At 71.0% G+C, this 55,898-nt stretch carries 56 protein-coding genes (2 of these 56 running past the window's edge); 22 read left to right on the forward strand and 34 right to left on the reverse strand.

Translation table 11 applies throughout. The features are described 5' to 3' along the window. Positions 1–1,148 carry the 5' portion of a sensor histidine kinase gene (locus DP939_RS10220; protein ID WP_113980387.1) on the reverse strand. It extends 880 nt beyond the left edge of the window, so the window shows 1,148 of its 2,028 coding nt (coding positions 1–1,148); the start codon lies at positions 1,146–1,148; its stop codon lies off the left edge, out of view. Then, complete coding sequence (locus DP939_RS10225; RefSeq protein ID WP_225878146.1) at positions 1,145–2,548, reverse strand: BTAD domain-containing putative transcriptional regulator; 1,404 nt, start codon at positions 2,546–2,548, stop codon at positions 1,145–1,147. The genes DP939_RS10220 and DP939_RS10225 overlap by 4 nt, the downstream gene beginning before the upstream one ends. A 414-nt stretch (positions 2,549–2,962) precedes the next feature. Here DP939_RS10225 and glnA (DP939_RS10230) point away from each other — a divergent pair, with 414 nt between their 5' ends. After that, positions 2,963–4,324 (forward strand): type I glutamate--ammonia ligase, encoded by a 1,362-nt coding sequence (gene glnA, locus DP939_RS10230; RefSeq protein ID WP_113980389.1) that lies wholly within the window; start codon positions 2,963–2,965, stop codon positions 4,322–4,324. Here glnA (DP939_RS10230) and DP939_RS10235 read toward each other — a convergent pair. Then, positions 4,306–5,217: a class I SAM-dependent methyltransferase gene (locus tag DP939_RS10235; protein WP_113980390.1), complete on the reverse strand. Its 912-nt coding sequence runs from the start codon at positions 5,215–5,217 to the stop codon at positions 4,306–4,308. The genes glnA (DP939_RS10230) and DP939_RS10235 overlap by 19 nt on opposite strands. 48 nt (positions 5,218–5,265) lie before the next feature. Here DP939_RS10235 and DP939_RS10240 point away from each other — a divergent pair, with 48 nt between their 5' ends. From DP939_RS10240 to DP939_RS10260, 5 genes are all read left to right on the forward strand, one after another. Next, a complete protein-coding gene (locus DP939_RS10240; RefSeq protein ID WP_113980391.1) occupies positions 5,266–5,835 on the forward strand; it encodes a helix-turn-helix domain-containing protein in 570 nt (189 codons plus the stop codon). A gap of 111 nt (positions 5,836–5,946) precedes the next feature. Beyond that, positions 5,947–6,705, forward strand: a complete 759-nt coding sequence (locus DP939_RS10245; RefSeq protein WP_113980392.1) for a hypothetical protein — start codon at positions 5,947–5,949, stop codon at positions 6,703–6,705. Positions 6,706–6,732: 27 nt separating this feature from the next. Further along, positions 6,733–7,467: a type 1 glutamine amidotransferase gene (locus DP939_RS10250; RefSeq protein WP_113980393.1), complete on the forward strand. Its 735-nt coding sequence runs from the start codon at positions 6,733–6,735 to the stop codon at positions 7,465–7,467. A 138-nt stretch (positions 7,468–7,605) separates the two neighbouring features. Next, complete coding sequence (locus tag DP939_RS10255; protein WP_113980394.1) at positions 7,606–10,596, forward strand: bifunctional [glutamine synthetase] adenylyltransferase/[glutamine synthetase]-adenylyl-L-tyrosine phosphorylase; 2,991 nt, start codon at positions 7,606–7,608, stop codon at positions 10,594–10,596. A gap of 142 nt (positions 10,597–10,738) precedes the next feature. After that, entirely contained in the window at positions 10,739–11,740 is a 1,002-nt protein-coding gene (locus DP939_RS10260) for a hypothetical protein (RefSeq protein WP_225878147.1), read from the forward strand. Between the two features lie 4 nt (positions 11,741–11,744). On the opposite strand, the gene DP939_RS10265 is transcribed toward DP939_RS10260, so the two are convergent. From DP939_RS10265 to glnA (DP939_RS10275), 3 genes are all read right to left on the reverse strand, one after another. Then, positions 11,745–13,001, reverse strand: coding sequence for an FUSC family protein (locus DP939_RS10265; protein ID WP_158578533.1), 1,257 nt, complete (start codon positions 12,999–13,001; stop codon positions 11,745–11,747). A 126-nt stretch (positions 13,002–13,127) separates the two neighbouring features. After that, a complete protein-coding gene (locus tag DP939_RS10270) occupies positions 13,128–13,445 on the reverse strand; it encodes a DUF4326 domain-containing protein (RefSeq protein WP_113980397.1) in 318 nt (105 codons plus the stop codon). A gap of 110 nt (positions 13,446–13,555) precedes the next feature. After that, complete coding sequence (gene glnA / locus DP939_RS10275) at positions 13,556–14,980, reverse strand: type I glutamate--ammonia ligase (RefSeq protein ID WP_113980398.1); 1,425 nt, start codon at positions 14,978–14,980, stop codon at positions 13,556–13,558. 160 nt (positions 14,981–15,140) lie between these two features. Between glnA (DP939_RS10275) and DP939_RS10280 the strand changes: the two genes are divergently transcribed. After that, positions 15,141–15,599 (forward strand): RDD family protein, encoded by a 459-nt coding sequence (locus DP939_RS10280; RefSeq protein WP_113980399.1) that lies wholly within the window; start codon positions 15,141–15,143, stop codon positions 15,597–15,599. A gap of 13 nt (positions 15,600–15,612) precedes the next feature. Here the strand turns inward: DP939_RS10280 and DP939_RS10285 are convergent, their stop codons facing one another. The 12 genes from DP939_RS10285 to DP939_RS10340 form a co-directional block, all read right to left on the reverse strand. Then, the gene (locus DP939_RS10285) at positions 15,613–16,410 is read right to left on the reverse strand and encodes a class I SAM-dependent methyltransferase (protein WP_113980400.1); all 798 of its coding nucleotides are present in this window, start codon (positions 16,408–16,410) and stop codon (positions 15,613–15,615) included. Then, positions 16,410–17,117, reverse strand: coding sequence for a DUF4191 domain-containing protein (locus DP939_RS10290; protein ID WP_113980715.1), 708 nt, complete (start codon positions 17,115–17,117; stop codon positions 16,410–16,412). Before DP939_RS10290 ends, DP939_RS10285 begins: the two co-directional genes overlap by 1 nt. Positions 17,118–17,210: 93 nt before the next feature. Continuing rightward, positions 17,211–18,146, reverse strand: a complete 936-nt coding sequence (gene lipA / locus DP939_RS10295) for a lipoyl synthase (protein ID WP_113980401.1) — start codon at positions 18,144–18,146, stop codon at positions 17,211–17,213. Between the two features lie 73 nt (positions 18,147–18,219). Beyond that, positions 18,220–19,248, reverse strand: a complete 1,029-nt coding sequence (locus DP939_RS10300) for a M48 family metallopeptidase (RefSeq protein WP_113980402.1) — start codon at positions 19,246–19,248, stop codon at positions 18,220–18,222. Positions 19,249–19,292: 44 nt separating this feature from the next. Next, entirely contained in the window at positions 19,293–19,994 is a 702-nt protein-coding gene (gene lipB, locus DP939_RS10305) for a lipoyl(octanoyl) transferase LipB (protein WP_113980403.1), read from the reverse strand. A 101-nt stretch (positions 19,995–20,095) separates the two neighbouring features. Next, a complete protein-coding gene (locus tag DP939_RS10310; RefSeq protein ID WP_113980404.1) occupies positions 20,096–20,833 on the reverse strand; it encodes a Type 1 glutamine amidotransferase-like domain-containing protein in 738 nt (245 codons plus the stop codon). A 38-nt stretch (positions 20,834–20,871) separates the two neighbouring features. Continuing rightward, positions 20,872–21,768, reverse strand: coding sequence for a TIGR01777 family oxidoreductase (locus tag DP939_RS10315; RefSeq protein WP_113980405.1), 897 nt, complete (start codon positions 21,766–21,768; stop codon positions 20,872–20,874). Between the two features lie 192 nt (positions 21,769–21,960). After that, positions 21,961–23,439, reverse strand: a complete 1,479-nt coding sequence (gene sucB, locus DP939_RS10320; RefSeq protein WP_113980406.1) for a 2-oxoglutarate dehydrogenase, E2 component, dihydrolipoamide succinyltransferase — start codon at positions 23,437–23,439, stop codon at positions 21,961–21,963. 45 nt (positions 23,440–23,484) lie between these two features. Continuing rightward, entirely contained in the window at positions 23,485–24,867 is a 1,383-nt protein-coding gene (gene lpdA / locus DP939_RS10325; RefSeq protein WP_113980407.1) for a dihydrolipoyl dehydrogenase, read from the reverse strand. A gap of 119 nt (positions 24,868–24,986) precedes the next feature. Continuing rightward, positions 24,987–26,510: a leucyl aminopeptidase gene (locus DP939_RS10330; protein WP_113980408.1), complete on the reverse strand. Its 1,524-nt coding sequence runs from the start codon at positions 26,508–26,510 to the stop codon at positions 24,987–24,989. Positions 26,511–26,554: 44 nt separating this feature from the next. After that, complete coding sequence (locus DP939_RS10335; RefSeq protein WP_113980409.1) at positions 26,555–27,484, reverse strand: adenosylcobinamide-GDP ribazoletransferase; 930 nt, start codon at positions 27,482–27,484, stop codon at positions 26,555–26,557. 151 nt (positions 27,485–27,635) lie between these two features. Further along, positions 27,636–28,661 carry a bifunctional adenosylcobinamide kinase/adenosylcobinamide-phosphate guanylyltransferase gene (locus DP939_RS10340; RefSeq protein WP_113980410.1) on the reverse strand — a complete coding sequence of 342 codons (1,026 nt, stop codon included), beginning with the start codon at positions 28,659–28,661 and terminating at the stop codon, positions 27,636–27,638. Positions 28,662–28,871: 210 nt separating this feature from the next. Here DP939_RS10340 and DP939_RS10345 point away from each other — a divergent pair, with 210 nt between their 5' ends. Next, positions 28,872–29,078, forward strand: a complete 207-nt coding sequence (locus DP939_RS10345; protein ID WP_111165761.1) for a hypothetical protein — start codon at positions 28,872–28,874, stop codon at positions 29,076–29,078. Between the two features lie 51 nt (positions 29,079–29,129). On the opposite strand, the gene DP939_RS10350 is transcribed toward DP939_RS10345, so the two are convergent. After that, positions 29,130–30,134: an aldo/keto reductase family protein gene (locus DP939_RS10350; protein WP_113980411.1), complete on the reverse strand. Its 1,005-nt coding sequence runs from the start codon at positions 30,132–30,134 to the stop codon at positions 29,130–29,132. Between the two features lie 56 nt (positions 30,135–30,190). Between DP939_RS10350 and DP939_RS10355 the strand changes: the two genes are divergently transcribed. Further along, entirely contained in the window at positions 30,191–31,444 is a 1,254-nt protein-coding gene (locus DP939_RS10355) for an SMI1/KNR4 family protein (protein ID WP_147267947.1), read from the forward strand. A gap of 35 nt (positions 31,445–31,479) precedes the next feature. Here the strand turns inward: DP939_RS10355 and DP939_RS10360 are convergent, their stop codons facing one another. Next, positions 31,480–32,118, reverse strand: coding sequence for a DUF3043 domain-containing protein (locus DP939_RS10360; RefSeq protein ID WP_113980413.1), 639 nt, complete (start codon positions 32,116–32,118; stop codon positions 31,480–31,482). A 135-nt stretch (positions 32,119–32,253) separates the two neighbouring features. On the opposite strand from DP939_RS10360, the gene DP939_RS10365 reads away from it, so the two are divergent. The 5 genes from DP939_RS10365 (at position 32,254) to DP939_RS10385 (ending at position 35,791) form a co-directional block, all read left to right on the forward strand. Next, a complete protein-coding gene (locus tag DP939_RS10365) occupies positions 32,254–33,123 on the forward strand; it encodes a PspA/IM30 family protein (RefSeq protein ID WP_199565074.1) in 870 nt (289 codons plus the stop codon). Beyond that, positions 33,120–33,398 (forward strand): PspA-associated protein PspAA, encoded by a 279-nt coding sequence (gene pspAA, locus DP939_RS10370; RefSeq protein WP_113980414.1) that lies wholly within the window; start codon positions 33,120–33,122, stop codon positions 33,396–33,398. The genes DP939_RS10365 and pspAA overlap by 4 nt, the downstream gene beginning before the upstream one ends. Before the next feature lie 107 nt (positions 33,399–33,505). Then, on the forward strand, positions 33,506–34,408 hold the full coding sequence (htpX, locus tag DP939_RS10375) for a zinc metalloprotease HtpX (RefSeq protein ID WP_113980415.1): 903 nt from the start codon (positions 33,506–33,508) through the stop codon (positions 34,406–34,408). Then, on the forward strand, positions 34,408–34,962 hold the full coding sequence (gene pspAB / locus DP939_RS10380; RefSeq protein ID WP_113980416.1) for a PspA-associated protein PspAB: 555 nt from the start codon (positions 34,408–34,410) through the stop codon (positions 34,960–34,962). The genes htpX and pspAB overlap by 1 nt, the downstream gene beginning before the upstream one ends. Before the next feature lie 76 nt (positions 34,963–35,038). Next, positions 35,039–35,791: a maleylpyruvate isomerase family mycothiol-dependent enzyme gene (locus tag DP939_RS10385; RefSeq protein WP_113980417.1), complete on the forward strand. Its 753-nt coding sequence runs from the start codon at positions 35,039–35,041 to the stop codon at positions 35,789–35,791. Positions 35,792–35,867: 76 nt separating this feature from the next. Here the strand turns inward: DP939_RS10385 and nadA are convergent, their stop codons facing one another. The 6 genes from nadA to DP939_RS10405 form a co-directional block, all read right to left on the reverse strand. Continuing rightward, complete coding sequence (nadA, locus tag DP939_RS10390; RefSeq protein WP_113980418.1) at positions 35,868–37,028, reverse strand: quinolinate synthase NadA; 1,161 nt, start codon at positions 37,026–37,028, stop codon at positions 35,868–35,870. A gap of 325 nt (positions 37,029–37,353) precedes the next feature. Continuing rightward, positions 37,354–38,205, reverse strand: coding sequence for a GNAT family N-acetyltransferase (locus tag DP939_RS10395; protein ID WP_147267948.1), 852 nt, complete (start codon positions 38,203–38,205; stop codon positions 37,354–37,356). A gap of 87 nt (positions 38,206–38,292) precedes the next feature. Then, positions 38,293–38,451 (reverse strand): hypothetical protein, encoded by a 159-nt coding sequence (locus DP939_RS46105; RefSeq protein ID WP_158578534.1) that lies wholly within the window; start codon positions 38,449–38,451, stop codon positions 38,293–38,295. Beyond that, positions 38,448–39,563: a radical SAM protein gene (locus DP939_RS10400; RefSeq protein ID WP_113980420.1), complete on the reverse strand. Its 1,116-nt coding sequence runs from the start codon at positions 39,561–39,563 to the stop codon at positions 38,448–38,450. The genes DP939_RS46105 and DP939_RS10400 overlap by 4 nt, the downstream gene beginning before the upstream one ends. Before the next feature lie 77 nt (positions 39,564–39,640). After that, positions 39,641–39,952: a hypothetical protein gene (locus DP939_RS45390; protein WP_147267949.1), complete on the reverse strand. Its 312-nt coding sequence runs from the start codon at positions 39,950–39,952 to the stop codon at positions 39,641–39,643. A gap of 104 nt (positions 39,953–40,056) precedes the next feature. Continuing rightward, positions 40,057–40,635: a DUF6879 family protein gene (locus DP939_RS10405; protein WP_199565075.1), complete on the reverse strand. Its 579-nt coding sequence runs from the start codon at positions 40,633–40,635 to the stop codon at positions 40,057–40,059. A 766-nt stretch (positions 40,636–41,401) separates the two neighbouring features. On the opposite strand from DP939_RS10405, the gene erpA reads away from it, so the two are divergent. After that, the gene (gene erpA / locus DP939_RS10410; protein ID WP_113980421.1) at positions 41,402–41,755 is read left to right on the forward strand and encodes an iron-sulfur cluster insertion protein ErpA; all 354 of its coding nucleotides are present in this window, start codon (positions 41,402–41,404) and stop codon (positions 41,753–41,755) included. Between the two features lie 209 nt (positions 41,756–41,964). Continuing rightward, complete coding sequence (locus tag DP939_RS10415) at positions 41,965–42,951, forward strand: carbohydrate kinase family protein (protein ID WP_113980422.1); 987 nt, start codon at positions 41,965–41,967, stop codon at positions 42,949–42,951. A 55-nt stretch (positions 42,952–43,006) separates the two neighbouring features. Here DP939_RS10415 and DP939_RS10420 read toward each other — a convergent pair whose 3' ends face one another. From DP939_RS10420 to DP939_RS10425, 3 genes are all read right to left on the reverse strand, one after another. Then, on the reverse strand, positions 43,007–43,441 hold the full coding sequence (locus DP939_RS10420; RefSeq protein ID WP_225878149.1) for a CBS domain-containing protein: 435 nt from the start codon (positions 43,439–43,441) through the stop codon (positions 43,007–43,009). A gap of 106 nt (positions 43,442–43,547) precedes the next feature. Then, positions 43,548–43,820 (reverse strand): sulfurtransferase TusA family protein, encoded by a 273-nt coding sequence (locus tag DP939_RS46900; protein WP_199565076.1) that lies wholly within the window; start codon positions 43,818–43,820, stop codon positions 43,548–43,550. Further along, positions 43,821–44,954: a cysteine desulfurase family protein gene (locus tag DP939_RS10425; RefSeq protein ID WP_199565077.1), complete on the reverse strand. Its 1,134-nt coding sequence runs from the start codon at positions 44,952–44,954 to the stop codon at positions 43,821–43,823. Positions 44,955–45,146: 192 nt separating this feature from the next. On the opposite strand from DP939_RS10425, the gene ctaC reads away from it, so the two are divergent. The 4 genes from ctaC (at position 45,147) to DP939_RS10445 (ending at position 49,367) form a co-directional block, all read left to right on the forward strand. Further along, positions 45,147–45,917 (forward strand): aa3-type cytochrome oxidase subunit II, encoded by a 771-nt coding sequence (gene ctaC / locus DP939_RS10430; protein WP_450097538.1) that lies wholly within the window; start codon positions 45,147–45,149, stop codon positions 45,915–45,917. Beyond that, the gene (gene ctaD, locus DP939_RS10435) at positions 45,914–47,590 is read left to right on the forward strand and encodes an aa3-type cytochrome oxidase subunit I (RefSeq protein WP_113980424.1); all 1,677 of its coding nucleotides are present in this window, start codon (positions 45,914–45,916) and stop codon (positions 47,588–47,590) included. The genes ctaC and ctaD overlap by 4 nt, the downstream gene beginning before the upstream one ends. Next, entirely contained in the window at positions 47,587–47,982 is a 396-nt protein-coding gene (locus DP939_RS10440) for a cytochrome c oxidase subunit 4 (protein ID WP_113980425.1), read from the forward strand. The genes ctaD and DP939_RS10440 overlap by 4 nt, the downstream gene beginning before the upstream one ends. 176 nt (positions 47,983–48,158) lie before the next feature. Beyond that, positions 48,159–49,367 (forward strand): L,D-transpeptidase, encoded by a 1,209-nt coding sequence (locus tag DP939_RS10445; protein WP_225878151.1) that lies wholly within the window; start codon positions 48,159–48,161, stop codon positions 49,365–49,367. 126 nt (positions 49,368–49,493) lie between these two features. Here DP939_RS10445 and DP939_RS10450 read toward each other — a convergent pair whose 3' ends face one another. The 5 genes from DP939_RS10450 to ctaE all read right to left on the reverse strand — a co-directional run bounded on the left by DP939_RS10450 (position 49,494) and on the right by ctaE (position 54,516). Next, positions 49,494–50,087, reverse strand: coding sequence for a superoxide dismutase family protein (locus tag DP939_RS10450; protein ID WP_113980426.1), 594 nt, complete (start codon positions 50,085–50,087; stop codon positions 49,494–49,496). Between the two features lie 209 nt (positions 50,088–50,296). Further along, entirely contained in the window at positions 50,297–51,985 is a 1,689-nt protein-coding gene (qcrB, locus tag DP939_RS10455) for a cytochrome bc1 complex cytochrome b subunit (protein ID WP_113980427.1), read from the reverse strand. Next, entirely contained in the window at positions 51,982–53,079 is a 1,098-nt protein-coding gene (gene qcrA, locus DP939_RS10460; protein ID WP_113980428.1) for a cytochrome bc1 complex Rieske iron-sulfur subunit, read from the reverse strand. Before qcrA ends, qcrB begins: the two co-directional genes overlap by 4 nt. Continuing rightward, on the reverse strand, positions 53,072–53,884 hold the full coding sequence (gene qcrC / locus DP939_RS10465; RefSeq protein ID WP_113980429.1) for a cytochrome bc1 complex diheme cytochrome c subunit: 813 nt from the start codon (positions 53,882–53,884) through the stop codon (positions 53,072–53,074). Before qcrC ends, qcrA begins: the two co-directional genes overlap by 8 nt. Before the next feature lie 17 nt (positions 53,885–53,901). Beyond that, on the reverse strand, positions 53,902–54,516 hold the full coding sequence (ctaE, locus tag DP939_RS10470; RefSeq protein ID WP_111165740.1) for an aa3-type cytochrome oxidase subunit III: 615 nt from the start codon (positions 54,514–54,516) through the stop codon (positions 53,902–53,904). Positions 54,517–54,719: 203 nt separating this feature from the next. Here ctaE and DP939_RS10475 point away from each other — a divergent pair, with 203 nt between their 5' ends. Both DP939_RS10475 and trpD read left to right on the forward strand, forming a co-directional pair. Further along, a complete protein-coding gene (locus tag DP939_RS10475) occupies positions 54,720–55,205 on the forward strand; it encodes a hypothetical protein (RefSeq protein ID WP_113980430.1) in 486 nt (161 codons plus the stop codon). Positions 55,206–55,242: 37 nt separating this feature from the next. After that, positions 55,243–55,898: the 5' portion of an anthranilate phosphoribosyltransferase gene (trpD, locus tag DP939_RS10480; RefSeq protein ID WP_113980431.1), read on the forward strand. Its footprint extends 397 nt past the window's final position; the window shows 656 of its 1,053 coding nt (coding positions 1–656); its start codon is at positions 55,243–55,245; the stop codon falls past the right edge of the window.

Genomic DNA, 55,898 nt, shown 5'->3' on the forward strand with positions numbered 1-55,898 from the left:
AGGTCCACCGTCACCCCGGTCACGCCCAGCGCCTCGCGTACCGAGGTGGTCACCGCGGCCAGCGCGCCGCGCGGATCGCTCGCGCCGATCTCGCTCACCAGGCGTCTGGCCAGCTCGCGGGGGTCGCCGTGCCTGCCGTACAGCAGCAGGTCCATCAGCCGGCGCAGCCGGGTCAGCACCGGCCGGAACAGCGCGCCGGTGACCAGCGCGGCGACCGGCCCCGCCACCGCGTCATAGCCGGTGACGAACATCCCGGCCAGGGCCGCCACTCCGAAGTAGACCGCGCTCACGACCACCACCAGGCCGGTGGCCACCACCGCGCGGCTGACCACCGTCTCGATGCCGTACAGCCGGTAGCGCAGCACCGAGAACGCCATGGCCACCGGCACCAGGCCGGTCCACAGCGAACCGGCCAGCCAGAAGCCCTCACCGGCGATCAGGAACGCCACATAGCCCGCGAACGTCGCCAGCGGCCAGGCGATCTGCCGCCGGATCGTCGCGTCGCCGCGGGCGAAGCGCAGCCCGAGGGCGAGCAGCGCACAGACGACGGCGGCCGTCGTACCGGCCTTGGTGAAGGTCTGCACCGCGTGGTTGTAGGGGGCCAGGGCCTCCAGCGCGATCGGGTTCGGGATGATCCGCGGGAACGGGTAGCCCATGGCGGACGGCGTGGGCCGTACGGCGGCGCGGGCGGCCTCGATCAGCGTGACCGCCACGGTGAACACCAGTACCGGCCGCCAGCGGCGCGAGGGCAGCCGGCCGTCGGGGGAGTAGAGCGGCAGTAGCACGGCCAGCGTGGAGCCGCCGAGGGCCCACGCCATCGTCCCGATGATCCGGAACCAACCGGCGGTGTCCATGTCGCCCGCGGACGCATGCGCCGACACCTGCGCCGAGGAGAACACGTTCACCGCGCAGAGCAGTCCGCCGACCAGCATCAGCCAGCCGATCACCAGGCGCGGGCGGCGTGCCACCAGGTAGGCCCCCACCAGCGGGAACATCAGCCCGGCCGCGTGGTCGGGGACCAGCGGCGGGTCGAGCCGCCAGCCCGGCGGCAGCGGTGCGGCGACGATCAGCGCGGCGACGGTCAGGCCCACCCCACCGGCCGCCGCCGAGGCGACCAGGGCGCTTCCGCCCCGGCGGATCGCGCTCATGGCACACTGCCCGTGCGGCCGGCCAGCCCGGACTCGTACGCCAGGACCACGATCTGGGCCCGGTCGAACAGGCCGAGCCGGTCCAGCAGGCCGGCGACCGCGCCGCTCACCTCCGGCTCGGGCAGGCTCAGCGTCGCCGCGATCTGCCGGTCGGTCAGCCCGCGGGCGACCAGTTTGACCATGTCCAGGTGCCGGTCGGACAGCCCGGCCAGCTCCGGTGGCGCCTTGGGGTCGAAGCGGCCGGCGAAGGCCGCGATCAGCCGCGTGGTGACCGCGGGGTCGATCAGCGCGTCTCCGGCGGCGGCGGCGCGCAGGGCCGCGACGAGCTGTTCGGGCGGGGAGGTCTTCAGTACGAAGCCGCTGACCCCGGCGCGCAGCGCGGCGTACAGGTTCTCGTCGGTGCCGAAGGTGGTCATCATGACCACCTTCGGCGGGGCGGGCTCGGCCAGGATGCGCCTGGCGGCGGTCAGGCCGTCCAGGCGGGGCATCTGGATGTCCAGCAGCACCAGATCGGGACGGACCGCGCGGACCACGCCGATGGCCTGCTCGCCGTCCTCGGCCTCGCCCGCGAAGGCGAGCCCGGGTTCGTTCTCCAGGACCACGCGCAGCCCCGTACGCACCAGCGCCTGGTCGTCGGCGACCACGACCCGCAGCTCCTCGCCCTTGACGGCCGGCTCGTTGCCGGGCGCGGACGCCGGGTCGAGGTGGGGGGCCTGGGCGAGCATGTCGGATTCCAGGCGGCGCAGCGCGGCGGGCAGGTCCAGGCCCAGCTCCTCGCGCCACAGGCCGCGCGCCCGGCGTACGGCCGCCAGCGCGTCCCCCTGGCGGCCCGCCCGGTACAGGGCCAGGGCCAGCAGCCGCCACGCCTCCTCGCGCATCGGGTGGGCGGTGGCGTGCGCCTCAAGGTCGGCGACCAGCGGCGCGGAGCGGCCGAGTGCGACCCCGGCGGCGGCCCGCCGTTCGGCCGCGACCAGGCGCAGCTCCTCCAGCCTGGCCGCCTCCGCGGCGGCCCACGGCAGGTCGGCGAACTCGGCCAGCGCCGGGCCGCGCCACAGCCCGAGCGCCGTCTCCATCAGCTCCCACTCGGCCGCGGGGCTCGCCTGCGCCGGGGACTTCACCAGGGCCTCGAACCGCCACGAGTCCACCTGCCCCGGTTCGGCCCGCAGCGCGTACCCCGGCGGCGCGGACACCAGTACGCCCGCCTCCCCGCGCGGGGCGCGGCCCGGCTCCAGCGCGCGGCGCAGCCGCGACACGTACCCCTGGATCGTCGCGAGCGCCTGCGCCGGGGGCTCGCCCGGCCACAGCTCGCCGATCAGGGTGCCGACGGGTACGGCGCGGCCCCCGGCGACGACGAGCCGGGCGAGTACCGCCCGCTGACGCCTCCCGCCGAGGTCCAGCACCGAGTCACGATGGGATGCCCGAAAAGGACCGAGAACCTGAAAAATCAACATTTCAGCCGTAAGCGTAGGGCCGGTGTGCCGCCACCGATAGGGCGGCTTTCCACCGGCATCCGTCCTGCCCACCTGCCGGGACCTGTGGCGGGCGGGCATGTCACGGCACGCTAGGCGGGGCCGATCTCCAACGGATCAACGACCGGTTGCCACGGCCGGGGTTTCGGTCCGCCTATCCCGGGCGCTGCCGGGCACCCAGGTGGAAACGACGGATTCGGCTGGAGCGGCATCCTTGCCGCTAACCTGGTGCACATCGGGCGTCCGGCCGTACAAGCGCTGGTCGTAACGTGTGTGAAACACGAAGCGGGCAGACTGGAAAGCGACCGGAGCGGGTTTTCGGGCACCGCGGTGATAGGAGATGCCTTGGACCGCCAGCAGGAGTTCGTTCTTCGCACCCTGGAAGAGCGCGACATCCGGTTCATCCGGCTGTGGTTCAGCGACGTGCTGGGGTTCCTCAAGTCCGTGGCCATCGCCCCGGCCGAGCTGGAGGGCGCCTTCGCGGAGGGCATCGGCTTCGACGGCTCGGCCATCGAGGGCTTCGCCCGCGTGTACGAGTCCGACATGCTGGCCAAGCCCGATCCCTCGACCTTCCAGATACTGCCGTGGCGCAGCGAGAGCCCGGGTGCGGCCCGCATCTTCTGCGACATCCTGATGCCGGACGGCTCGCCTTCCCACGCCGACCCGCGCTGGGTGCTCAAGCGCGCCCTGGCCAAGGCGTCCGACATGGGCTTCAGCTTCTACACCCACCCCGAGGTGGAGTTCTTCCTGCTGCGCGGCAGGCCGGAGCCCGGCGTACGCCCCCAGCCGATGGACGACGGCGGCTACTTCGACCACACCCCGCACAGCTCCGGGCACGACTTCCGGCGCAACGCGATCATGATGCTGGAGTCGATGGGCATCTCCGTGGAGTTCAGTCACCACGAGGGCGGCCCCGGCCAGCAGGAGATCGACCTGCGCTACGCCGACGCGCTCACGACGGCCGACAACATCATGACGTTCCGGCTGGTCATGAAGGAGGTCGCCCTGGAGCAGGGGGTCTGGGCGAGCTTCATGCCCAAGCCGTTCACCGAGCACCCGGGCTCGGGCATGCACACCCACATGTCGCTCTTCGAAGGCGACCGCAACGCCTTCTACGAGCCCGGTGCCGAATACCAGCTCAGCAAGATCGGCCGCTCGTTCATCGGCGGCCTGCTCCGGCACGCCGCCGAGATCACCGCGGTCTGCAACCAGTGGGTCAACTCCTACAAGCGCCTGTGGGGCAGCTCCGAGGCCATCGCCGGCCAGGGCGGCGAGGCCCCCTCCTACATCAGCTGGGGCCACAACAACCGCTCCGCCCTCGTGCGCGTCCCGATGTACAAGCCGCACAAGAGCGGCTCCACCCGCATCGAGTTCCGCTCCCTGGACTCGGCCTGCAACCCCTACCTGGCGTTCGCCGTCATCCTGGCCGCCGGCCTGAAGGGCATCGAGGAGGGCTACGAGATGCCCCCGGGCGCCGAAGACGACGTCTGGGCCCTCACCACCGCCGAACGCCGCGCCCTCGGCATCGCCCCCCTGCCCCAGTCCCTCGACGAGGCCATCGTCGCCATGGAACGCAGCGAGTTGGTCGCCGAGACCCTGGGCGAGCACGTCTTCGACTACTTCCTGCGCAACAAGCGCACCGAGTGGCAGGAATACCGCCGCCAGGTCACCGAATACGAACTCGGCCGCTACCTGCCGGTGCTCTGATCCGCGGCCGGGGCGGACGCGGGTTTTCTGGCGAGCCAGACGTCTCGTTGTGAGCGCAGGGTGAGGTCGTGGCGGTGGAGGACGTTGTGGGGGCCGTCGCTGTCGATGAGCCGGTCCAGGACGGACAGGTCGTCGGGGTCGAGGGGGGCCTCAAGGGTGGTCAGGCCGTTTCGGAGGCGGCGCAGGGAGAGTTGGGCGTAGCGTCCGGCGGCCTCGGGGAGCGGGGGGCGTAGTTCGATCTCGAACTTGCGGTACGCCTCGACGGTGAAACCGGCGGCCGTGAGGTGCGGGGCCCAGTCGGCGCCGCGGTGGGGCATCGTCGCGGCGTGCCGGCGGTCGAGCTCGGCGCGGCAGCGGTTCTCCAGGCCGGGGCGGCCGATGCCGAGGTCGTCGGGGAGCAGGCGTGGGGGGCCGTCGCGTTCGACGGCGGCCAGGAGGCCGCCGGGGCGCAGGGCGGTGAACGCCTGGCGCAGCGCGTGGGCCGGGTCGGCCAGGTGGTGCAGGGACGCCGACGCCCAGACGAGGTCCACCTCGCCGACGGCGGGCCACGCCTTGTCCAGGTCGGCCGCGACCGTGCGCACCCGGTCCTCCCAGCCGAGGTCGCGGGCCTTGTCGCGCAGGTGGGTCAGCAGGTGGGGTTCCATGTCCAGGGCGATGATCTCGGCGTCCGCGAAGCGTCGCAGCAGGGCGAAGGAGCCGGTGCCGGTACCGCTGCCGACGTCGAGGATGCGGCGCACGCCGCCCGCGATCTCGGCGAGCCAGGCGGTCAGTTCGGTCAGGTGCTCATGGAAGACCTCCGCGTCGAGGTCGAGCAGCAGGGCCGTGTCGCCGTTCTCCGGGCCGAAGGAGGGAGGGGCGTGCCGGTTGTGGTGGTCATGGGAGTGGTCCGTCATGTTCGTGACCCTACGTCCGTCTTGCGCTAGTGGCATAGGCTCTTGCGTATGAGGCAAGAGGGCGAGGACCTGGACGGCCTGGTGCGCAAGCGGATCAGAGGGCTGCGGCTGGTGCTGGGCTGGTCACTGGACGACCTGGCGGCCCGCTGCTACCTGAGCCCGTCCACGCTGAGCCGGATCGAGACGGGCCACCGGCGGATCAGCCTGGACCAGCTCACCGTGATCGCCCGCGCCCTCGGCACCACGCTGGACCAGCTCGTGGAGTCCGCCTCCGACGACGACGTGGTGATCAGGCCGCGCCACGACGCCAAGCGCGGGGTCACCACCTGGAGCCTCAGCCGCGACCCGGCCATCACCGTGGCCAAAATGCGGGTCACCAAGCCCCCGCCGGCGAGCGTCGCGGAGCTGAAGGTCCATCCCGGCAAGGACTGGATCATCATCCTGTCCGGTGTCCTGGTTCTGATGCTCGGCGAGCGGCGGATCCTGGTCGAGGCGGGGCAGGCGGCGGAGTTCTCCACCATGATCCCGCACGGGTTCGGGGCGCACGACGGGCCGGTGGAGCTGATCGGCATCTTCGACCCGGAGGGGCGGCGCACCCACCTGCGGTCCGGCCGCTGAAGGCCGCCCGGAGGTCAGGGGGCGAGCCGCTTGGGCCCGCGCCACGGGCGTTCGGTAAGGTCAATGATTCATTACCTGAACAAGTATTCACCTTTACCTGGAGGGCAGCACATGACGGCTCCGGCCGAACTGCGGACGGTGGTCTCGGTACCGGCCCGTTACCGGGGGCCGGAGACGGCCGCGAACGGCGGTTGGATCGCCGCGGTGGTGGCGGAGGCGCTGGGCGAGGCGGCGAGGGAGGCCCCGGTCGAGGTGACCCTGCACGCGCCCACGCCGCTGGACACCGAGTTGAACCTGGTCCACCACGGCAACGCCGTCACCCTGTGCCGGGACGGCGCGGGCCTGGTGGAGGCCATCCCGGTCGCCGAACCGCTCGGCGAGCCGGGGTTCGTGCCGTTCAACGAGGCGGCCAGGGCCGAGGAGGGCTTCGCCGGGCTGGACGGGCACCCGTTCCCCGAGTGCTTCGTGTGCGGGATGCGCGAGCCGGGCGACGGCCTGCGGATCTTCCCCGGCCCGGTGCCCGGTACGGCGGGCCTGCACGCCGCGGGCTGGCGGGTGCCGATGAGCGTCACCGGCGAGGACGGCGTGGTGCCGGTGCCGGTGGTGTGGGCGGCGCTCGACTGCGTGAGCGGGTGGGCGAGCATGCGCGAGGGGGAGCGGCCGCTGCTCGGGCGGCTGACCGCGCAGGTGCACCGGCGGGTCTACCCGGGCGGCGCGTACTCGGTGGTCGGCGCCCCGCTGCCGGGCGCGGAGGGCAGGGACGGCCGCAAGCTCACCGCGAGCAGCGCGATCTACGAGGCCGACGGCACGCTGGTGGCGGTGGCCAAGGCGGTGTGGATCCTCCCCCGAACCGCCCAAGATCCCCAATAAGTCCCGATTTCCCTAATAATGGGAGATATGGCGATAACCATTGTCGAGCATCAGGCGGAGGCCCCCGCCGGGCCGCTGGCCGGCTGGCTGACCGAGGCGGGGGCGGACCACACGGTCGTCCAGCCCTACCTCGGCGAACCAGTGCCGGCGCGGGCTGATGGCGGCCTGATCGTCCTCGGCGGCTCCGCGTCCGCCTGGGAGGACGAGGTCTGCCCCTGGCTGCCCGCGACCCGCGGCCTGATCGCGCGCTGCGTCGCGGACGGCGTGCCCACGCTGGGCATCTGCCTGGGGGCCCAGCTCATGACCATCGCCTGCGGCGGGACCGTCGAGCGCGGCGCGGCCGGCCTGGAGGTCGGCCTCACCGCGCTCACCCCGCTGCCGCAGGCGGCCGGCGACCCGCTGTTCGGCGGGCTCGGACCGGCCGTCGCGGTGCAGTACCACCAGGACGCCACGACCGTACCGCCCCCCGGAGCCGTGCCGCTGCTGACCGGCGAGCGCTACCCGCACCAGGCGTACCGGCTGGGCGAGGCGGCGTGGGCCGCGCAGTTCCACCTTGAGGCCGACCACGAGATCTTCGCCCGCTGGACGAGCGCCACCGCGGGCGCCCTGACGGCCGCGGGCCACTCGCCCGGCGAACTCGACGCCGAGGTACGGCGGGAGCAGGACCGCCTGACCCGGACCTGGCGGCCGGTGGGCCACGCGTTCGCCGGACTGTGCCTGAGCCGGTCAGGTGTTCGGGAAGTGCAGGCGTCCCGCCGATGATGGCGTGATCGCGCACCGGAACCGCTGAGGACGCCGCGCGCCCCTAAGGTTTACGCTGTGCGACGACGCCCCGACGACGCCGCGCCCCCCGGCCCCGGAGACGGGCGGGCCGATCCGTGCGCTGACAGAGGGACGGTGATGACGGTGCCCCGCATCGAGACGACCGCGGGGAGGCTGGCGCGGCTGGGCTTCGCCGACGCGGCGCGGGCCGGGCGGCTGCTCGCCGAACTGGGGCCGCACGCCGCCGACGACGCCGGCCTGCTCGGCGACCTGGTCGCGGTGGCCGACCCCGACCTCGCGCTGACCTCGCTCACCCGGCTGGCCGAGCGCGACCCCGGCGTTCTCGCCGCGCTGCGGAACGACCCGGGGCTGCGCGGGCGGTTGCTCGGGGTGTTCGGCGTCAGCGCGGCCCTCGCGGAGCACGTGGTGCGCCATCCCGGCCACTGGAAGGCGCTCAGCGGCCCGTCCGCCGTACACCCGCAGGCCAAGGACGAGCCGCGTGATGACCTGCTGCGCGCGGTCGGCGCCGACCCCCGGGCCGCCGAGCCCCGCGCCGCGGCCGACGACACCGAGACGCTGTCCGCGCTGCGCGTCGCCTACCGGCGCAGGCTGCTCTGCCTGGCCGCCAGGGACATCACCGGCCTGGTTCCGCTGACCGAGGTCACCGCCGAGCTGTCCGACCTGGCAGGGGCCGCCCTGGAGGCGGCGCTCGCCATCGCCAGGGCCGGTGCGGGCGAGGCGGCCGATCAGGTACGGCTGGCCGTGATCGGCATGGGCAAGTGCGGCGCCCGCGAGCTCAACTACATCAGCGACGTGGACGTCGTCTTCGTCGCCGAGCCGCGCGACGGCGTGCCCGAGGACGAGGCGCTGCGCGTCGCCACCCGGCTCGCCCAGGGCACGATGCGCGCCTGCGGCGTGAGCACCCCCGAGGGCGCGCTGTGGGAGGTGGACGCCGGGCTGCGCCCCGAGGGCCGGGCCGGGCCGCTGGTCCGCACCCTGGCCAGCCACCTCGCCTACTACCGGCGCTGGGCCAAGACCTGGGAGTTCCAGGCCCTGCTCAAGGCGCGGGCCGTCGCCGGGGACCCCGCGCTGGGCGCCGAGTACACCGTCGCGGTCGGCGAGCTGGTCTGGCAGGCCGCCGCCAGGCCCGGCTTCGTCGAGGACGTACAGGCCATGCGCCGCAGGGTCGAGGCGCACATCCGGGCCGACGAGCAGGGCCGCCAGCTCAAGCTCGGCCCCGGCGGGCTGCGCGACATCGAGTTCGCGGTCCAGCTCCTCCAGCTCGTCCACGGGCGGCACGACCCGCTGCTGCGCCGCCGGGCCACCCTGACCGCGCTCACCGCCCTGTCCCGCGGCGGCTACGTCGGCAGGGACGACGCCAGGGCGCTCGCCGAGGCGTACGCGTTCCTGCGGCAGGTCGAGCACCTGCTCCAGCTCCACCGGCTGCGCCGCACCCACGTCGTGCCCGAAGACCCCGCCGCGCTGCGGCGGATCGGCCGGGCCCTGGGCATGACCACCGACCCGGTGGGGGAGTTCACCGCCCGCTGGAAGCGGCACGCCATGGAGGCCAGGCGGCTGCACGAGAAGCTGTTCTACCGGCCGCTGCTGCAGGCGGTGGCGCGACTGCCGGGCGAGGAGGCCCGGCTGTCCGCCGCGGCGGCCAAGGCCCGGCTGGAGGCGCTCGGGTACGCCGACCCGCAGGGCGCGCTGCGCCACATCGCCGCCCTCACCGACGGCGTGTCCCGGCGGGCGGCGATCCAGCGCACCCTGCTGCCGGTGATGCTCGGCTGGTTCGCCGACGCGCCCGACCCCGACGCCGGGCTGCTCGGCTTCCGCCAGGTCAGCGACAAGCTCGGCACCACCCCCTGGTACCTGCGGCTGCTGCGCGACGAGACCGCCGTGGCCGCGCGGATGGCCAGGCTGCTGGGCACCAGCCGCTACGTCACCGGCCTGCTGCTGCACGCCCCGGACGCGGTCGCCATGCTCGGCGCAGACGCCGAGCTGTCGCCGCGCCCGGCCGGGGCGCTGGCCGCCGAGGCCGCCGCGGCGGTGGCCCGGCACGACGACGCCGAGAGCGCCGTCATCGCGGCGCGCGCGCTGCGCCGCAAAGAACTGTTCCGCACGGCCGTGGCGGACCTCGTGGGGGTCCGGGACATCGAGCAGGTGGGCATGGCACTGTCCGAGCTGAACGACGTCACCATCGCGGCGGCCCTGTCCGCCGCCGTCGGCAAAGTGGCCGCCGACCTGGGCGGGGGGCTGCCCACCAGGTTCGCGGTGATCGCGATGGGCCGGCTCGGCGGGTTCGAGTCGTCCTACGCCAGCGACGCCGACGTCATGTTCGTCCACGAGCCGCTGCCCGGGGCGGCGGAGAAGGACGCGACCGACGCGGCCTTCGCGGTGGCGAACGAACTCCGGCGGCTGCTCGCCGCACCGGCCCCCGACCCGCCGCTGCACATCGACCCCGACCTGCGGCCGGAGGGCCGCCAGGGGCCGCTGGTGCGCAGCCTCGCCTCCTATGCGGCCTACTACGCGCGCTGGTCGGCCCCCTGGGAGGCGCAGGCGCTGCTGCGGGCCAGGTTCTCGGCGGGCGACGAGGGCCTGGGGGAGCGGTTCACCGCGCTGGTCGATCCGCTGCGCTACCCGCGCGGCGGCGTCCCGGCGGCGGCGCTGCGCGAGATCAGGCGCCTCAAGGCCCGCATGGAGGCCGAACGCCTGCCGCGCGGCGCCGACCCCGCCCTGCACACCAAGCTCGGCCCCGGCGGTCTCGCCGACGTGGAGTGGGTCGCCCAGCTCATCCAGCTCGGCCACGCCCACAAGGTGCCGGGCCTGCGCACCACCCGCACGCTCGACGCGCTGCGCGCCGCCGTGGACGCCGGGCTGCTCGCCCCGGGCGACGCCGAGACGCTGACCCACGCCTGGCGCTTCGCCTCCCGCGTCCGTGACGCGATCATGCTGGTCAAGGGCAGGGCGGCCGACTCGATCCCGGCCGGGCTGCGCGAACGCGTGCTGATCTCCCGCGCGCTCGGGTACCCGCCCGACGCCTCAGAGGACATGCTGGACGACTACCGCAGGGCCACCCGCCGCGCCCGCCGGGTCGTCGAACGCGTCTTCTACGGCGACGGCGCCTGACCTCACCTTGTCGCGGCGAATGTCGCCGAAGCCGTTGCGGGCGGTGGCGGCTGCGTGTATCAACGGGTCCGGGTGATCCACATTGATATCCATTTACCTGGACTTGGCGATCGGCTTGGCCGTCGCCTTCTTGTTACTCTCCTTGCTGGTCAGCGGACTCAACGAGGGCGTCGTCCGGCTGCTCTCGATCCGCAGCAAGTTCCTCTGGGCGTACCTGCGCGACACGATGGACGGGGCCCCCGGCGGCAAGTCCTGGATCCCCAAGCGGATCCGCGACGTGTTCTTCCGCCTGCCTTTCGCCGAGGACCCCCGTCCCCGGCACACGCCCGAACCCGCGCCCGCCGTGGTCAGCGCGGTGCCGCAGCCCGACGCGGCCGGGCGCGACGGGCCCGCCGACCTCACCGGCCACCTGTACGAGCGGCTGCGCGAGATCGACCATCCCAAGCGGGGGCGCACCAGCATCGCCACCATCCCGCCGCAGCGGTTCGCGCTGGCGATGATGGAACTGGTCTCGGCCGACCCCAAGGGCGTGCCCGGCCTGCTGGAACGCCTGAACGCGATGGGCAGCCCGCTGTACGGCCACCTGAGCGGCGTGTGGAAGAGCGCCGCCAACGACCTTGAGCACTTCCGCAAGGGCACCGAGGAGTGGTTCGACGGCGAGATGCAGCGGCTCACCATGCTCTACCGGCGCTACGTGCGCTGGGTGGTGGTGTCGCTGTCGCTGCTGGTGGTGCTGCTGTTCAGCGTGGACGGGCTGGAGTACGGCAAGGCGCTGCTGCGCGACCACGCGTTCCGCGCGGGCGTGGCCTCGATCGCGACCGGCGGCTCGGAGGGGCTGGCCGCGCTGAAACAGCGCTGCACCGCCACCGGCGAGTCGGCCGACCCGTACGTGTGCGTGACCGAGACCCTCAGCTCGCCCGCCATGGTGCAGGTCTTCGAGCACTCGCTGGTCAGCATGCGGATGCCGCCGGACGGCGGGAGCCCCACCGTGTCGTGGAACACCGAGGCGTGGGCGCGGCGGCTGATCACCCCCGGGCACTGGCCCGGGTTCCTGATCTCGCTGGTGGCGTTGCTGTTCGGCGCGCCGTTCTGGTGGGACGCGCTGCGCCGGCTGACCGGCTTTCGCGGCCGGTTCACCAAATAGCGCGCTAGCCCGGACGGGGGCGGCGGCGTACCGGGGTGCGCGGGCGGCGGTCCGGCCCGCCGGACCTCGCCGCCGCTCCGATCCGGTGCCGGATGCGCCGCCTGCGCCGGTTGCGCGACTGGGCGCGGTGCTCGGCGTCGAACAGGTCCAGCAGGCGGTCCAGGTGGACGAGTACTTCGGCGTGCAGCCGCCACTCCGCCGACCGCGCGGAGATCCACGGCGCGAGCGCGTCGGCGAACTCGTCGCGCATCTTCCTGCCCTCGGCGAGGTGACGGCGCAGCGCCTCGTCGTAGGCGCGTACGTCGCGGACCACCTCCGAGCGCACCAGCAGGCCGAAGGCCCGCATGCACTCGGAGATCTCGCGCAGCGCCGCGCTGAGCCGGTCCCTGGCCTCGATGGCGTAGATGCCGCTGTCCCCCAGATGCTGGCGGTCGGCCAGGGACCGGGCCAGCCCGCGCAGGTTGACCGCCGAGTACTCCAGCGTCTCCAGGCCGCTGCGCAGCGCCGTGCCCATCGGGTGCAGGCCGCCCGCCCGGGGATTGAGCCGCAGGCTGTCCTCGGCCTGGCTGAGCGCGCCGTCGGTGCGCTGGATGTCGCGGCCCACCTCCCGGGCGTCGCGCAGCAGCGCGGGGAAGTCGGGGCCCTCCCCGGCCTCTCCGCCCGTGCCGCGCTCGCCCGGCCACAGCCCGTCGGCCAGGCGGTCGGTCAGCTCGCCCAGCCGGCAGCCGAGGTCGCCGATGGCCTCCTGGGCGGTCTCCATGTGGACCGGGGAGGCGATCAGCCCGGCCAGCAGCCCCATGCCCGCCCCGACCAGGGTCTCGAACACCCGGTCGGCCGCGCCCGCCGTGGTGGCCGCGCCCAGCGCGAAGATCAGCATGGCGCTGATCGGCACCTCCAGTATGTGGTCGCCGAGCCGGGCGGTATAGCCGATGACCAGCGAGGTCGCGATGGCCAGCCCGAGGGTCCACCAGGTGAACCCCACGGTCGCGGCCAGTAGGACGGCGATGAGCACGCCGACCACCACGCTGGAGATCCGCTGGATGGCCGACCTGATCGTCTGGTACAGCGTGTACTGCACGACGAGCAGCGCGGTGAGCGGCGCGAGCAGCGGCTTCTCTGCCAGCGGGAGCGCCAGGGCGACCAGGTAGGCGGCCACCGCCGTGACCGTCAGGCGGATGATGAAGACGGCTGTGGGCTGCGCCCGCCGGGTGGCGAGCAGGACGGGTCTGACGCGTCTGGACGTCTGGGTGAATTGCGGCATCACCGGAAACAGGGGTAGCGGACAGGGCATTTCGGAGAAGCGACGCCTGCCCATCCGGCCGCCGGGTATGCCGTCGCGTCCGGGTATTTGGCGGCGCTTTACCCCGCCGCGGCCCGTTCCGGCAGGTCAGGTGTTGGCGTACTTGAGGATCACGTCGCCGTGGCAGGCGGCGTCCAGGTCGCAGGTGCACACCACGTCCAGGCCGCCCGCGCGGCGGCGCAGCTCCTCAATGGTGGTGGGCGGGCGCCCAGGGGCGCTCTCCACGCCTCCGGCGAGCAGGTCGCGCTCGTACAGCCCGGCCGCCTCCTCGGCGGTGTACGGGCCGTACGGCCGCACCTTGTACGGGTTGCCGAACCTCGACGGCCGGGTGATCACGATGGAGTCCGGCGGCTTGTGCCACCCCTTCAACTCGTGGCGCGACGGCTTCTGATGACGACGCGGCATCGTGTCCCCCTCCCCGGCGGCGCGACCCACGAGGCCACTACCCGTTTCGCCGCCCCGGCACGCCGGCGGCCCCCACGTCCGGCAGGACAGGGGGCCGTCGGCGGCGCCGGCTACACGTCGTAGTACAGCTCGAACTCGTGCGGGTGCGGGCGCAGGCGGATCGGGTCCACCTCGTTGGCCCGCTTGTAGTTGATCCACGTCTCGATCAGGTCGGGCGTGAACACGCCGCCCTCAAGCAGGAACTCGTGGTCGGCGGCGAGCGCGTCGAGGACCTCGGGCAGCGAGGCGGGCACCTGCGCGATGCCGCGGGCCTCCTCGGGCGGCAGCTCGTAGAGGTCCTTGTCCACCGGCTCCGGCGGCTCGATTTTGTTGCGGATGCCGTCGATGCCGGCCATCAGCATGGCCGCGAACGCGAAGTACGGGTTGCACGACGGGTCGGGCACGCGGAACTCGATGCGCTTGGCCTTCGGGTTGGAGCCCGTGATCGGGATGCGGACGCAGGCCGAGCGGTTGCGCTGGGAGTAGACCAGGTTGACCGGGGCCTCGTAGCCGGGGACCAGGCGGTGGTAGGAGTTGACCGTCGGGTTGGTGAAGGCCAGCAGCGCCGGGGCGTGCCGCAGCAGGCCGCCGATGTAGTAGCGGGCGGTGTCGGACAGGCCCGCGTAGCCCACCTCGTCGTAGAACAGCGGCTCGCCGTCCTTCCACAGCGACTGGTGGCAGTGCATGCCCGAGCCGTTGTCACCGTAGATCGGCTTGGGCATGAAGGTGACCGTGTGGCCGTGCTCCAGCGCCGTGCTCTTGATGACGTACTTGTACAGCATCATGTTGTCGGCCGTCTTGAGCAGCGGGCCGAACCTGAAGTCGATCTCCGCCTGACCCGCCGTGCCCACCTCGTGGTGCTGCATCTCGACGTCGATGCCGACCTCGATGAGCTTCCTGACCATCTCCGAGCGCAGGTCGGTGAAGTGGTCCATGGGCGGGACCGGGAAGTAGCCGCCCTTGTAGCGGGGCTTGTAGCCGAGGTTGCCGCCCTCGGACGCCTTGCCGGTGTTCCAGGCGCCCTCGATGGAGTCGATGTAGTAGAAGCCGGCGTTCGGGCTGGTCTCGAACCGGACGTCGTCGAAGATGTAGAACTCGGCCTCGGGGCCGAAGTAGGCGGTGTCGGCGATGCCGGTGCCCTTGAGGTACTCCTCCGCCTTGCGCGCGACGTTTCGCGGGTCCCGGCTGTAGGCCTCGCCGGTCAGCGGGTCGTGCACGAAGAAGTTGATGTTCAGCGTCTTGTGCGGGCGGAACGGGTCGATCACGGCCGTGGACGGGTCCGGCAGCAGCAGCATGTCCGACTCGTGGATGGCCTGGAAGCCGCGGATGGACGACCCGTCGAACATGAGGCCGTCGGTGAACACTCTGGCCCCGAAGTTCTCCACGGGGAAGGTGAAGTGGTGCGTCGTTCCCGGCAGGTCGGTGAACCTGACGTCGACGAACTGCACGCCTTCGTCCCGGATGAACTTCAGGACGTCGTCGGCGGAGCTAAACACTCGAGAACCTCCCAACGGCACAGGCTTGCATTCCCGAACGTATGGCTGCGCCGTTTCCACCCCATGTCTCGCTTGTTTCGCACGTGTTAAGCGGGCGGACATCGCACCAGGCCGCGGGCGAGATGCCGGACCGGCCCATCGGGCGGCTACCGTAACAGGTATGACCACCAGGCAGGGCCCCCGCTGGACGCAGTCGCTGCTGATCGGCATCCGGGGCGATGACTCCGAGGACCGGGGGAGCGGGCTCGGGCTGCCCGCGAAGGGCCCCGGCTCGGTCGCGAGCTGGCCGCGCCGGATCGGCGCGATCATGATCGACTGGATGATCTGCACCTGGGCCATCGCCCAGGGGCTGCTGCGGCTTCCGGCCATCGACTACCCGCTGGCCGGGCTCGGCGTCTTCGCCGTGACGTGCCTGCTGCTGATCGGCACCATGGGGATGACCTTCGGCATGCGCCTGACGGGCATCCGGGTGGCCGCGCTCGACGGCGGCAGGCCGGCGTTCGTGCCGGTCGTGGTGCGCACGCTGCTGCTCTGCCTGGCGGTGCCCGCGCTGGTGTGGGACCGCGACCGGCGCGGCCTGCACGACCGTGCGGCGGGCACCGTCGTAGTGCACCTCTGACCCGCGGGCGCGCTCACGCCTCGCAGGTGAAGATCGCGGTGCCCGGGATGAGGGCGCCGCGCAGCGGGCTCCAGCCGTTCCACGCGCGCCGGTGGCCCCTGGGCCACTCGGGCTCCAGCAGGCCCGTCAGGCGCAGGCCCGCGCCCGCGATCAGGCCGATCCAGTCGCCCATCGTGCGGTGGTGCTCGACGTAGGTCGGCGTGCCGTCCTCGTCCGTCTCGACGTACGGCCTGCGGTCGAAGTAGGAGCGGTCGGCGGTGAGCCCGCGCCTGCCCGGGTCGTCGGGGAAGGCCCAGCGCACCGGATGGGTGACCGAGAACACGAACCGCCCGCCCGGCCGCAGCACCCTGCGCACCTCGCCGAGCACCGCCCCGGCGTCGGCGACGAACGGCAGCGCCCCGTAGGCCGAGCACGCCAGGTCGAAACTGGCGTCCGCGAACGGGATGCGCCGCGCGTCGGCCTGCACGGCCGCCAGCCGTACGCCGCTGGCCTCGTCGATCCGTCGTGAATGCCGCAGCTGACGCGCCGACAGGTCGAACCCCGTGGCCCGCGCCCCCTGCGCGGTCAGCCACCGCCCGGCCTGCCCCGCGCCGCAGCCGACCTCCAGCACCCGCCGCCCGGCCACCTCGCCGAGCAGCCTCGCCGCGGCCTCGTCCACGCCCTCGGGACACCACACGAAGCCCACGTCACGCAGGAACTCGCCGTGTTCGTCCTGGTAGGAGTCGGCCGCCGAGTCCCACCAGCCGCGGTTGGCCCTCGCGGTGGTCTCGGCGCCGACCTCGTGGTATCCGGCCGCCGCGGCCTCGGTCATCAACGGCCCTTCGGCCGGGGGCCACCGCCGCCGCGCGGCATCCGCACGTTGCGCGGCATCGGTCCCTTGGGCACCGGGATGTTGGTCGGCAGCGCCCGCAGCCGGGACTTGACCTCCTCCACCGCGGGCTTGCGCAGGTTGCGCGGCAGCTTCATCAGGTGACGCTGCAGCTTGGGCAGGGGTATCTGGCCCTCGCCGTCGCCGCACTGGACGTCGTAGACGGGCACCTCCATGGCCACCCGCTGGACGCGCTTCTTCTCCGCCACCAGCATCCGCTGCACGCGCGAGCCCGGCCCCTCCGACACCAGCACGATGCCCGGGTAGCCGATGACGCGGTGGATCACGTCCTGGTCGCGGTTGACCGCGACGGCCGGGGAGACGTCCCACTTGCCGCGCATGCTCTGCAGGATCGCCGCCGCCGCGCCGACCTGGCCGTCCAGCAGCCGGTACTGCGCCCGCTGGGCGAGCTGGCCGAACACGACCAGGCCCACGATCAGCGCCAGCGGGATGCCGAGCACGAGCATGTACCAGAACCAGGAGGTCACCACGCCGATCACGACGCACAAGGCGAACGTGCCCAGCGCGGCCGCGAAGACGATGGGCATCCCCTTGGGGTTTGCCTGCTGGATGATCTGCGCGATCATCCGGAGCTGCTTGATCCGCCCCGGGCGGTCTGCGGTCGCGGGATCTGAGGGCTTCTTCGCCATGTTATGCAGCATACAAACGGGGGGCTGCCGAGATGAAAACGAGACCCCCGGCCCCCGCTCGCTGGCGGCGGGGGCCGGCGACAGGCGGGCCGATCAGCCCGCGGTGGACTGACGCGCCGCGATGGCCTGCTGGTAGAGCTTGCCCGCGCGGTAGGAGGAGCGCACCAGCGGCCCGGACAGCACGCCCGCGAACCCGATCCCCTCGGCCTCGCCGGACAGCTCCACGAACTCCTCCGGCTTGACCCAGCGGTCCACCGGGTGGTGGCGGGGGGTCGGCCGGAGGTACTGGGTGATGGTGAGCAGGTCGCACCCGGCCTCGTGCAGGTCGCGCATGGCCTCGACGATCTCGTCGCGGGTCTCGCCCATGCCCAGGATGAGGTTGGACTTGGTGACCAGACCGGCCTCGCGGGCCATCCTGATCACGTCCAGCGAGCGCTCGTAGCGGAACCCCGGGCGGATGCGCCGGAAGATCCGCGGCACGGTCTCGATGTTGTGCGCGAAGACCTCGGGACGGCTGCCGAACACCTCTTCCAACTGGCCGGCGTCGCCGTTGAAGTCGGGGACGAGGAGCTCGACGCCGCAGCCCGGCACGGCCTCGTGGATCTGCCTGGCGGTCTCGGCGTAGAGCCAGGAGGCGCCGTCGGGCAGGTCGTCGCGGGCCACGCCGGTCACGGTGGCGTAGCGCAGGCCCATCCGCTTGACCGAGTCGGCGACCCGGCGCGGCTCGTCCCGGTCGTAGCCGGTCGGTTTACCGGTGTCGATCAGGCAGAAGTCGCATCGGCGGGTGCACTGGTCGCCGCCGATCAGGAAGGTCGCCTCGCGGTCTTCCCAGCACTCGTAGATGTTGGGGCAGCCCGCCTCTTCACAGACCGTGTGCAGGCCCTCGCGCCGTACCAGCGACTTCAGCTCGCTGTATTCGGGGCCCGTCTTCAACCGGGTCTTGATCCAGGGGGGCTTGCGCTCGATCGGGGTCTGGCTGTTTCGCACCTCCAGGCGGAGGAGCTTACGGCCTTCAGGAGCAACGGTCACGCCATCCAGCTTAAGTCCCGGCCCGCCGCGCGCTCGACGGGGTGCCGTTCCGGTGCCCGGCGCCTGCCGGACCTCATGTGATCAGGGAGAAGCCGCGCAGCGCGCGTGTGTAGTGGGCGATCAGTTCCTCGTCGATGGCGGCCGATTCGCCGTCGCTCAGCAGGTCGCGCGCGGGCCCTCCGGGAGCGGCCCCGGTGGCGCGGGCCAGGACCGCCCGCCGGATGGCGGGGACCTTCTCGCCGCGCAGCGCGGCGGCCTGGAGCGGCGCGACGAGGCCGCCGGGGGCGGCCAGGGCGGCGTCCACCTCGGCGAGCGTGCCGGGCGAGGCGATCTCGGCGGCGCGCCGCGCGGCGCGTTCGGCCGCCCGTACGGTTTCGCGGCGCACCAGCCCTCGCAGAACGAGGTCCAGCAGCAGGACGGGGGCGCCGAGCACCCTGCCGATCATGCGCCCGAACGTCCCCGCGACCTCATAGGAGGTGTCCGGGGAGCCGTAGACGCCGAGGGTGAGCTGCATCTCCTCCTGGGCCCGCTGGCGGGCGCTGAGCGCGTCGCTGGCCAGCAGCGCGTGCCGCCACTGGCCGAGCGTGGCCAGCGCGCCGCCGACGATCAGGTCATCGGCGGTGTTGGCCCGGGCGCAGGCGCCGGCCAGCAGCCCGACGCGCTGGGCGGGGGAGGTGGCCAGCCACAGCGGCAGCCCGATGGTGAGCACGGGACGGCGGCGCAGCCCCATCCGCTCGTAGGAGGTGCGCGCGGCGAGGTCGCGCACCGCGATGAGGGCCGGGCGCGGCACTCCGGCCCGGTCGGCCACCCGGTCGGCCACCGCGTGGAGGGCGGGCGCGGCGTCCCGGGTGAGCGTCTCGGCGTCGGACGCGAGTTTCGGGGCCCGTGGGCGCAGTAGTACGCCGATGGCCACGAACAGGCCGCCGAACAGCCAGGAGACGGTGTACTGCGGGGCACGGGCGATCGTCTGGACGCCGAGCGCCAAGAAGGCCAGCGTGCTCAGATGGACGGCCAGCGAGATGGCGTAGGCCGCCCCGCGCCGGGCCCACGTGCCCGCCCGTGCGGCGAACGAGCCCTCGGCTAACGAACCGGTGATCGACATGGCGGCAATGGTGGCATCCGCCACCGACGACCGCCACCGGATCGTCAGGGACGGAACACGTCTTCCTCGGGAAGGTCGTAGGGCTCCATGCCGAGCGCTTCGGCCAGCCGCTTCTCGGCGTACGGCACGACCTCGTCCACCACGATCCTGCGCCCGGTCTCGGCCGACAGCGAGGACACCTGGGCCCCGGCGACGCCGCACGGGACGATCCGGTCGAACCAGCTCGGGTCGGTCGCGCAGTTGAGCGCGAACCCGTGCATGGTGACACCGCCGGTCACCCGGATGCCGATCGCGCCCAGCCCCCTGGGCGCACCCCCGTCGCCCGGCCCGCCCGTCCAGATGCCGCTGCGTCCCGCGACGCGCCCGGCGCTCACCCCGAAGTCGGCACAGACCTGGATCAGCACGTCTTCGAGCAGCCGGATGTAGCCCTCCACACCGAGCGGCGGGGACAGCGCGATGATCGGGTAGCCGACCAGCTGGCCTGGCCCGTGCCAGGTCATCCGGCCGCCCCGGTCGACGTCGATGACGGGCGTACCGTCGGCGGGCCGCTCGTGCGGGGCGGTGCGGCGACCGGCCGTGTAGACCGGCGCGTGCTCCAGCATCAGGCAGGTGTCCGGGGCCGCGCCGCCCACCCGGCCGGCGTGGATCCGCCGCTGCAGCTCCCATGCCTGCTCGTAGGGAACATCGACCCCCAGCCGTACGATCGCCACCGCCGGTCCGCCGCCACTGTGCGCCGTGGGGCGCATGTGCCGATTGTGTCGTTCCCTCACGCCACCAGCGTATCCACTGCGACGCTGCGCGTCGCGGCTCGGGCGCTGATAACCGGTGCGTCTTCGTGGTAGGGGGGTCAGGGCTTGAGGAGGCGGGGTTCGATGCGCAGCTCCTTGACTCCGCCTGTGCCGTCGGGCTGGACGTGGTAGGCGTATCCGGCCGGGTCGACGGTCACCGCCTGGACGAACTCGGTGCCCACGTAGTGCAGCGCGACCCCCTCGTCGGCCGCGTAGCCCTCGGGCAGCGCGCCGCTGGCGATCGACTCGTGCAGCACCGGACGCCGCTGCGGCTCGGAGTTGTAGTGGACGCCGCAGGAGTAGGGGAGCAGAGCGAGCCCTTCGGCCCACGGGCGAAGCTCCGGGCCGAAGGAGTCGGTGTTGCCGCCGACATGCCAGCACAGCGCGCCCGCGCTCTGGCCGGACAGCACGATGCCCGCCCGCCACGCCTCGGCGAACGCCTCGTCCAGCCCGTGCGTGCGCCACAGGGCCGCGAGGTTGGCGACGCTGCCGCCGGTGACGTAGATGACGTCCTGTTCGAGGATCCAGGCGCGCGGGTCTTCGACGTTGGGCATCGGGAACACGGTGAGATGACTGACCTCGGCGTCGAATCGCTGGAACGCGCCGTACATCTTGGCCAGGATGTCGGTGTCGTCGCCGACCGCGGTGGCCACCAGGCCGAGCTTGGGCCGGTCCTGCCCCGTGAGGTCGAGGGCGTATCTCATCAGGGGGCTCGGCTCCCAGAACGCGTAGCACCGCACCTGCCGGAACGATCCACCACCGATGGCGAGGATATGGGACTGACCGGCCCTGCTCATACGGCTCTCCAGAATAGGGGGACAAATGAATGGATATCTTAAAATATGGCGGAAAACGCTTGGTCGAGACTCTTGTGGCGGAATATATATCCGCTTTCGGTCAGCTTTCCGGGGAGCGCCCTGGGGCCGGTAAGGATCCCCTCATCGGCGAAGCCCCCCAGTGCCAGGCGAAGCGCGAACGGCGGAGGGCCGAGCGGCATCACCGGTCGGCGCAGCGCCTTGGCCAAGGTTCGAGTGAAATCTACATTGTTAACCGGGGCAGGGGAAGTCACATTGACCGGCCCAGTTATTTCGGGTTTGTGTAGGATGTATCGGACGGCGTCCACCCAGTCTTCCCTGGTTACCCAGGACCAGAACTGCCTGCCCGAGCCCATCGGGGCGCCCAGGCCCAGCCGGAAGATCGGCAACATCCTGGCCAGCGCGCCGCCCTCGGCGCTGAGCGCCATCGAGGTGCGCAGCGTCACCACCCGGATGCCCGCCTCCTCTCGCGCCCGCAGCGCCTCGGCCTCCCAGCGGGCCACCAGGGTCGGCAGGAACCCCTCCCCGGCGGGGCCCGACTCGTCCACGGCGCGGTCGCCGGTGTCGCCGTAGTAATGGATGCCCGAGCCCGACAGCAGCGCCTCCGGCTTGCGGGTGAGCCCGGTGAGCGCGGTGACCAGTGTCCGGGTGCCGTCGATCCGGCTGCGGACGATCTCCCGCCGGTAGGCGGGCGTCCAGCGCCGGTCACCGATCCCCGCCCCGGCCAGATGGACCACCGCCTGCGCGCCCTCCAGCGCGCCGGGGTCGATCAGGCCCTCCCGGGGGTTCCAGAACGACTCGTCAGGGCCTTGCGCGGTCCGGCGTACCAGACATACCACCCGGTGCCCGTCCTGGCGCAGCGCCGCCCTCAGGGCGCTGCCGAGCAGTCCTGACGCGCCCGTCAAGATGATCGTCACAGTGCCAACCTACGCCCCTGTCACCGGCCGGGCGAGGACATCGGGCACCGATGGGCCCCCTACGAATCCGCCCCCTGCCCGTCGCGGCCGGTCACGAGGTCCCCTAACGCACACGAAAAAGGCCGGGCCCGCCCGCCGGAGCGGACGGACCCGGCCACAGGCCCGCGACCCTGCCCCCCGAAGGGGGAAGGATCAGGAGGGAAGGCCGAGCTGGTTTTCGAAACGGCCCTCTTCCAGGCGGCGCTTGATCGTGGTGAGGAAGCGCGCGGCGTCGGCGCCGTCGATCAGCCGGTGGTCGTAGGTGAGGGCCAGGTAGACCATCGAACGGACCGCGATGACCTCGCCGAGGTCAGGGTCGTCCACCACGACGGCCCGCTTGACCACCGCGCCGGTGCCCAGCATGCCCACCTGCGGCTGGAACAGGATCGGCGTGTCGAACAGCGCGCCCCTGCTGCCGGTGTTGGTGAGCGTGAAGGTCGCGCCGGCCAGCTCGTCCGGGCTGACCTTGTTGGCGCGGAACCGGTCGGCCAGGTCGGCGATCTTACGCGCCAGGCCCGGCATGTTGAGGTCGCCCGCGTTGCGCACGGTCACCGCGGCGAGCCCCTTCTCGGCGTCCACCGCGATGCCGAGGTGCTCGACGTCGTGGTAGGTGACCTCGTTGGTCTCGCTGTTGATCACCGCGTTCAGCTTCGGGTGCTGCTTCAGCGCCTCGACCGTGGCCAGCGCGAAGAACGGCAGGAACGACAGCTTGACGCCCTCGCGCCGCAGGAACTCCTCCTTCGCCCGCTCCCGCAGCCGGGCGATCCTCGTCACGTCGACCTCGACGACCGTCGTGAGCTGCGCGGAGGTCTGCAGCGACTCCACCGTGCGCTTGGCGATGGTCTGCCGCAGCCGGGACATCTTCTCGGTACGGCCGCGCAGCGCGGTGTCGACCTGCACCGGCTCGGGGGCCGCGGCGGGAGCGGCGGCCGGAGCCTGCGCCGCCGGGGCGGCGGGCGCGGCCGGAGCCGCGGGCTGCGCCGGGGCCTGCTGGGCGGCGGCCTGCTCGCGCTGGGCGCGGGCGGCCTCAAGGACGTCCTGCTTGCGGATGCGCCCGCCGACGCCCGTGCCGTTCAGGGAGTCGAGGTCGACCCCGTGCTCGCTGGCGAGCTTGCGCACCAGCGGCGTGACGTACGGGGCCTCGCCGGTGGAGGGCAGCGGGGTGGGCGGCGGCGGAGCCTGCTCGGTCGGAGCGGGCGCCTGCGGCTGCGGCGCGGGAGGCGCCTGCTGGGCGGCCGGGGCCGGCTGCGGGATCGAGGACGGCGGCGCGGCCTGCGGCTCCGGCGCGGGAGGCGCGGGCTGTGCCTGAGGCTGGGCCTGGGCCTGCGGCTCCGGCTCCGGCGCGGCCTGCGGCGCGGGCTCCTCGGCGGGGGCGGCAGCCCCGGCGCCGGAACCCGACTCGTCGATCACCGCCAGTTCGGCGCCGACCTCGACCGTCTCGTCCTCTGCGACGACGATCCTGGTCAGCACGCCGCCTGAGGGCGAGGGGATCTCGGTGTCCACCTTGTCGGTGGACACCTCAAGGAGCGGCTCGTCGGCCTCGACGCGCTCGCCTTCCTTCTTCAGCCAACGGGTGACAGTGCCTTCGGTGACGCTCTCGCCGAGCTGGGGCATCGTTACGGAGACCGGCATGTGTGATTCTTCTCTCGCGTTTCCTGGGTTTCGCGGGCTTTGTGGTTAGTTGTGCACGTGGAGCGGCTTGCCGGCCAGCGCCAGCATCGCCTCGCCCACGGCCTCTGACTGCGTGGGGTGGGCGTGGATGAGCTGCGCCACTTCGGCGGGCAGGGCCTCCCAGTTGTAGATGAGCTGCCCCTCGGTCACCAGCTCGCCGACGCGGCGGCCGACCATGTGCACTCCGAGCACCGGGCCGTCCTGCTGCGCGATGATCTTGACCGAGCCCTGCGTCTGCAGGATCTGGCTCTTGGGGTTGCCCGCGAGGTCGTAGGTCATCTCGACCACCTGCAGGCCCCGCTCGCGCGCCTTGGCCGTGGTGATGCCGACCGAGGCGACCTCGGGATCGGAGTAGGTGATCCTGGGCACGCCGTCGTAGTCGATCGGGATCGGGCCGAGCCCTGCGATGTGCTCGGCCACCAGGATGCCCTCGGCGAACCCCGCGTGCGCGAGCTGCGGCGTGGGGATCAGGTCGCCGACGGCGTAGACGCCGGGGACACCGGTCTGGCAGTACTCGTCCACCACGACCGTGCCGCGCTCCAGGCGCACCCCGGCCTCCTCGTAGCCGAGCCCCGCCGTGACCGGGCCGCGGCCGACCGCGACCAGCAGCAGCTCCGCGTCGAGGGTCTTGCCGCCTTCGAGGGTGACCACCACCCCGGTCTCGGTGACCTTGACACTGTCGAACCGGCTGCCCAGCTCATAGCGGATGCCCCGGCGGCGGAACGCGCGCTCCAGGGCCTTGGAGCTGGACTCCTCCTCTAGCGGCAGCAGGTGCGGCAGCGCCTCGACGACGGTGACCTCGGCCCCGAACGAGCGCCACAGGCTGGCGAACTCGACGCCGATCACGCCGCCGCCCAGCACGATCACCGAGGCGGGCACCCGGCCCAGCGTGAGCGCGTGGTCGCTGGTGATGATCCGCTCACCGTCGATCTTCAGGCCGGGCAGCGACCGCGGCTCGGAGCCGGTGGCCAGCACCACGTTGGCGGCCCGGTAGATCTGCCCGCCGACGCTCACCTGACCGGCCCCGGCGAGGCGGCCCTCGCCCTCGACGATGGTGACCCCCTTGCTCTTCAGGAGCCCCTGTACGCCCTTCCACGCCCTGGTGACGATCTTGTCACGAAATCCGTGGACGCCCTCGATGTCGATGCCCTCGAACCGGGCCTTGACGCCGAACGTCGCGGCCTCGCGGGTCTCGTCGGCCACCTCGGCCGCGTGCAAGAACGTCTTGGTGGGGATGCACCCCCGGTGCAGGCAGGTGCCGCCGATCTTGTCCTTCTCGATCAGCGCGACCTTACTGCCCAGCTCGGCCGCCCGCAGGGCGCAGGCGTAGCCTCCGCTGCCGCCGCCCAGGACGACGATGTCGAAGTCGTTGGGGCTGCCTTCAGCCACGGGATAGCTCCTTGTCGGATTGGTCTTTCGCCGAGGCCAGGCGGGTGACCCGCCCTCGGCAATGGCATCTTTTCATTTGTGCGCGCCGTCCGTGACCAGGATCGGGGTGGGCCCGGGGGTCAGCGCGAGTACCGCTCCGCGATGCCGACGAGGGTCCGGGTGATGGCCCCCGTACCGCCCTTCGGCGTGTACCCGTGCGGCTCGCCCTTGTTGAAGGCCGGGCCGGCGATGTCCAGATGTGCCCAGCGAACCCCCTCCGGAACGAACTCGCGCAGGAAGATCCCCGCGGCGAGCATCGCGCCCCACCGCTCGGGCTGCAGGTTGGCGATGTCGGCCACCGCCGAGTCGAGCCCCTTGCGCAGTTCGGCGGGCAGCGGCATGCCCCACGCGCCCTCGCCCTGCGCCGCGGCGATGTCCACGACCTCCTGGCGCAGCTCGTCGTCGTTGGACATGACCCCGGCGGTGCGCCAGCCGAGCGCGACGATCTGCGCGCCGGTCAGCGTGGCGACGTCCACGATCAGGTCGGGGTCGTCCTGGGCCGCGCGGGCGATGCCGTCGATCAGCACCAGGCGGCCCTCGGCGTCGGTGTCGAGCACTTCGACGGTCTTGCCGCTGTAGCTGGTGAACACGTCGGAAGGACGCTGCGCGGTGCCGCTCGGCATGTTCTCCGCCAGGCACAGGTAGCCGACGACGTTGACCGGCAGGCCCAGCCTGGCCACGCCGACGATCGCGCCGAACACGGCGCCCGCGCCGCCCATATCGGACTTCATCCAGTCCATCGAGGCGGACGGCTTGAGCGACAGGCCGCCGGAGTCGAAGGTGATGCCCTTGCCGACGAACGCGATGGTCTTGGCGGCCTCGGGGTGGCTGTAGGCCAGGCGTACCAGGCGGGGCGGCCGGGCCGAGCCCTGGCCGACGGCGACGATGCCGCCGTACCCGCCCTCGCGCAGCGCCGTCTCGTCCAGGACCTCGACCGACAGGCCGTGCTCGGCGGCGGCCTGCTCGGCCAGCTCGGCGAACCGCGCCGGCCACAGGTCGGAGGGCGGGGTGTTGACCAGATCGCGGACCAGGCTCACCGACTCGGCCACGACCGCGGCCCGCTCGACCGCGGCGGCGGCGCCCTCGGCCGCGCTCAGCACGGTCACCTCGGCGACCGGCTCGGGCACGTCGCCGGTGGTGCGGTACTTCGTGAACGCGTAGGCGCCCAGCAGGCCGCCGGTGGCGACCGCCTCGGCCTGCCCCGCCGTGGCGGCGGGCAGCGCGAGCGCGACCCGGGACGTGCCGGACAGCGCGCGTACGGCTGCGCCCGCCGCGCGCCGCAGGACCTCGGGGTCGTGGCCGTCCTCGCCGGGCTCCTCACCCAGACCGGCCACCACCAGGACCGGCGCGGGCAGCGCGCCCAGGGTCGGGACCTTGGTGATCTCGCCCGCCTTTCCCTTGGCGCCCAGTGCGGTCAGCGTGGCGGCGAACGTGCCGCCCAGGGCCGCGTCGAGCCCTTCGGCTCCGGGCGCGGGGCGGGGCCCGTCCGCTCCGGAATGGATTCCGACGACCAGCGCGTCGGTGTCGAGCGAGACGGAATCAGATGTGTTCAGCCGCACAGTGGTCACGTGAGCCGATGCTATCTGTGCGGACAGCTTAGGCATAAACGAGGGTTCGTCCTACCAATTCGTGTCCTCACCGTACGTGGTCAGACCACTGCGAACACCAGCAGCACGGCGGTCGCCGCGACCTCGCACAGGCCGCCCAGCACGTCACCGGTCACGCCCCCGAACCGGTCCGTGGCACGCCGCCTGACCGGCCAGGCGGCGAGCAGCCCGGCGAGCGCGGCGGCGGGCAGGGTGAGCGAGAGCGGGGCGGTCAGGTGGATGGGCAGCGGAAATGAGAAGACCCCGACGGAGTATTCCAGCCCGGGTTCGAGGAACGCGGCTCCCTCGCCCGAGGCCGAGAAGTCGGGGAAGCTGCGGTCGAATGACCCGTTCATCACGTACGTCCAGCCGTCCGTCTCGGCGAGCAGGCCCAAGGCGGCCAGCGCGAGCAGGGACAGGGTGGTGACGCCGAGAGCCGCCCAGCGCCCCACCGTGCCCGCGACCATCGCGCCGAGGCCGTCCGGGCGTGCGGCGGGCACATCGGCCCGGCAGCCCCACATGATCGCCAGCCGCCCGGTGACGCACGCGGTGACCAGGGCGAGCGCGCCCATCTCGCTCGCCGACAGCGCGACCACCTGTACCAGCAGTACCAGGCACAGCGTCACCACGCCGAACGGGCCGATGTCCGAGCGGCGCATGATCTCCAGCGCGGCGGCGGCCGGTTTGCCGCTGCCCAGGCCGTCGGCCATGTCGGCCAGGCCGTCCAGGTGCAGCGCGCGGGTGAGCAGCGCGAGCGCGGCCACGGCGAGTACGGCGGCGAGCAGTGTCTGGCCGGTGAGCAGCCCCGCCACCGTGAAGACCACCGCCGCCGCGACGCCGAGCAGCGCCCCGGCCAGCGGCGCGGCGAGGATCCCGTTACGGGCCACGGCCCGGTCCACCTCGACATGGCCGACGCGCACGATCGTGAACGTGCCGAGGGCGAACTGGAGCCCCGTCAGTAATCCGGAGGTCGATCCCTTGTCGTCCGACATGACGGCCGATGCTATCCGCGCGCCACCCCAACCGCGTCAAACCGGCAGTGGCACCGGCCGCCGGGCGATGACCAGGAAGGACCCCTTCGAGGTCCGGAGGTGTCCGGTGCGGCGGTTGATCGCGGCCACCCGTGTGCCGCCCTCTGCCGCGCTAGACCGGCAGTGGCACCGGCCGTCCGGCGATGACCAGGAAGGACGCCTCCGACTCGTGTGCAAGTGCCTGGTTGAGGCGGCCCAGCGCGTCGCGGAAGACCCGCCCGCTGCGGGTCGCGGGCACCACGCCCAGGCCCGCCTCGTCGGAGACCGCGACCAGCCGGGCCGCAGTGTGCCGCCAGGCCGTCACCAGTTCGGCGCAGCGCTCCGCCACGGCGGCCTCCGCCTCCGGGGCGTCGTCCCAGGCGCCGCACTCGCCGAGCACGGCGGCCAGCCAGGTGCCGATGCCGTCGATGAGCAGCGGGGCGTCCGGCGCGGCCGTGCGCAGTACCCCGGCCAGGTCGGTGGACTCGACGGTCTCCCAGTGCGCCGGACGGCGGCGGCGGTGCGCCTCGACCCTGGCCCGCCACTCGGCGTCGCCGCCCGGTTCGCCGGTCGCCACGTAGGTGACCGCGGGCTCGGCGGCCAGCCTCAGCTCCGCCTCGGCGGACTTCCCCGACCGCGACCCGCCGAGCAGCAGCGTCCGCCGCGCGGGCCGGGGGAGGGCGGCGGGTACGTCTCCGGCCGCCACGACCGTCCCGTCCGGTACGGCCCGCGCCCCCCACAGTGCCAGCCGGCGGTGCAGTTCCGCCTCCGAGGCGACCCGGTGGTCGATGCCCACCGCGATCACCTGCGTTCGGGCGTCCACCGCGCCCGCGCGGCGCAGGACCCCCAGCCGGGACGGCTCGCCGAGCAGGTCGATCGCCACGACGTCGAACGGGGACGCGGACGGCCCCGGCCGTCCGGTGTGGTGCAGCAGGCGCGCGCCGCCGGGTGCGCTGATCTCGACGCCCAGCGCGGATTCCCGCACGTCGTACCCGGGGGGCGGGGGAGCGGGCGAGCCGACGTGCAGTACGCCGTCCACGACGATCTCCAGCGGACACCGCGGCGCGCCCTCCGCCACGGCCCGGCCGCACGACGCGCACGGGCATCCGCCGATGGGATGGCCGAGCGCGCCCGCCGTACCCCTGAACTCCACCTTCACCCGGTCAGACTACGCATCTGATCTCGTGGGGTAGAGGATGGGACAAGGTGTCCGCCGGGCGGGATGATGTCGTCCGTACCGCCGGGACTACTGGAATGACCGAGGTGAGTGCGAGCGATGGGACGGGGATGGCTCGGTACAGGGTTCGCCGAGCGATTCAGGGCGCACCCGCCGAACCCGCGTAAAGGCCCGCGAAAAGGAGCGTATGGCATGGTGTGGCGCTGGCGTTACGAGAACGCGTCCGGTGGCGAGGTGACCGAGCGGATTCTGCCCCGCGAGCTGTTCCAGAGCCAGGCGGACGCGGAGTCATGGCTCGGCGAGAACTGGGGCGAGCTGCTGGAGCTGGGCGTGGAGCGGGTGACGCTGCTGGAGGAGGACCGCGTCGAGTACGCGGGGATGTCACTGCGGCCGGAGTGAACGCGAAGGCCCCTCGGCGGCGCGCCGCCGAGGGGCCTGGCAGTGCGCACGTCAGTCCCGGGTCTTGGGGCTCATCCGCTCCACCAGGGAGCCGTCGCGCTGGACGTGCTCGCCGAGCACCTGGTCGATCCGCTCAAGCACGTCCGCGCCCAGCTTCACGCCGCTGGCCTTGACGTTCTCCCGTACCTGCTCGGGGCGGCTGGCGCCGATGATGGCCGAGGAGACGTTCGGGTTCTGCAGCACCCACGCGATGGCGAGCTGGGCCATGCTCAGCCCGAGGTCGGCGGCGATCGGCCGCAGCTCCTGCACGCGGGTGAGCAGGTCGTCGTTCATGAACCGGCCGATCGGTCCGGCGCTCACCGGGTCGGCCGCCCGCGAACCGCTCGGCGGGGCCTGGCCAGGCAGGTACTTGCCGGTCAGCACCCCCTGCGCGATCGGCGACCAGACGACCTGCCCGACGCCCTCCCGGTCGCAGAGCGGCACGACGTCGGCCTCGATGATGCGCCACAACATGGAGTACTGCGGCTGGTTGGACACCAGCCGGTCGAAGCCCATCCGGTCGGCGATCTCCAGCGCCCGCTGGATCTGCGGGGCCGTCCACTCGCTGACGCCGACATAGAGGATCTTGCCCCGGCGCACGAGGTCGTCGAAGGTCTTTAGGGTCTCCTCCAGCGGGGTCTCATAGTCGAACCGGTGCGCCTGGTAGAGGTCGACGTAGTCGGTTCCCAAGCGGCGCAGCGAGCCGTCGATCGCCTCGGTGAGGTGCTTGCGGGACAGGCCGCGGTCGTTGCGGCCCTCGCCGGTCGGCCAGTAGACCTTGGTGAAGATCTCCAACGACTCCCGGCGCACGCCCTTCAGGGCCCGGCCGAGCACCTCCTCCGCCTTGGTGCCGGCGTAGACATCGGCGGTGTCAAAGGTCGTGATGCCCTCGTCGAGCGCGGCCCGCACGCACGCGTGCGCGGCCTCCTCCTCCACCTGGGACCCATGGGTGAGCCAGTTGCCATAGCTGATCTCGCTGACCATCAGGCCGCTACGGCCGAGATGCCGGAATTCCATGCTTCTGACCCTAAACCGCGGTCCGGGAAAGATCCGCTTGGGCTAATGTGCCCGTGATGTCGACGAGCTCATTGCCCCCCAAGGGCGCGGCGGGGCCACGCCTCCTGGCCGCGGGGCTGCTGGTGGCGGGCGTGGTACTGGTGGCGGCCGGGGTGCGGGCGCTGCGGACGTCCGCCGTACGGCAGGCCGCCCCGGGCCGCGAGCCGGACGAGGCCGCCGCCGCGCCGTGGCCGCCCGGCCCGATTCTCGGCAGGCCGTCGGAGGACGACCTCAGGCGGTATCGGCGGCCCGCCCGCATCCCGAAGTTCATCACCGCGCTGGAGCGGGCCGCCGGCGAGCGGCGTGCCGAGCCCGCCCCCCAGCCGGGGCCCGAGCGGCGGCTGCTGATGCGCTGGGGCGTCGCCGCCATCGCCGCCGGGCTCGTCGTCTTCCTGGCGATGGCCTTCGAGCAGTCGGTCTTCCGCAAGGACTCCGTGACTCTGGAAGTAAGGAGCCCTGGCAGCGGAGAGCCGCTGCCCGGGTGGGACCCCGCCTGCCCGATCCCGGAGAACGAGAGCGAGGGGGAGTGGGGCAGTACGGCCTACGTCTGCTCCGGGCAGGAGGATTTCGTGGCCGGCGTCGTCACCTCGCCCGAGCGGATCGAAGAGCCCGCTCCCGTGCCGGCCGATCCGATGACCACCGACGCCGCCCGCGCGGCCGGGTGCGTCCCGCCGGACACCGCGCCCGTCGTACGGCCGGTCAAGCCCAACGTGACCCGCGCCGTCACCCGTCAGTGGCGGCGGATCGAGACCTGGCTGCGGGCCAACGCCCCGGACACCTACCGGACGCTGAAGCGCCCCGCCAAGGCCCGCACCATCGCCATCGCCGAGGCCCAGATGGGCGTGCGCATCCCCGATGACCTGCGGGCCTCACTGCTGCGGCACAACGGCGCGGCCGGCCGCGCGGGAGCCTTCGGCTACCTTGGGGCCACGGCGATGGGCGTGCGGGAGATACGCGACAACTGGCGGGTCAAGTGCGGCGTGGCGGTCTCCACGGGCGCGGCGACGGGCCCGCGCGCGGGCTGGTGGCACGGCAGGCTGGTGCCGTTCGGCGACCACGGCAACGGCGGCCTGCTGGTCACCGACTCCAAGGGCGGGGCGGTCGGCGAGGCGAACCACGAGACGGGCCTGCGCTTCGGCCAGGGCGCCTTTCCCAGCTATCACGCCTTGCTCAAGCGCACCGCGGACGCCCTGCGCAGCGGCAGGCCCGTCAACGGGATGTACCCGGTCGTGGCGGACGGCCGCCTGGAATGGGACACCCGGCGCGGCTGAACCCGGTGCCGTTCGCCTCTGGGACTACTCGGGGACTACTTGTCCTTGGGCTGCTTGGGCGGCACCGGCCTGCCGCCGGGCAGGAACAGCGGCGGCGGGAAGCGCAGCTTGCGGATCTGCAGCGCGCGCATCGCCGCGTAGAAGCCGACGCCCCGCACGCTCTCGTCGGGGAACTTCTCCGCCGCGACCTTCTTGACCTTCCACGACACCCAGATGGAGGTGAACAGCACGCCGACCATCATGACCGGCCAGCCCACCGTGATGACCGCCGTATAGACGTAGCCCTGGACGGGCGGCGGGAACGGGATCATCGTGGCGAGCAGGATCACCAGTGAGAAGGGCAGGAAGTACTGGCTCACGATGCGCCGCGAGTCGACCCAGTCACGGGCGAACTTGCGCACCGGGCCACGGTCGCGCGCCGGGAGGTACTTCTCCTCGCCGCGCATCATGCCCTCGCGGGCGCGCGTGCGCTCGACCGCCTGACGCTCGCGCATCTGGCGGTAGGCCTCCTTGCGGTTGGCAGGCGCGGTGACCGGCCTGCGCCGCTCCTTTTCCGCGTCACTGCGCTTACGCGTCGGGCGGCCCTTGCCCTGGGGCTTAGGATCGGTTATGGAGTTATCGTTGGCGGGGACGGGGGACTCGTCCACGTCCTGCTGGGTACGGCGTCGGAACACGGTGTCAGCCTACCGGGAGTGCAACTTAATGACGCCCCCGCGCGTTATGCGTAGGGTAATCCCAAGGCGGCTCCATTGGGGGCGTACGAGCGGGGAGACCCGAGGCGGAAGTGAAGAAGGGGACGGCCAACGCGCATGAGCGTGATGAAGAGACTTTCCATGATCTTCAAGTCCAAGGCCAACAAGGCCCTGGACAAGATGGAAGATCCGCGCGAGACCCTTGACTACTCCTACCAGCGGCAGCTTGAGCTGCTGCAGAAGGTGCGCAGAGGAGTCGCCGACGTGGCCACCTCGCGCAAGCGGGTCGAGTTGCAGATCAACCAGCTCGAACAGCAGGGCACCCGCCTTGAGGACCAGGGGCGCAAGGCGCTGGCGGCCGGCCGCGAAGACCTCGCCCGCGAGGCGCTGACCCGCCGCAACGGCCTGCAGACCCAGGTCGCCGACCTGCGGCTGCAGCACAACAACCTGCAGGCCGAAGAGGAGAAGCTGACCACGGCCTCCCACCGGCTGCAGGCCAAGGTCGACGCCTTCCGCACCAAGAAGGAGACCATCAAGGCCACCTACACCGCGGCCGAGGCACAGACCCGGATCAACGAGGCGTTCTCCGGCATCTCCGAGGAGATGGGCGACGTCGGCCTGGCGATCCAGCGCGCCGAGGACAAGACGGCGCAGATGCAGGCGCGGGCCGGGGCCATCGACGAGCTGCTGGCCAGCGGCGCGCTCGAAGACTTCACCGGGCAGCGCGACGACATCCAGGCCGAGCTGGACCGCATGGGCGCGGGCAGCGACATTGAGCTGGAGCTGCAGCGGATGAAGGCGGAGCTGGGCCAGGGGCCCGCGCCGCGCGACGCGATCGGACCGGGCCAGCCCGGCCAGGCTCAGCAGTACCAGCAGCAGCCCCAGTACCAGCAGCCGCCGCAGCAGCAGGACTACCAGCAGCACCAGGACCGCCCCCCGACGCAGCCGTACCAGGCGCAACCGCATCGGCCGGGGGAGGGCGCATGATCGTCCGCATCATGGGAGAGGGCCAGATCGAGGTGGCCGCCGCCGACATCGGCGTCCTCAACGATCTGGACGGCGAGCTGGAGGCCGCGATCCAGACGGGCGACGAGTCCGTCTTCAGGGTCCGCCTGCACGCTCTGCTGGACAAGGTGCGCGAGGTCGGCAAGTCGTTGCCGGACAACAGCCTTGAGCCCTCCGAGCTGATCCTGCCGCCGTCCGACGCCTCCATGGAGGAGGTCCGGGAGATGCTGGGCGACGAGGGGCTCATCCCCGGCTGACCTGGTCGCCGCCCGGCCGGATGACACCCGCCCTTCCGGTGATCGAGCACGTCCCGGCGGGGCGCGCCCATGGATCGGTCACCGGGACGGGCGGATAGCGTGGTGTCATGACACGTACCCGGTTCGCCGCTGACCGGGGCCTGACCGGCCGCATGGTCCTCACCCTGTTCCTGATCGGCCTGCTCTACGTCGCCTTCGTGGCGGTCCTCATCGCCTTGGGAGCGCGGGCCCTGACGGTGCTGGCGCTGGCCCTGGTGCTGCTGGTCGTCCAGTACTTCCTGTCCGACAAGATCGCCCTGTACGCGATGAACGGGCGGGAGGTCACCCCGCAGCAGGCACCCGAGCTGCACGGGGCGATCGATCGCCTGTGCGCCATGGCCGACATGCCGAAGCCCAAGGTGGCGATCGCCGACTCGGACGTCCCCAACGCGTTCGCCACCGGGCACAGCCAGAAGAAGTCCGTGGTCTGCGTGACCACGGGCCTGCTCCGCCGCCTCGAACCCGACGAGCTGGAAGGCGTGCTCGCGCACGAGATGTCCCACGTCGCGCACCGCGACGTGGTGGTGATGACGATCGCCTCCTTCCTCGGCATCGTGGCGGGGCTGATGACCCGCTTCGCCCTCTACAGTGGCCTGGCCCGCGGCCGGGACAGCCGCGGCGGCCCTCCGATCGGGCTGATCATCATGCTCGTGTCCGGCCTGGTCTACGCGCTGAGCTTCGTGCTCACCCGCGCCCTGTCCCGCTACCGCGAACTGGCCGCCGACCGCGCCGCCGCGCTGCTCACCCAGCGGCCCTCGGCCCTGGCCGGCGCGCTGACCAAGGTGAGCGGCGAGATGGGCCGCATCCCGACCCGCGACCTGCGCAGGGCCGAGCCGTTCAACGCCTTCTTCTTCGCGCCCGCGCTGTCGTCCGGCGCGAGCCTGGCGGCGCTGCTGTCCACCCATCCGCCGCTGGAGCGTCGCCTCCGGCAGCTCGCCGAGATCTCCGCCCAGCTCGGCCGGGGCGCCTGATGGGCTGGCTGGACGCGCTGCTCGGCCGCAGCAAGCCCGCCGAACCCGATCTGTCCGCGCTGTTCGCGCTGCCGTCCGCCGCGGTCACGCTGGAGGCGGCCACCGGCCTGACCCCCTCGGGCACCGGGTCCGTGGCCTTCCGCGCGGCCGAGGGCGGCGCGTTCGCCGCGCTCGCGCGCGATGCCAAGGCGCTGCTCGGCGACGGCGTGGAGGAGTCCATCGACCCCTACGGCTACACCTGGTTGCTGCTGCGCCGCCCTGCAACCGACCTCGGTTCCCTGGTCACCGAGCTGCACGCGGTCAACTCCACCCTGGAGAGCGCCGGGTTCGGGCCGTCGCTGCTGTGCTCGCTGGTGAACTTCACCGGCGAGAAGCGCCGGCTGGCCATCGTCTACCTCTACAAGCGCGGCACGTTCTACCCCTTCGCCCCGCTCACCGGCGAGCACCGTGACAACGCGCTGGAGCTCCAGGTGCGGGCCGCCATCTCGGGAGAGCTGAAGATCGAGCCCGACCTCGGCAGATGGTTCCCCGTGTGGGGCGCTCCCGGCCTGTGACCGATTTCGGGTCGTGACGCCGGGCGCGTCGCCTGCCAGGCTGATAGCCGGTACGGCCGAGCCTAGGGGGACGCGCATGAGAACGTGGACGCACGCCGACCACACGCGGGCGGTGGGCGATGAGATCAACCGGATGGCGAAGACCGTCACCGGTCATGACATGTCGGCACCCACGCCGACCTGTCCAGGATGGGACCTGGGCGCGCTGATCGCGCACACGGGCGTCATCCACCGCTGGGCCGCCGCGATGGTCCGCGACCTGAGCCCGGAGCGGTACCACCGCGGCGAGATGGACTTCGGCGAGCCGGAACGCCGTACGGACTACCCCGCCTGGCTCGCCCAGGGCGCCGAGATCCTCCAGCAGGCCCTGTCCGGCCAGGAGCCGGACGCCCCGATGTGGGCCTGGGGCGGCGACCGGCACGTCCGGTTCTGGTCGCGCCGCCAGTTGCACGAGACCGTCGTCCACCACGCCGACGCCCAGATCGCCATCGGCATCGCCCCGGCGATCGACGAGGACATCGCGGCCGACGGGGTCGAGGAACTGTTCGACCTGCTCCCGTACGCCCGCGGCGGGGCCCCCGCCCGCGAGCTGACCGGCGAAGGCGAGACGCTTTCCTGGCAGGCCGACAGCGGCGCGGGGTGGGTGGTGACCCTTGAGCCCGGCGGGTTCTCCTACCGGCGCTCACCGGAGCCGGGCGACGTCACCGTACGCGCCGCCACCTCCTCCGACCTGCAACTCCTCGTGTGGGGCAGGCGCAGGGCCGACGACTACTCGATCGACGGTGACAGCGCGCTGCTGGCCTGGTGGCTGTCCCACTCGGCCGTCTGAACGTCACCGCGCGGCCCGGCCTGTCCGGCCGGGCCGTCCGGGCGGCGGCAGGGGCGGCGCCAGGGTCAGGGCAGGGTCAGGGCAGGGCCAGCATCCGGTCCAGGGCGACCTTCGCCCAGTGGGCGGTGTCGGCGTCCACCGTGATCTGGTTGACCACCTGACCGGCGGCCAGCGACTCCAGCGCCCACACCAGGTGCGGCAGGTCGATGCGGTTCATCGTGGAGCAGTAGCAGACGGTCCGGTCCAGGAACGTGATCTGCTTGTCGGGGAACTCCTGGGCCAGCCGCTTGACCAGGTTCAGCTCGGTACCGATCGCCCAGGCGCTGCCCGCGGGCGCCTCGCGCAGCTTGCGGATGATGTACTCCGTGGAGCCGACGTGGTCGGCCTTGGTGACCACTTCGTGCCGGCACTCGGGGTGGACGAGCACGTTGACGCCGGGGATGCGCTGCCGCACGTCGTCCACGCACTCGGGCGTGAAGCGCCCGTGCACCGAGCAGTGACCCCGCCACAGGATCATCTTGGCGTCCGCGAGTTGCTGCGCGGTCAGGCCGCCGTTGGGCCGGTGCGGGTTGTAGACGACGCAGTCGTCGAGCCCCATGTCCATCTCCAGCACGGCGGTGTTGCGGCCGAGGTGCTGGTCGGGCAGGAAGAGCACCTTGCGCCCCCGCTGGAACGCCCACTCCAGGGCCTTGCGGGCGTTGGAGGAGGTGCACACCGCGCCGCCGTTGCGCCCGCAGAACGCCTTGATGTCGGCGCTGGAGTTCATGTACGTGATCGGCACCACATCGTCGGCGATCCCCGCGTCCTCCAGCGCCTCCCAGCACTCCTCCACCTGGTCGAACGTGGCCATGTCGGCCATCGAACACCCGGCGGCCAGGTCGGGCAGCACGACCCGCTGGTCATCACTGGTCAGGATGTCGGCCGACTCGGCCATGAAGTGGACGCCGCAGAAGACGATGTACTCGGCATGCGGCCGCGCGGCGGCCTCACGGGCCAGCTTGAACGAGTCCCCGGTCACATCGGCGAACTGAATGACCTCGTCGCGCTGGTAGTGGTGGCCGAGTACGAACAGCCGATCGCCCAACGCCGCCTTGGCCGCCCGCGCCCGCGCCACCAACCCTGGATCCGACGCCGCCGGCAACTCTCCCGGGCACTCCACACCCCGCTCACTGTGCGGATCACGGCCCTGGCCGAGGACGAAGAGCGGAAGTCCGGTCTGGGTGGTCGTCACGACCATCCCCCCTTATCGTCGAACTGACGACTAATGATTACACACCATCTGTCGGTTTCCGCCCGGGGGTACCCCCTCCGGCACCTGGGGCCCAGCCCCGGCACGCCCCCGCCCAAAGGCCCTCGCTTCACCCGGACGATCACCCTCACGCCGGGCTTCACCCGACGTACGGCCGCCCCGCTCAGATGGGCCGAGGCCACTGCCGTTTACCGCCCTCAGAGTGAGACGGCCCCCTTTGGTACCAGCGCGCCGTCGGCCGGCAGGCCACCGTTACCTCTGGAGCGTGAGACGAAAGATCGCTGGACGGCCGGGCGGCGCGGCTCTTCGAGCGCTACGTATGGCAGACATATCCGTGCGTCTCCAGCCCTTCGGAGACGTACAGCCCTTCGGCCGCGCTGCCGCGCAACGCCTGGAGAACCTTGACCTTGGCGTCACGCGCACGCCCCCAGGCCATCGAAGCCCGCCAGAGACTCCGGCCGTGGCCGAGCTCCCGGTAGGCGGGGTGGACGGCGAAGTACGCGGGCTGCTGGATCGCGCGGCCGTCCGGTCCCGCGACGGTCGAGAGCGGGCCGACCGCTCCGACGACCCGGTCATCAGCGACCGTGACAAGAGTCGGGCCATCCTGGTGCCCGGTCTTCATCCGCTGGTAGAGGAACTGAAAGCCTTCCGGCCCGATCTCATCGGCGAACGCGCCGAAGGTGCCGGCGGCCGGGCACTCCGTGAGGGGCTGAACGCTGTGCACCGGTCGCTCGTCGGCGCAGGAGAAGCGCTTGACCATCACCCTCCCACGCGCCCCGTCCGGGCGGTCGGAGAACCAGACCACCCTGTTCCCGGCCCTGGCATTGTGGGACCTCGCCAACCGCTGGCCCAGGCGCGCCAGCGCGGGGAGGTCCGGCGCCGAGGCGCTGTAGTAGTAGACCTTCACCAGGCCGCCGCCGCGTGTACTCATCGCGGGGACGATCGTCTCTGCGGCCGTGTGCACCACGTCGCCGACGAGGACCCGTTCGTCCTTCGTGGCCGTCCAGCGTCGGTCCTTGTCGAACGGCAGGAAGCCGCCGGTGAGCGCGACGCCCAGCACCGCGTCGAACAGGGCGGCACCGACCGTCTCAGGCGGCATCGGGCCGAGCGTCGGAACGAACGGGGCGTGCATCACGGGCTGAAGCCAGTCCCAGCGGAATCGCATGTCCCGCAGGTTACCGAGCCCTAACGCAGCGGACCTCGGATCGTCGAAGGCGGTCCGAGGTCCTATTCGCGGAGAAAGGCGCGGCGGCTAGAAGGGGTTGTCGTCCCCGGCCGCGCAGGAGCAGAGGTTGCCCTCCGACAGGTCGTCGATGTTGGCGATCAGGGTGATGCCAGGCGGCTCGATCGCGACCGGCACGGTCGCGGCCGCCTCCGGCCGTGCCGGAAGGGCGAGGGGCGCAGTGGTCATGCCGACTCCTTCTCTCGGTGCTGGCAGTACGTGACCAAGGGGGCCTTGGCCTTGCGGTAGAGCTGCACGAGCGGCATGCAGGTACCGCAGGTTCCCTGGAGCTGGCAGCCGGTGCAGCCGGCCTGCCGCAGCAGCAGGGAGTCAGCGATCGTGCCAAGGCCGCGCAGCCCCTCGACGCCTTCGGCGATCAGGTCGATGTTCGGGTCGCGCCCCACCTTGCAGATGGATGCCTTGCCGAACGGGTTGACGTGGAAGAACGTGTGCCCGGCGTTGCAGCCTGTGAAGGGCTTCCGTTTCCGCAAGTGGGCGGCGGACTGGGTGGGGAGCGTTTCGTCTCCGCCGTAGATCGTGGGCACCATGTTGGTGTACTCGTCCATCGGCGCTCCGATCCGCTCGGCGAGCTCGCGCATCAGGCTCACTTCGCCGGCGTTGTCCTCGGTCACGATCATCGACAGGGAGAGGGGCATCCCGGCCTCGTGCGCGGCGGCCAGGGCCTTCGTGAAAAGCCGGAAGGCTCCCTTGCGGCCGGTCGTCCTGTCGTAGCTCTCCTCGGTCGCGCCGTAGACGCTGACGGTGATCCGGTCTGGTCGGCGGTTCGCCAGCAGGTCGAGAATCCCAGGCAGGAACAGCCGTGAGCCATTGGTGAGGAGGGTGATCATCATGCCAAGGTCGTACGCGGCGGTGTAGGTTTCGATGAACAGCCGGTCCACCATGGGCTCGCCGCCTGTTAGCTGGAGCCAGAGCACCCCGGCGTCTCGCAAGGTGAGGAGGAGCTTGATGCGGTCCTCCATCTCCAGCCCCTCGAACTTCTTGACGCCCAGGTAGCAGTGGGGGCAGTCGTAGTTGCAACCCAGATTCAGCTCCCAGGACGCCCTCCCGTAACCCAGGCCGGGGTCATCGCGCACCAGGACGTGAGGCGAGAGCGGCTTGCCCGCCAGCTCGACCCCCCACGCCTGTCGCGCGGCGACGGCCAGCCAGTCCGGGGCCTGTGCGTCGGAGGCGGCCTCGGCGAGTTCCCGGTATCGGTAAGCGGGCATGGTCCCGCCCGCCTTGCTGCCCGGCTTCACCATGACGTAGCGCCCCATGTAGGGGCTGACGATGAACTCATGCATGTGGGTCCTTCACTTATAGCCCTAGGTAGGGGAGCGGCCTGCCGCCGAGCGAGGCCCGCTGTGCTGCGCTTGCCGATTCACAGGTAGGAGAAGGGCGCAGCGGGGAAGTCGAGGTCGTAGCCGTCGTGGCGCAGCTCGCGTGCGGGCCTGTCGAGCGCTTCGCGCTGTGCCGGCGGGCCGGTCTTGCCGTTCATTACACGCGCGTTCGACGCGACCGCGAGATGATGATGGTGCTGTTGATCAGCCACTTGCCGGGCCCGAGCCGCCTGAGGATGCGGGGGCCGCCGAGAATACGTATAGGCCCAGAGCTGGTCGAGTACCTGGACTGCGTCGGCCTCATGCGCCGGTTCCATTACCGAGTCGCTTCGCCGGGGGATGTCGAGTGCCATGCGGGCGGGCCTCCGGATCGGGCGTCGAGAAGGAGCGGTGCCACCTGACTCGACTTTGACGTCCGGTCCGCCCTGGAGGCCAGGGAGTTAGCAGTTTTTAGCAGCTACTTCATCGAAGGGCGGTAGTCGGCGTGCGGGGTCGCGCGCTCCCACACCTGCTCGAATGCGAGGAGGCATTGGGCAACCGTGTCAGGGGCGCTGCTGAAGACCTCCTCCCCGGTGTCGGTCCCGTCCCCGGCGCAGAAGTTGTAGGCGACGACCCGGTTGTCCACAAGGTAGAAGTCGGCACCGGGCAGCAGGAGATCGAACGCCTGGGTGCGCGGAAGCCAGCGGATCTTCTCACCAGCGTCGACGTTCTCGTCGCTGATCATGTGCTCCCACTGGATCTCCTTGCTCAATGGCTCGGAAACGACACGGGCGCGCCGCATCGCCACTCCGCGCCCGGCGAGCTCGCGCACGAGGTCCTTGAAGGTCGTCCGGTCGTAGCGGCCGGTCCCTCCGGCAAGCCAGTCGAGGTAGGCCGGGTGCTGGGGCGTGTAGGTGTCGCGCATCTCCAGGTGGAGCACCGAGTGCTTCGCCCGGCGGATCAGGTCCTCGACGGTCACGGGGCCGCTCCCCTTGAGCCCGCTGTCGTAGGTGCCGTCGATTGCCTGACCGATGATCGGGATCATGTTCTCGCCCATCGACACGATCACCTCATCGGCGGCCGGTGGGACGTCCTTGGCGAACCGGGCCAGAAGCTCGGGGTCCTTCTCCTATCAGCCGGTTTGGGCAGAGGAAGCTCCGCCCTCAGGGAAGCGGGGGCGGGATCGTCCGTGGCGGGGCTAGCAGGGCGATGGACTCGCAGGCTGACGACTCGTCCGTATGGCGTGCTGCCAGGGCCGCCTATGTCTCCTGACACGCCCGCGGTCCTCGCACAGGTTCGGCGACGACGGCCACGTCCCTGAAGCGGTGGGGCGGGGGTAAAGGCGGGGCGGGTGCTGGGGAGGTCTTCGGAAAGCCGGTGTGAGGTACGGCGGTCGGCCACGACGTCCTGCGAAACACCGGGCACCGGGCTGCGACCGAGCACGGTGAGCGGCGTTGACCGGGCTTGCCGTACGTCGGGCGGAGCCCGACATGGGGAAAGGCAGGCCGAGCGTCAGCGAGGACCGTTGCGCGCGGAGCGTGCCTCCCCGCCGGAGGCGGGGGTAGCGCCCGGAGGGCGCGGCTTGTGCGAGCGGAGCGAGCGCCTTGAGTACTTCTGAAGGGTGCGCCTGCCGCAACCACGTACGGCCCGGACGCGGCCTTGAAGGCGCCCGGGCCCGCGCGAGCGGAGCGAGCGCCATGAACACAGCGCGAGTGCCATCGACACGGAATGTGTGGAAGGGGACGGGTGTTGGTAGCGTCTAAGTAGGACGTCAGAAACAGACAGCCGCCTTCGGGGGCTGATCCAGACGCGGGAGTCAGCAAATGACGGTTAAGAGCAGCGAGACGACGCAGCAGGGCCTGATCCTGACCGATGCGGCCGCCGCCAAGGTCAAGAGCCTGCTGGAGCAGCAGGGTGAGGAAGGGCTCAGCCTGCGCGTGGCCGTGCAGCCGGGTGGCTGTTCGGGTCTTCGCTACCAGCTCTTCTTCGACGACCGCTCCATGGACGGGGACGTGATTTCCGACTTCGGCGGCGTCAGCGTGGTCACCGACCGGATGAGCGCCCCGTACCTGACGGGCGCCTCCATCGACTACGTCGACACCATCGAAAAGCAGGGCTTCACGATCGACAACCCCAACGCCACGGGCTCCTGCGCCTGCGGCGACTCGTTCAACTAGCGGGGCCGGTCCTCGCGACCCTGAAGGCCCCATGATCACAGGCTGGTCATGGGGCCTGTTCGCGTTGGGCTAGAGGCCGCGTCCGGAGCGAGATCCACGGCATGACCCTCGGTGCTGCTTTAACATAGTCTTGCGGAGCTCGTCGAAATCCGGCCCGTCCCCCAGGGCGCGGGCCACAGCAAGATGCAGACAACGAGGAGAAGAACCCCGTGCGCATCGCCGTCACCGGCTCCATCGCGACCGATAATCTGATGACCTTTCCCGGTCGCTTCGGCGATCAGCTCATCGCCGAGCAGCTCGACCGGGTCTCGCTGTCGTTCCTCGTGGACGACCTTCAGGTCCGGCGCGGCGGGATCGCCGCCAACATCGCATTCGGGATGGGTTGTCTCGGCCTGACGCCGATCCTGGTCGGCGCGGTCGGCGCCGACTTCGCCGACTACCGGTCCTGGCTGGAGCGCCACGGAGTCGACTGCGACTCGATCCACGTCTCCGAGCTCCACCACACCGCCCGGTTCCTGTGCACCACCGACCAGGACCACAACCAGATCGCGTCGTTCTACACCGGCGCGATGGCCGAGGCGCGGGAGATCGAGCTGGGCCCGGTGGCCGATCGGGTGGGCGGCCTGGACCTCGTGCTGGTCGGGGCCAACGACCCCGACGCCATGCTGCGGCACACCGAGGAGTGCCGCCAGCGCGGCATCCCGTTCGCCGCCGACCCCTCCCAGCAGCTCGCCCGGATGGAGGGCGCGGACATCCGCACCCTCGTCGAGGGCGCGACCTACCTGTTCACGAACGAGTACGAGAAGGCGCTCGTCGAGCAGAAGACCGGCTGGTCGGACGAAGAGGTCCTGAGCCGGGTGAAGGTCAGGGTGACCACGCTGGGGCCCAAGGGCGCGCGCATCGACCGCGCGGGGGAGCCGTCGCTGCACATCCCGCCCGCGCCGGAGAAGGCCAAGGTCGACCCGACGGGCGTCGGCGACGCCTTCCGCGCCGGGTTCCTGGCCTCGGTGGGCTGGGGCCTGTCGCTTGAGCGGTGCGCCCAGGTGGGCAACCTGACCGCGACGCATGTGCTGGAGCACGTGGGCGGCCAGGAGTACGAGCTGGCCCGGCAGGAGTTCCTGGACCGGCTCGGCTCCGCCTACGGGGCGTCGGCCGCCGCCGAGGTCGCCGAGCACGTCCGCTGCCCGCACCCCTGATCCACACGCCCGCCGCACGCCGAAGGACGGCAGAGGGCCACAGCGCTCTCTGCCGTCAGGACGGCGCGTAGATGCGGCTCACCAGCTCGGAGAGCTTGTCCGGGGGCAGGTGCCTGGCCAGATCGGCCTCGCTGATCATGCCGATGATCTGGTCGTCCTCCACCACCGGCAGCCGCCGGATCTGATGCTCCTCCATTTTGGCCAGGGCCTCGTCGATCGTCGCGTCGGAGCCGACCCAGATCAGGCCGGACGCGAGGTCGCCCGCCCGGGTCTTTGCCGGGTCCCGGCCCGCCGCGACGCACTCGACGACGATGTCGCGGTCGGTGATGATGCCCTGGAGCCGCCGGCCGTCGTCACAGACCGGCAGTGCCCCGACGCCGAGTTCGCGCATCAACTGGGCGGCGCGGTCGAGGGTCTCGTGCGCCTCGATGCAGCGTGCGCCGGGGTGCATGACGTCCTTGACCATGGTGGCGCTCTGCGCGGTACCCATCGTGATCCCCCCTGAAAGTCGGATGAGCCGTACGACTTTCAGGGGCGACTACCCGTTTCGCCGCCGACCAGGCTCAGGCCACGCTCAGGCCAGCCTCAGATCAGGCTCAGTAGTTGCGCCGGACGTGGATCGCCCAGCCGCCCTTGGGCAGCTCGTACGTGGCCACGTGCGGGTGCGACTTCAGCCGGCACCACGCGGGTACGTCCGTGTACGCCGCCGGGTCGTCCGCCAGCACCGCCACGATCGCGTTCAGCGGCACCGAGCGGATCTGCTCGGCGAGCAGGATGATCGGGATGGGGCACTTCTTGCCCAGCGCGTCGATGGTCAACGCGGGCTCCTGCGCGGCCTCTTCCCATGTGGCGGCCTGCCTACGCGACATCTACCAGCTCACCCCTGCTTCCTGGCGGATACGGCGCACGGTCTCAGGAAGGAGAGCGAGGAACCGGTCCACATCCGCCTCCAATGTTCCACTGGGCAGCGATACCCGGACATTTCCATGAGTAAGCACACCCATCGCTTCCAAAACGTGCGATGGACGAAGCGTACTCGCCGTACAAGAACTTCCTGACGATACTGAGAAACCCGCCTTGTCAAGTTCGCGGAGCAGCGCCTCGCCCTCCACGTAAAGGCACGAGAAGGTCACGATGTGCGGGGCGCGATCGACCGGATCGCCGATCACCTCCACGTCGGGGATCGTGGCGGCGACGGTACGCCTGATCTTGTCGATCAGCCCGGCCAGCCGTTCCCGCTCCCCGGTCTCGGCCACGCGGGCCCGCAGCGCCGCCGCGGCGGCGAGGACGCCCGGCACGTTCTCGAAGCCGGGCACCCGGCGGGCCTCGCGCTCGTCCTCCGGCAGCGGCGAGCGGTACCGGGTGCCCTTGCGCACGGCCAGCACCCCCACGCCCGGCGGGCCGCCCCACTTGTGCGCGCTCGCGATCAGTACCGACCAGCCGGGCGGAACCGGCAGCCGGCCCACCGTCTGCGCCGCGTCCACCAGCAGCGGCACCCCGGCGTCCCGGCAGGCCGCGGCGGCCTCGGCCACCGGCTGGAGCGTTCCCACCTCGTGGTTGGCGGTCTGCAGGCAGGCCAGGGCCGTGCCGGGCGCGGCCACCGCGCGGGCGAAGTCGCCGGCATCGACCGCCCCAGTACGGCCGACCCCGACCGTCTCGACAGTGCCGCCGTCCCGCTCGTGCGACTGCGCGGAGTGCAGTACGGCGGAATGCTCCACCGCGCCGACCACGAGATGCCGCCCGGCACGTCGCCGTCCGTGTAGGGTTCCGAGGACACCGAGGTGCACCGCCTGGGTGCCCGACGTGGTGAACACCACCTCGTCGGGCCGGGCGCCCAGCACCTCGGCGATCTCCGCGCGGCCCTGGTCGAGGAGCAACCGTGCCCGGCGGGCGGAGCCGTACAGTCTCGCCGGGTCGGCCCAGCCGGATTCCAGCGCCATCAGCAGGGCCTCTTTGGCCTGCGGGTGCAGGGGTTCGGTAGAGGCGGCATCGAAGTAGGCCACAGCGTGACACTAACGGGGGCTGCGCGGAGGGGCGAACAGGGTTGGCGCTAATGTGTGTCCACATCCGAACCGTGCTTGTGAAGCTTATGAAATCGACCGCCCAGGGATCGACTCCCTGGGCTGCATCTGTGGGGTAGGCGATCCGTGAGTCCGACCCGCCGTGCGACACGGCGTCCGTTGGCCCGTCGCAGGGTGCCACGTGCCGCCGTTCTGGCGTTGCTGCTGGCCTCGGCGACGGCATGCAGTAATGAAGTTGCGGCCGAGTGGTCGCGTGGCGGCATGCCAGAATCCGTGACCAGACAGGGCGACATAGTCCAGAGCCTGTGGAACGGGTCGTGGATCGCGGCGCTCGCCACCGGTGCGGTCGTCATCGGCCTCATCGTGTGGGCGTGCATCTTCCATCGCAAGAAGAAGCACAGTGACCAGGAGCTGCCGCCGCAGGTGAGGTACAACCTGCCGATCGAGATCCTCTACACCATGGTCCCCGTCATCATGGTCGCGGTGTTCTTCTACTTCACCGCCAGGGATCAGAACGAGCTCGGCAAGCTCACCGGCACCGCCGCGGTGAAGGTGCGAGTTGACGCCTTCCAGTGGAGCTGGCGGTTCACCACCGACTACAACAAGCAGAAGGTCAGCGTGATCGGCCGCCCGGCGAGCAGCTACATGGCGGCCGAGGCCCCCGAGCTGGTGCTGCCGGTCGGCTCCAAGGTCGAGTTCGACCTGCGCTCGCCCGACGTGATCCACTCCTTCTGGATTCCTGCCTTCCTGTTCAAGCGGGACGTGATCCCGGGGGTCGACACGAACAAGTTCGAGGTCGACACGCTCAACGAGACCGGCACGCACGCCGGCCGGTGCGCCGAGCTGTGCGGCTACGACCACAGCCGGATGCTGTTCCGGGTGAAGCTCGTGGAGAAGGCAGAGTTCGACAGGTACATCGCCGAACAGGCGAGGAGCACGCAGTGACCGCCATCAACGAACCCATCCACCAGACCATCACGCCGGTGCCCACCCGCAAGGGTTCGGTCATCGCGCGCTGGGCCTCCTCCACGGACCACAAGATCATCGGTCACATGTACCTGATCACGTCGTTCGTGTTCTTCCTGATCGGCGGCGTGATGGCGCTGGTCATGCGGGCCGAGCTGGTCGCGCCCGGCCTGCAGCTGGTGAGCAGGGAGCAGTTCAACCAGCTCTTCACCATGCACGGCACGATCATGCTGCTGCTGTTCGCGACCCCGCTGTTCGCCGGGTTCGCCAACGAGCTGATGCCGCTGCAGATCGGCGCGCCGGACGTGGCCTTCCCCCGCCTGAACATGGTGAGCTACTGGATGTTCCTGTTCGGGGGCCTCATCACCATCAGCGGCTTCGTGACCCCGGGCGGCGCGGCCAGCTTCGGCTGGTTCGCCTACACGCCGCTGTCCAACGCGGTCAGCTCGCCCGGAGTGGGCGGCGACCTGTGGATCATGGGCCTGGTGCTGGCCGGTCTCGGCACGATCCTCGGCGCGGTCAACTTCATCACCACGATCATCTGCATGCGCGCGCCCGGCATGACGATGTTCCGGATGCCGATCTTCACCTGGAACGTCCTGCTCACCTCCATCCTGGTGCTGCTGGCCTTCCCGGTGCTGGCCGCCGCGCTGCTCGCCCTGGAGGCCGACCGCAAGCTCGGCACGCACATCTTCGCCCCTGAAAACGGTGGCGCGATGCTGTGGCAGCACCTGTTCTGGTTCTTCGGGCACCCGGAGGTCTACATCATCGCGCTGCCGTTCTTCGGCATCGTGACCGAGGTGCTGCCGGTCTTCAGCCGCAAGCCGGTGTTCGGGTACATCAGCCTCATCGGCGCGACCATCGCCATCGCCGGCCTGTCGCTGACGGTGTGGGCGCACCACATGTTCCCAACGGGACAAGTGCTCTTGCCGTTCTTCTCGTTCATGACGTTCCTGATCGCGGTACCGACCGGCGTGAAGTTCTTCAACTGGATCGGCACGATGTGGCGCGGGCATCTCAGTTTCGAGTCGCCCATGCTGTTCTCGGTCGGGTTCCTGATCACCTTCCTGCTGGGCGGCCTGACCGGCGTCATCCTGGCCTCGCCGCCGCTGGACTTCCACATCAGCGACACCTACTTCGTCGTGGCCCACTTCCACTACGTGGTGTTCGGCACGGTGGTGTTCGCGATGTTCGCCGGCTTCTACTTCTGGTGGCCCAAGTTCACCGGCAGGATGCTGAACGACCGGCTGGGCAAGGTCCACTTCTGGACGCTGTTCATCGGCTTCCACACCACGTTCCTGGTGCAGCACTGGCTGGGCGTGATCGGCTTCCCCCGGCGGTACGCCGACTACAGCCCGATCGACGGGTTCACCAACCTCAACGTGATCTCCTCGGTCGGTGCGTTCATCCTGGGCGCGTCCACGCTGCCGTTCCTGTACAACGTGTGGCGCACCTGGCGCTCGGCCCCGAAGGTCACCGTGGACGACCCCTGGGGCTTCGGAAACTCGCTGGAGTGGGCCACCTCCTGCCCGCCGCCGCGACACAACTTCACCTCGCTGCCGCGGATCCGCTCTGAGCGTCCCGCGTTCGACCTGCACTACCCGCACGTCACGGCCAAGTCCAGAGGCCAGTTGGAGGAGATGAGCCAATGAAGGTTCAGGGCTGGCTTTTCCTGTTCTGCGGCGTGTTCTTCGGCCTGGTGGGCGTCGTCTACTGGTTCTGGTCGGGCGAGCCGGTGGGCACCACCGCGCTGGCCATCTCCGTGGGCTTCGCCCTCATGATCGGCTACTACCTGATGTTCACCGCGCGCCGGATCGGGGCGCAGCCGGAGGACGACAAGAAGGCCGAGATCAGCGATGGCGCGGGGGAGATCGGCTTCTTCAGCCCGCACAGCTGGTGGCCACTGTTCGTCACCGCGGCTGCGGCGCTGGCGTTCGTCGGCTTCGTGATCGGGTGGTGGCTGTTCATGATCGGCGTGGCCTGCATCATCATGACCTCGATCGGCTTCGTGTTCCAGTACTACCGGGGGCACTTCTCGCACTGATCAACTTCCCCGCCGGATAAAGCGCGTCACAACGGGTGGTCGAACCTCATCGATCACCCGTTTTGGCGTTCTTTGCCGGTGAAGTGCAGCATTACGAGCACTCTTGCCGTCACTGTGGGTAATAACCCCGATAGTGGGCGGGCCTGGCATGTCAGGCCCGACGGGGGGAGTCACAGGTGGGGCACGCAATCCGGGTATCGGCACATGGCGCGGGACTGCTCGTACTGGCCCTGACGGCATCGTGTTCGTCAGGTGCCACCGCCTCGGAGGGCGAACGCAAGGGCCCCGACGCGCGGGTCACCGTCGTCCCCGCGAACTCCGCGGGCAATGTGGCGCCGGACGCGCCCGTCGTCGTGTCCGCGCAGCACGGCACCATCTCGGAGGTGACCGTCACCTCGCCCAAGGGGGCCCTGAACGGCGTTTACAGCGCCGACCGCACCCAGTGGCGCAGCAGGGACGTCGGCACGCCCGGCACCACCTACACGGTCACGGCGGCGGCCACCAACGCCGACGGCAAGGTCATCCGGGCGACCAGCACGTTCTCCACGGTGACGCCGAAGAGCGCCTTCAAGGTCGAGAACATCCTGCCGCACAAGGACGACACCGGGCTGACCGTGGGCGTCGGGATGCCCATCATGATCTCCTTCGACAAGGAGATCACCGACCGGGTCGGCGTGGAGCGCAACCTGATCGTCCAGTCCTCCAAGCCGGTGCTCGGCGCATGGCACTGGTTCGACGAGAAGACCGTGCACTACCGGCCGAAGACCTTCTGGCCGGCCGGCACCAGGGTACGGCTGATCGCCCGGCTGGCCGGCGCGCACGGCGGCGAGGGCATGTACGGGACGAAGAACCACGTGCTCGACTTCAAGGTCGGCCGCTCGCAGATCACCAGCGGGAGCCTGAACGACCACGTCATGCGGGTCAAGCGGAACGGGAGGGTGATCCGCACCATCCCGTTCAGCGCGGGGCGGGGCGGGGTGATGAAGTACCACACCACCAGCGGCGTCCACCTGGCCATGTCCCGGGAGGGGGTCACCGTGATGACCTCGCCCGACGCCGGGCCGGGCCAGGCGGGGTACTACCAGCTCACGGTGTACAACACCGTCCGCATCTCCAACAGCGGGGAGTACATCCACAGCGCGCCCTGGTCGGTCGGCTCACAGGGCAACTCCAACGTCAGCCACGGCTGCGTCAACGTCAGCCCGTCGCACGCCAAGTGGTTCCTGGACAACACGCTGATCGGGGACCCGATCATCCTGACCGGCTCGCCGCGGCGCCTGGAGCCGCTGAACGGGTGGGGCCACTGGCAGGAGAGCTGGCCGGAGTGGCTGCGCTGGACCAGCCTGGGCTCCGCCTTCACGACCGACCCCTACACCGCCTCCTGAGGCGTCTCAGGGCGTTCTGAGGGGGCGTGGGCCATACCGCCGCCCCCCGAAGGTTCGTGTGACCCCGTGCCCGGCCGGTGGCCGCCACCGGCCGGGCTTCGCAGGGTCCGTATCGGGGGGCAGGGGCTACTTGATGATCCCGCAGGCGAAGCGGCCGCCCGCGTCGCCGGTGCGCTTGGTGGCGTCGTCGGGGCCGTTCGGGGCGTAGCGCTCGGGGATGTGGGCGAGGTTGTCGGGCAGCGCGTGGATGATGATCGCGCTGCCGTCGGCGTCGTTGAGCTGGCCCAGCCGGAACTTGTCGGTCACGACGCTGGCCGTGCTGGTGCCGTCACCTGCGGCGAGCAGCGGCGGAAGGTCGCCGGAGTGCGCGCCGTGCGTGCCCTGGCCGAGATTGAAATGGCCGCCGGCGGTGAAGAAGGGCGAGACGTTTCCGGTGGAAGGGTCGACCGCTTTGGGGTCGCACACGCCGGTCGCGTGGATGTGGAATCCGTGGAAGCCCTCGGAGAGCCCGCGCGCCGAGACGGTGACGCGGGACTTGCCGTATCCCTGGTTGGCGATCGTGAGGCGGCCGATGGCGTTGCCCTCGACGTCGCGGATGACGGCCGAGGAGGCGTGTCCCCCCTGGGCCGACGTGGCCTCGGCGATGGCGGAGACGCCGACGGCCGCGACGCCCGCGGCGAGCACGGTGGCGATGGCCAGATGAGTTCTGCGGAGCGGCATCACGAACCTGTCCCTCTGAAGGTAGCGTTTCGGTCTTACCGAGGGTAAAGGAACACGTTTGGTCAGTCGTCCCTATTGGAATAGGGATTGCATATCATTTTTCCACGGTTTTGCGTTATAGGACATTCGCTACGAAAACCGCGAAAGGGGCCCGGGATAGGACATCCCGGGCCCCTTGGCGCGTTGTGGCGACGCGCGTTCCGCCGTGGTCAGCGATCCAGCGTCCGGCCTTCGCCGCCCGCTCCGATGCCGGCGTGCTCCTCGTGCTCCCCGATCTCCGCGTGGGCGCCGTGGTCGTCGCCGTGCGGCTGCTCCAGCGGGATCTTCTCCCCGCCGTAGGCGCGGCTCATCCGCCCGCGCAGACGGCCCAGCGGGCCGCGCATGCCCTTCGGCGGGATGCCCTTCCCGTCCGCTCCGCCGGGGAGGGCCGGGATGGGCGTCTTGCCGCGTACGTGGGCCTCGATGTCCTCGGCCGGCGGCACGTGGACCTCGATGAACTCACCGTGCGGCAGGCGCTTGATCACACCCGACTCGACGCCGTGGCCGATCACCTCGGCGTCCTTGCGCTGCAGCCCGAGGCACATGCGGTAGGTGATGATGTACGCCAGGATCGGGCCCACGATGACCGCGATCTGGCCGAACCTGGTGATCGTGAAGAGCGAGATGTGGAAGGTGGCCGCGAGTTCGTCGTTCGCGCCCAGCAGCCACAGCACGCCGTAGAAGGTGATCGCCGACATGCCGATCGAGGTGCGGTGCGGGTTGTTGCGCGGCCGGTCGACGACATGGTGCTCGCTCCGGTCGCCGGTGACCCACTGTTCGATGAACGGATACAGCGCCAGGCCCGTCATGACGATCCCCAGCGGTAGCAAGGCCGGGATGATCACGCTCATCGGCAGCGTGTAGCCGAGGACGTTGATCTCCCAGGCCGGCATGATCCGCAGCGAGCCTTCGAGGAAGCCCATGTAGAAGTCGGGCTGCGAACCCGCCGAGATGTCCGCCGGTGTGTACGGCCCGAACAGCCAGATCGGGTTGATCTGCGCGAACGTGCCGAGCGCGGCCAGGATCCCGAACGTGAACAGGAAGTACGAGCCCGCCTTGAGCGCGAAGGACGGGAAGAACGGGCCGCCCACGACGTTCATGTTCGTGCGTCCCTTGCCCGGCTGCTGCGAGTGCTTCTGCACCCACATCAGCACCATGTGCGCGGTGACCAGCGCAACCAGGATGGCGGGGATCAGCAGGACGTGCAGGGTGTAGAACCGGGAGATGACATCCTCACCCGGATATTCCCCGCCGAACAGGAAGAACGAGATGTAGGTGCCCACCAGCGGCAGCGAGATCGCCACGCCCTGGGTGATCCGCAGGCCCGCGCCGGACAGCAGGTCGTCCGGCAGTGAGTAGCCGGTCAGGCCCTCGGCCAGGGCCAGCGTGAAGAGCAGGATGCCGATGATCCAGTTCAGCTCACGCGGCTTGCGGTACGCGCCGGTGAAGAACACCCGGAGCATGTGGGCCATCATCCCGGCGATGAAGAGCAGCGCCGCCCAGTGGTGGATCTGCCGGATCAGCAGGCCACCGCGGACCTCGAAGCTGATGTGCAGCGACGAGGCGTACGCCTCGGACATCATCACGCCGCGCAGCGGCTCGTAGGGACCGTCGTAGATGACGTGACCCATGCTGGGCTTGAACCAGAGCGTCAGGAACGTACCGGTCAGCAGCAGGATGATGAACGAGTAGAGCGCGATCTCGCCAAGCAGGAACGACCAGTGGTCGGGGAAGACCTTTCGCATGTTGCGCCGGATGAAGTTTCCGGCGCCGATGCGCTGGTCGAGGTAGCTGCTCGGTCCTGAGACGGCCTTGGGGATTTCAGCGGTTTCCGGCCGGTGGCCGCCTTCGGTGCTCATACCTGGCCTCCCTTCTGCCGGTACTCCGCCTCGGCGTCACCGCGTTCCCAGAAGCTCGGACCGACCGGGACCGGGAAGTCCCCCGTGGCGATGAGGTAGCCCTCCGCGTCCACGTCGATCGGGAGCTGGGGAAGCGGCCGGGCCGCCGGGCCGAAGACCACCTTCGCGCCGTCCGTGGCGTCGAACGTCGACTGGTGGCAGGGGCAGAGGATGTTGTGCGTGTTCTGCTCGTACAGCGCCGCCGGGCACCCGACGTGGGTGCAGATCTTGGAGTAGGCGACGATCCCGTTGTGGGTCCAGTTCTTGTTCGTCCCGGACTTGATCTCCTCGGGCCGCAGGTTGATCAGGATCACCGTGGCCTTGGCGAGGACGGTCAGGTCGTGCTCGTACCCCTCGGGCACCACCGACAGCAGGCCGCCGGGGGTGTTGAAGTCGGCGGCCCGGATGGGCTGGCCGGTGCCCTCGACGAGGAGCCGCAGCGGCTTGCCTTCCTTGGTCTTCTCGCCCCAGACCGTGTGCCGGAGCTTGGTCTCCGGCAGCGGGCCGAGGTCGCGCAGCAGCACCACCGGGGCCAGCCCCAGCGGGGCCACCGCGGCTAGCAGCGTGCGGCGCAGCAGCTTGCGCTTGACGAAGCCGCTCTCCTCCACGCCCTGCACGAACTTCTCGGCGACGTCGCGCCTGGTCTCCCGGTCGGAGGCCATCACGTGCCGCTCCTGGATGACGCTGTACTTCGGCAGCACCATCCGGGCCCAGACCACCATGCCGAGGGCCAGGCCGAGCAGGGCCAGCGTCAGCGTGCCGCCGAGCGCGAGGTTGGAGGCCGCGGTGCCGTCCAGGTCGCCGACCTGGAAGATCACGTACGAGGCGATGAAGCCGATGCCCGCCAGGAAGGTGATGGTGAAGCAGAGCGCGGCGAGGCGCTCGCCCTTCTTCACTATCCGCGGGTCCTGCGGCTTGACCCCGGCCACGACGGCGGGCGCGGCGGGCTTGTCCTCGCCGAGCAGCGCGGGTTCCGTGGCCGCGGCTGGAGTGCCGATGACGCGCTTGGGAACGCGTTCTTCCGGCCGTTCGAACTCAGGGTTGTGGTCAGTCATTGGCCTGTCGCCTCTTAGCGGTGATCCAGATGGCTGCGAGCACAAGGCCGCCGATTCCCACGATCCAGGCCACCAGGCCCTCGGTCACCGGGCCGATCCGGCCGAGCCCGAAACCGCCCGGGTCGGTCTGCCCGCGGACGCTCACGATGTAGGCGATCATGTCGCGCTTCTGCTGGGGGGTGATCGTGGAGTCGTTGAAGACCGGCATCGCCTGCGGGCCGGTGATCATCGCCTCGTAGATCTGGGCGGGGGAGGAGCTGTTGAGGTTGGGGGCGTACTTGCCCTGGGTGAGCGCCCCGCCCGCGCCCGCCCAGTTGTGGCAGCTGATGCAGTTCGCCCGGAACAGCTCGCCGCCCTTGGCCGGGTCGCCCTTGGCCGGGTCCACCTGGTCCTTGCTGGGGACGGTGGGGCCGCCGCCGAGGGACTGGACGTAGGCGGCGATCTGGTCGATCTTCTCCTGCGTCACCCAGGCGGGCAGCGGCTTGCGCGGTACCTGGGCGCCCACCGTGGTGGCGGGCATACGGCCGCTGCTCATCTGGAAGTCGACCGCCGCGGCGCCCACGCCGACCAGCGTGGGCCCGTCCGCGGTGCCCCGCGCCTCGGGCCCGTGGCAGGTGAGGCAGTGCGACTTGAAGAGCTCCTCGCCGGCCTTCACGTCGTCGACCTTGCCCGACGCGATCGCCGCGTCGGCGCTCTGGCTCTTCGGAGAGAAGGCCGCATAGCCCACGCCCAGCAACGCCAGTGCGAAAAGCAGGACGGCGTATCTCGCGAGGGGATGCCGCCGCCTAGCGGTGATCCTGGTCACAGAGATCCCCGTTCCTGTTACTTGATCACGTAGATGGTCATAAAGAGGCCGATCCAGACAACGTCGACGAAGTGCCAGTAGTAGGACACGACGATCGCGCTGGTCGCCTGCTCATGGGTGAAGCGCTTCGCGGCGTACGTGCGTCCCAGCATGAACAGGAACGCGATCAGTCCACCGGTCACGTGCAAGCCGTGGAAACCCGTGGCCAGGTAGAAGATGGAGTCATAGGCCGAGTGGGAGAGGGTGTGCCCCTCGCCGGCGAGCTGGCCGTACTCGTAGACCTGGCCGATCACGAAGACCAGGCCCATCAGGAAGCTGACGGTATACCAGAACCGCAGCTTGCTGACCTGGCCCTTTTCCGCGGCCCACACGCCCATCTGGCACGTCACACTCGACAGGACCAGGATGATCGTGTTGACCGTTGAGAACGGGACGTTCAGGTGAGCCTCGGGCCAGTGATGCCCCTGGCCGATGGTCACTGACCGGATGGTGAAGTACATCGCGAACAGCGCCGCGAAGAACATGAGCTCAGAGGACAGCCAGACGATCGTCCCGACGCTGACCAGGTTGGGCCGGCGAGACGAGTGTGCTGTCGTCGTCGTGATTGCGGATGCTGTCGCCACGGGCAGCATTATTGCGGCTCCCCTGCTCGGGTCGCCGCACGACCCCCCGTTAGGTGGAACAAAGCGCACACCAACAAGGGCAAACCGGACAATTGCCTGGCTGGGGCCTCCAAGCTGGGTATCCACCCGCCTCGCCCGGTACGATCCCTGTTGACCATACCTCTTGGCCGCGCCGCACCGCCCGATGGCCGGCGGCCCGCCAGGAGACACCGATGTTGGAAGCGAGCATCACCTTGGGCACCGAACCGGCCGCGGACGTCAAGATGAAGGTTCTCGTCTACAGCGACGACGCCGCCACCAGAGAGAAGGTACGCCTGGCCATCGGCAGGCGGCCCGCCGCCGACGTGCCGGCGGTGGAGTTCGTGGAGTGCGCGACGCAGCCCAAGGTTCTGCAGCACTTCGACTCCGGTGAGATCGACGTGGCCGTGCTGGACGGCGAGGCGCGGCCCGCGGGCGGCATGGGCGTCGCCCGCCAGGCCAAGGACGAGGTCTACGACTGCCCGCCGATCTGCCTGGTCGTCGCCCGCCGCGATGACCGCTGGCTGGCCAACTGGTCGCGCGCCGAGGCCGTCGTGGCCCAGCCGCTCGACCCGATCGCCCTGGCCGAGGCCGTGGCCGACCTGATGCGGCAGCGGCTCGCCCGCACCGCGCTGCCCGCGCAGCCCGCGGGACACGCCGAAATCCCGCCCGCCCGGTAGCCGCCCGGCGGACCGCCGGCTCATGACTGGAGATCCCATGGACGCGCGCACCACCTGGCCCGCGCTGCTGTCGGCCCTGCTCGCCGGAGAGCACCTCACCACCGACGAGACGGCCTGGGCGATGAAGGAGATCATGACGGGCTCGGCGACGCCCGCCCAGATCGCCGGCTTCGCCGTGGCGCTGCGCGCCAAGGGTGAGACGGTGGCCGAGGTCACCGGCCTGGCCCGGGTCATGCTCGACCTGGCCACCCCGCTGCGGGTGGAGGGCCCGGTCGTCGACATCGTGGGCACCGGCGGCGACCGTGCCCACACCGTCAACGTCTCGACGATGGCGGCTATCGTCACCGCCGCGACGGGGGCGCGGGTCGTCAAGCACGGCAACCGCGCGGCCTCCTCCTCCTGCGGGGCGGCCGACGTGCTCGAACACCTGGGCATCACCCTGGAGATGTCGCCGGACGACACCGCCGCCGTGGCCGTCGAGGCCGGGATCGCCTTCTGCTTCGCACCGGCCTACCACCCGGGCTTCCGCTTCGCCGGGCCGCCGCGCCGGGAGCTGGGCGTGCCGACGTTCTTCAACTTTCTCGGGCCGCTGACCAATCCGGCCAGGCCCGCGGCGCAGGCGATCGGCGTCTTCGACGCGCGCATGCTGCCGGTGGTGGCGGGGGTGTTCGCCGAGCGCGGGGTGTCGGCGCT

It is taken from the genome of Spongiactinospora rosea (assembly GCF_003315795.1).
In the GTDB taxonomy this organism is placed as follows: Bacteria; Actinomycetota; Actinomycetes; order Streptosporangiales; family Streptosporangiaceae; genus Spongiactinospora; species Spongiactinospora rosea.

Coding starts and splice junctions, on each gene's coding strand:
- ctaE (WP_111165740.1), bottom strand. CDS start 54,516: ATGCTGCCCGTGGCGACAGCATCCGCAATCACGACGACGACAGCACAC.
- DP939_RS10450 (WP_113980426.1), bottom strand. CDS start 50,087: ATGCCGCTCCGCAGAACTCATCTGGCCATCGCCACCGTGCTCGCCGCG.
- DP939_RS10350 (WP_113980411.1), bottom strand. CDS start 30,134: ATGGAATTCCGGCATCTCGGCCGTAGCGGCCTGATGGTCAGCGAGATC.
- DP939_RS10240 (WP_113980391.1), top strand. CDS start 5,266: ATGAGGCAAGAGGGCGAGGACCTGGACGGCCTGGTGCGCAAGCGGATC.
- DP939_RS10355 (WP_147267947.1), top strand. CDS start 30,191: ATGTCGACGAGCTCATTGCCCCCCAAGGGCGCGGCGGGGCCACGCCTC.
- DP939_RS10245 (WP_113980392.1), top strand. CDS start 5,947: ATGACGGCTCCGGCCGAACTGCGGACGGTGGTCTCGGTACCGGCCCGT.
- DP939_RS10235 (WP_113980390.1), bottom strand. CDS start 5,217: ATGACGGACCACTCCCATGACCACCACAACCGGCACGCCCCTCCCTCC.
- nadA (WP_113980418.1), bottom strand. CDS start 37,028: ATGGTCGTGACGACCACCCAGACCGGACTTCCGCTCTTCGTCCTCGGC.
- erpA (WP_113980421.1), top strand. CDS start 41,402: ATGACGGTTAAGAGCAGCGAGACGACGCAGCAGGGCCTGATCCTGACC.
- DP939_RS45390 (WP_147267949.1), bottom strand. CDS start 39,952: ATGGCACTCGACATCCCCCGGCGAAGCGACTCGGTAATGGAACCGGCG.
- DP939_RS10400 (WP_113980420.1), bottom strand. CDS start 39,563: ATGCATGAGTTCATCGTCAGCCCCTACATGGGGCGCTACGTCATGGTG.
- DP939_RS10255 (WP_113980394.1), top strand. CDS start 7,606: ATGACGGTGCCCCGCATCGAGACGACCGCGGGGAGGCTGGCGCGGCTG.
- DP939_RS10280 (WP_113980399.1), top strand. CDS start 15,141: ATGACCACCAGGCAGGGCCCCCGCTGGACGCAGTCGCTGCTGATCGGC.
- DP939_RS10335 (WP_113980409.1), bottom strand. CDS start 27,484: ATGTCGGACGACAAGGGATCGACCTCCGGATTACTGACGGGGCTCCAG.
- DP939_RS10270 (WP_113980397.1), bottom strand. CDS start 13,445: ATGCCGCGTCGTCATCAGAAGCCGTCGCGCCACGAGTTGAAGGGGTGG.
- pspAB (WP_113980416.1), top strand. CDS start 34,408: ATGGGCTGGCTGGACGCGCTGCTCGGCCGCAGCAAGCCCGCCGAACCC.
- lipB (WP_113980403.1), bottom strand. CDS start 19,994: ATGCGCCCCACGGCGCACAGTGGCGGCGGACCGGCGGTGGCGATCGTA.
- DP939_RS10290 (WP_113980715.1), bottom strand. CDS start 17,117: ATGGCGAAGAAGCCCTCAGATCCCGCGACCGCAGACCGCCCGGGGCGG.
- pspAA (WP_113980414.1), top strand. CDS start 33,120: ATGATCGTCCGCATCATGGGAGAGGGCCAGATCGAGGTGGCCGCCGCC.
- DP939_RS10420 (WP_225878149.1), bottom strand. CDS start 43,441: ATGGGTACCGCGCAGAGCGCCACCATGGTCAAGGACGTCATGCACCCC.
- sucB (WP_113980406.1), bottom strand. CDS start 23,439: ATGCCGGTCTCCGTAACGATGCCCCAGCTCGGCGAGAGCGTCACCGAA.
- DP939_RS10265 (WP_158578533.1), bottom strand. CDS start 13,001: ATGCCGCAATTCACCCAGACGTCCAGACGCGTCAGACCCGTCCTGCTC.
- qcrA (WP_113980428.1), bottom strand. CDS start 53,079: ATGACTGACCACAACCCTGAGTTCGAACGGCCGGAAGAACGCGTTCCC.
- DP939_RS10385 (WP_113980417.1), top strand. CDS start 35,039: ATGAGAACGTGGACGCACGCCGACCACACGCGGGCGGTGGGCGATGAG.
- DP939_RS10285 (WP_113980400.1), bottom strand. CDS start 16,410: ATGACCGAGGCCGCGGCGGCCGGATACCACGAGGTCGGCGCCGAGACC.
- qcrB (WP_113980427.1), bottom strand. CDS start 51,985: ATGAGCACCGAAGGCGGCCACCGGCCGGAAACCGCTGAAATCCCCAAG.
- htpX (WP_113980415.1), top strand. CDS start 33,506: ATGACACGTACCCGGTTCGCCGCTGACCGGGGCCTGACCGGCCGCATG.
- DP939_RS10300 (WP_113980402.1), bottom strand. CDS start 19,248: ATGTCGATCACCGGTTCGTTAGCCGAGGGCTCGTTCGCCGCACGGGCG.
- DP939_RS10330 (WP_113980408.1), bottom strand. CDS start 26,510: ATGCCTAAGCTGTCCGCACAGATAGCATCGGCTCACGTGACCACTGTG.
- DP939_RS10365 (WP_199565074.1), top strand. CDS start 32,254: ATGAGCGTGATGAAGAGACTTTCCATGATCTTCAAGTCCAAGGCCAAC.
- DP939_RS10475 (WP_113980430.1), top strand. CDS start 54,720: ATGTTGGAAGCGAGCATCACCTTGGGCACCGAACCGGCCGCGGACGTC.
- DP939_RS46900 (WP_199565076.1), bottom strand. CDS start 43,820: ATGTCGCGTAGGCAGGCCGCCACATGGGAAGAGGCCGCGCAGGAGCCC.
- DP939_RS10345 (WP_111165761.1), top strand. CDS start 28,872: ATGGTGTGGCGCTGGCGTTACGAGAACGCGTCCGGTGGCGAGGTGACC.
- DP939_RS10405 (WP_199565075.1), bottom strand. CDS start 40,635: ATGGGCGAGAACATGATCCCGATCATCGGTCAGGCAATCGACGGCACC.
- DP939_RS10250 (WP_113980393.1), top strand. CDS start 6,733: ATGGCGATAACCATTGTCGAGCATCAGGCGGAGGCCCCCGCCGGGCCG.
- DP939_RS10440 (WP_113980425.1), top strand. CDS start 47,587: ATGAAGGTTCAGGGCTGGCTTTTCCTGTTCTGCGGCGTGTTCTTCGGC.
- DP939_RS10310 (WP_113980404.1), bottom strand. CDS start 20,833: ATGAGCAGGGCCGGTCAGTCCCATATCCTCGCCATCGGTGGTGGATCG.
- DP939_RS46105 (WP_158578534.1), bottom strand. CDS start 38,451: ATGACCACTGCGCCCCTCGCCCTTCCGGCACGGCCGGAGGCGGCCGCG.
- DP939_RS10395 (WP_147267948.1), bottom strand. CDS start 38,205: ATGCGATTCCGCTGGGACTGGCTTCAGCCCGTGATGCACGCCCCGTTC.